The sequence below is a fragment of the Kitasatospora sp. NPDC032150 genome (genome assembly GCF_055579945.1).
Genome location: NZ_JBVIMH010000013.1, coordinates 113633 through 170334, shown reverse-complemented (window position 1 = coordinate 170334; position 56702 = coordinate 113633). Strand labels below are relative to the sequence as shown.

Below are 56702 nucleotides of genomic sequence, written 5' to 3'. Positions count from 1 at the left end.
CGCCGGCTGGAGGGAGCCGAGGGCGGGTTGGTCTTCGGCCGGATCGACCTGGCCGACGGGACCGCGCTGCGGATCGGGCGGCTGGGCCTGCAGCGGGAGGAGGACGAGCTGCCGGTGCTGGTGGACTGGCGGGCGGAGGCGGCGCGGCCCTTCTACGCGGCGACCCCGGTTCATCCCATGGGGCTGCGGCGCCGCCGTCATCTGAGCCTGACGGGCCGCACGGTGGTCGGGGTGAGCGACGAGCTGCTGGACGGCTCCGCTCCCACGGTCGGGGACGTCGTCGGGGACGGCCCGCTGACGGCGGCGCTCCAGGAGCGGCGTACGGGACGGATGGGCACGGCGGTCGCGACGCTCCAGACGGAGCAGGACGCGATCGTCCGGTCGCCGCACCGTGGGGTGACGGTGGTGCAGGGCGGCCCGGGCACCGGAAAGACGGTGGTGGCGCTGCACCGCGCCGCATACGTGCTGTACGCGTTCCCGAAGGCGGCGGAGCGCGGTGTGCTGGTGCTCGGGCCGAACGCGCGGTTCCTCGAATACATCTCCAAGGTGCTGCCCTCGCTCGGGGAGAACGACGTGGTCCTGGCGACGTGTGAGGAGCTGGCCGGTGTCGTGCCGGGTGCTGTGGGCCGGTTGGAGGCTGCGCGTCTCAAGGGCGGGGCGGTACTGGCGGATGCGCTGGCCGAGTTGGTCCGCTCGCGACAGGCCCCGGACGGAGAGTTCACGGTCCGGGTCGGGCAGGAGTGGATTCGCCTGGAGGAGGGGGATGTCGCCGGGGCGCGGCAGGCGGCACAGGCGAGCGGCCTTGCGCACAACCAGGCGCGCCGGTTGTTCCGGGAGTTGCTGGTCGACGCCCTGACCAGCGCGCTGGCCCGCGGCACGGCCGAGGCGCTGGAGCGCATCGACGCCGAGGTCGCGCAACTCACCGGGGTCGATCTCGACCGGATGGCGGCAAGGGATCTGCGCAACCTCGGTGTCGACGACGCGCCCGCCACGGGGGCCGATGAGTTCGACGCCGACGCTGTCCGCGCCAACCTCCTGGACGACCCGTACATCGACCGGGCCGTCGAAGACCTCTGGCCGCGGCTCGTGCCAGGCGATGTCGTCAGTGCCCTGCTGTCCGACCCCGATGCGCTGGCGGCACACCTGCCGCAACTTGACGATGACGAGCGGGCCCTGTTGCTGCGTACGCCCGGCGCGCCGTGGGCCGATGCCGACGTGCCGCTTCTCGATGAGGCGGCGAGCCTGGTCGACGGCCCGCCCGAGCAGATCTTCGGGCACGTCGTCGTCGATGAGGCGCAGGAGCTGACCGCGATGCGGTGGCGGATGATCGTGCGCCGGTGTCCGGGCAGGTCGATGACGCTGGTCGGCGACTTTGCGCAGGCGGGCCCGGCGACGGTGGCACGGGACTGGAACGAGGCGCTCGACCCGCACGTCGGCCGGCGCTTCGACCTGCGGACGCTGACCGTCAGCTACCGGACCACGCAGGAGATCCTTGCCACCACAGGGGCGTTGCTCAGTCGGATCGCGCCGGGCCAGTCGCCGATCCGATCGATCCGTCATGGTGACGCGCCCCGTGCTGTCACGGTGGCTCCGGAGCGGCTCGCAACCGATCTCGTCCGGGAGCTGCGGACGCAGGCTGCCGCGCATCCGGGCGAGTTGCTGGGGGTGATCTGCGCGGACGGAAGGATGGAGGAATTGGCGGCCTCGGGGGTCGAGCGGTACGCCCGGCTGGTACCGGCCTCCGAGGCGCGCGGTCTGGAGTTCGACGAGGCCGTCGTGGTCGACCCGGACGGCATTGTCGCCGCCCGCCCCGCAGGCGAACGGGACCTGTACGTCGCCCTCACCCGGGCCACCAAGCGGTTGTGCACGGTTGCCGTTCAGTCGGCCGAAGCGTAGGGAGTGCGGTTCGCAGGAAGTTGGACAAGTTGGCTTCGGGCCGAGCGAGTTGCCCGGCGAGGAAAACAAGCATGCACGCTTGCTTTATTGCCCACCCGCTGCCAGGCTGCTGCCCGTTGGTGCGACGGTGCGAGACACGCGGCGGCAGGGGAGACTTGCGGTGTTGCGGATCGGCAATGCGTCAGGCTTCTACGGGGACAGGTTCTCCGCCTTCAGGGAGATGCTCATCGGCGGTGGGCTTCACGTGCTCACCGGGGACTACCTGGCCGAACTGACCATGCTGATCCTTGCCCGGGACCGGCTGCGGGATCCGCAACTCGGCTATGCCAGGACGTTTCTGCGGCAGATGGAGGAGTGTCTCGGGCTGGCGCACCAGACGGGGGTGCGGATCGTGGTCAACGCGGGCGGCCTCAATCCGGGCCGACTGGCTGACGCGCTGCGCGAGTTGGCGGAGAAGCAGGGTATTCCGCTGCGGGTGGGACAAGTCGTCGGCGACGATCTGCTGCCCAGGGCCGCCGAGTTGGGGCTGCCGGACGGTCTGCTGGCCGCCAACGCCTACCTCGGCGCGTACGGGATCGCCGAGTGCCTGCGCGGCGGTGCGGACCTGGTGGTGACCGGCCGGGTCACCGATGCCGCGCTGGTGGCCGGACCGGCCGTCGCGCACTTCGGCTGGGGCCCGCAGGAGCTGGACGCCCTCGCCGGGGCGGTGGTGGCCGGCCACGTCCTGGAGTGCGGAGCCCAGGCCACCGGCGGCAACTACGCGTTCTTCCAGGAGCACGACGTTCGCCGCCCCGGGTTCCCGATCGCCGAGATCGAGGCGGACGGCAGCAGCGTCATCACCAAGCACCCCGGCACCGGCGGCGCCGTCACCGTGGAGACCGTCACCGCCCAGCTGCTGTACGAGACCGGCGGGGCGCGCTACGCGGGACCGGACGTCACCGCACGGCTGGACACCGTACTGCTGACCCAGGACGGACCCGACCGGGTCAGGATCAGCGGTGTGCGCGGCGAGGAGCCGCCGCCCACCGTGAAGGTCGGGCTGAACCGACTGGGCGGCTGGCTGGGCGAGGTGGTCTTCGTCCTCACCGGGCTGGACATCGAGGCCAAGGCGGCCCTGCTGCGGGAGCAGCTGGAGCAGGCGATGGACCCGCGCCCGGCCGAGCTGCGCTGGACCTTGGCCCGGACCGACCACACCGACGCCGGTACCGAGGAGACCGCCTCCGCCCTGCTACGGCTCACCGTGCGGGACAGCGATCAGCGTCCGGTCGGGCGCGCCCTGAGCAGCGCGGCGGTGGAACTGGCCCTGGCCAGCTACCCCGGATTCCACCTCACCGCCCCACCCGGCCCCGGGACTCCGTACGGGGTGTTCGAGGCCGTTCACCTGGACGCCGGGGCGGTCGCCCATCTGGCCGTACTGCCGGACGGGCGCAGCGTTCCGGTACCGCCGCCGACCGCGACCCGGGAACTCCGGCCCCTCGAACAGCCGTCGCTGCCACCGCCGCCCGTGCCGGGCCCGACCCGCCGGGCGCCGCTCGGGTTGCTGGTCGGGGCCCGCAGCGGTGACAAGGGCGGGGACGCCAACCTCGGTGTCTGGGCCCGCAGTGAGCCAGGCTGGCGCTGGCTCGCGCACACCCTGACCGTCGACCTGCTGCGCCGACTGCTGCCCGAGACGGCGGGGCTGACCGTCACCCGGCATCTGCTGCCCAACCTGCGCGCGGTCAACTTCACCATCGAGGGCCTGCTCGGTGAGGGCGTCGCCGCGCAGTCCCGGTTCGACCCACAGGCGAAGGCGCTGGGGGAGTGGTTGCGCGCCCGCCACCTCGACCTTCCGGAGGAGTTGCTGTGACCGTCCTGACCACCCGGCTGGATCCGGCCGGGCCCGAGTACACGGCCAACCGGGACGCGATGCTCGCCAAACTGACCGAGCTCGACACCGAGCACGCCAAGGCGCTGGCCGGCGGCGGGCCCAAGTACGTGGCACGGCACCGCAGCCGGGGCAAACTGCTGCCGCGCGAGCGGATCGAGCTGCTGATCGACCCGGACTCGCCCTTCCTGGAACTCTCCCCGCTCGCCGCCTGGGGCAGCGACCACCCGGTCGGCGCCGCGCTGGTCACCGGTATCGGCGTGATCGAGGGCACCGAGTGCGTCATCACCGCCAACGACCCGACCGTGCGCGGCGGCGCCAGCAACCCGTGGACGCTGCGGAAGGCCCTGCGCGCCAACGAGATCGCCCTGCACAACCGGCTGCCGCTGGTCAACCTGGTCGAGTCCGGCGGTGCCGACCTGCCCAGCCAGAAGGAGATCTTCATCCCGGGCGGTGCGCTCTTCCGTGACCTGACCAGGCTCTCGGCGGCCGGAATCCCGACCGTGGCGGTGGTGTTCGGCAACTCAACCGCCGGAGGCGCGTACGTGCCCGGCATGTCGGACCACACGGTGATGGTCAAGGAGCGGGCCAAGGTCTTCCTCGGCGGTCCGCCGCTGGTGAAGATGGCCACCGGGGAGGAGGCCGACGACGAGTCGCTGGGCGGCGCCGAGATGCACGCCCGCACCTCCGGGCTGGCCGACCACTTCGCGCTGGACGAGCCCGACGCGCTGCGGACCGCCCGCCGGATCGTCCGCCGCCTGCACTGGCGCAAGGCCGGACCCGGCCCGCGACTCGACGCACCGCCGCCCAGGTACGACGAGGAGGAGCTGCTCGGCATCGTCCCCGGTGACCTCAAGATCCCCTTCGACCCGCGCGAGGTGATCGCCCGGATCGTCGACGGCTCCGACTTCGACGAGTTCAAGCCGCTCTACGGCCCGAGCCTGGCCACCGGCTGGGCCACCCTGCACGGCTACCCCGTCGGCATCCTGGCCAATGCGCAGGGCGTGCTGTTCAGCGCCGAGTCCCAGAAGGCCGCCCAGTTCATCCAGCTGGCCAACCAGCGTGACATCCCGTTGGTCTTCCTGCACAACACCACCGGCTACATGGTCGGCCAGGCGTACGAGCAGGGCGGCATCATCAAGCACGGCGCGATGATGATCAACGCGGTCTCCAACAGCAAGGTCCCGCACCTGTCGGTGCTGATGGGCGCGTCGTACGGGGCCGGACACTACGGGATGTGCGGACGGGCCTACGACCCGCGCTTCCTGTTCGCCTGGCCGAGCGCCAAGTCGGCGGTGATGGGACCGCAGCAGCTCGCCGGCGTGCTCTCGATCGTCGCCCGGCAGTCGGCGGCGGCCAAGGGACAGCCGTACGACGAGGACGCCGACGCCGCGATCCGGGCCATGGTGGAGCAGCAGATCGAGGCCGAGTCACTGCCGGTCTTCCTGTCCGGACGGCTCTACGACGACGGCGTGATCGACCCGCGCGACACCCGCACCGTGCTCGGGCTCTGTCTCTCCGCGATCCACAGCGGCCCCGTCGAGGGCACGCGTGGCTACGGCGTCTTCCGGATGTGAGGGCTGACTCATGATCAACTCCCTGCTGGTGGCCAACCGGGGCGAGATCGCCCGCCGGATCCTCAGGACCTGCCGCGAACTCGGCATCGCCACCGTCGCCGTCCACTCCGACCCGGACGCGGACGCTCCGCACGTCCGCGAGGCCGACACCGCCGTACGGCTGCCCGGAGCCGCACCCGCCGACACCTATCTGCGCGCCGACCTGGTCATCGAGGCGGCGCTGGCCGCCGGGGCGGACGCCGTCCACCCCGGGTACGGGTTCCTGTCCGAGAACGCCGGGTTCGCGCGCGCCGTCCAGGCCGCCGGGCTGACCTGGATCGGTCCCTCACCCGAGGCGATCGCCGCGATGGGCTCCAAGACCGAGGCCAAACGGCTGATGGCGGCGGCCGGGGTCCCCGTGCTGACCGCCGCCGCCGAACCGACCGAGGACGATCTGCCGCTGCTGGTCAAGGCGGCGGCCGGCGGTGGCGGACGCGGTATGCGGATCGTCCGACGGCTGGCCGACCTGCCGGACGCGCTGGCCTCGGCCCGAGCCGAGGCGGCGAAGGCCTTCGGTGTGGCCGAGGTCTTCTGCGAGCCGTACCTGCCGACCGGACGCCATGTCGAAGTCCAGCTGCTGGCCGACCACTTCGGCACGGTCTGGGCCCTGGGCGAACGGGACTGCTCACTGCAGCGCCGCCACCAGAAGGTGATCGAGGAGGCCCCGGCACCGGGCCTGTCGCAGCGGGTGAGGGCCGAACTCCACGCCGCCGCCGTCGACGCCGCCCGGGCCATCGGCTACACCGGCGCCGGGACGGCCGAGTTCCTGCTGGCACCCGACGGCCGGATCTTCTTCCTGGAGATGAACACCCGCCTCCAGGTCGAGCACCCCGTCACCGAGTGCGTCACCGGCCTCGACCTGGTCGCGCTGCAACTGCGCATCGCCGAAGGCGAGGCACTGCCCGCCGAGCCGCCCGCGATCCGGGGCCACGCGATCGAGGCCCGGCTCTACGCCGAGGACCCCGAGCGCGACTGGCAGCCGCAGACCGGCACCCTGCACCTGCTCCAGCTCCCTGACGCACCGGCCGAGTTCACCACCGGGACCGGGGACACGGGGCTGCGCCTGGACTCGGCGACCGCCGGGCCCGCGGTCATCGGCGTCCACTACGACGCCATGCTCGCCAAGGTGATCGCCTGGGCCCCGACCCGGGCCGCCGCCGCCCGCCGACTGTCCGACGCGCTCAGCCGCGCCCGCATCCACGGGCTGACCACCAACCGCGAGCTGTTGGTCGCCGCGCTGCGCCACCCGGCCTTCCTGGACGGCCGGCTGCACACCGGCTTCCTCGCGGAACACGCCGCCGAACTCGCCCCCGGTCCGCAGAAGCACACCCAGCTGGCCGCGCTCGCCGCCGCCCTCGCGGACGCCGCCGCCCGCCCCGGCGCCTTCCCGTCCGGCTGGCGCAACCTGCCCTCCGGGCCCCAGCTCAAGCGCTACCGCGGGTCGGACGGCACCGAGTACCAGGTTCGCTACCGCCACACCCGCACCGGCCTGCAGGCCGAGGACCACCCCGATGCCCAACTGCTCGCCGCCACCCCAGAACGCGTCACCCTCCGCACCGGCGGCCTGACCCGCACCTTCGAGATCGCCGTCCACGAGGACACCGTCCACCTCGACTCACCGCTCGGCGCGGTCGCCCTCACCGCACTCCCGCGCCACCCCGAGCCCGCCGTCCACACCGATCCCGGCGCACTGCTCGCCCCCATGCCGGGCACCGTGGTCCGGATCGCCGTCACCGTCGGCGAGCAGGTCGAGGCCGGCCGGCCGCTGCTCTGGCTGGAGGCGATGAAGATGGAACACCGGGTCTGCGCGCCGGCCGACGGGCTGCTCACCGAACTCCGCGTCACCCCCGGCCAACAGGTCGAACTGGGAACCCTGCTGGCCGTCGTCCAGCCCTGACGACCAGTCAGGTATTCACTGGATGCGCGACGCCACGGCCGGCTCCCCGGGCTGATCGTCCATGCGAAGACCACCCACGGAGAGGACCACACCCATGTCCGTGTTCACCGAATCCCCCGAGCGCCAGGCCCTGCGCCGCGCCGTCTTCGAGCTCGGCCGCCGCTACGGTGCCGGGTACTTCCAAGCCAAGGCCCGGGCCGGGCTGCCCACCCAGGAACTCTGGGCCGAAGCCGGTAAGTTGGGCTACCTCGGAGTCAACATCCCGGCCGAGTACGGCGGTGGCGGCGCCGGCATCAGCGAACTGGCCATCGTCCTGGAGGAACTGGGTGCCGCCGGAACGCCGTTGCTGATGCTGGTGGTCTCACCGGCCATCTGCGGCACGGTGATCGCCCGGTTCGGCACCGAGCAGCAGAAGCGGCAGTGGCTCCCCGGACTCGCCGACGGAAGCCGCCGGATGGCCTTCGGCATCACCGAGCCGGACGCCGGCTCCAACTCCCACCGGATCGGCACCATCGCCCGCCGCGACGGCGCCGACTGGCTGCTCTCCGGCCGGAAGGTCTTCATCTCCGGCATCGACCACTCCGACGCCGTCCTGTTCGTCGGCCGAACCGAGGACGCCACCACCGGCAAGCTGAAGCCCGCCCTGTTCATCGTGCCCCGCGACACCCCGGGCTTCGAGTACCGGCCCATCCCGATGGAACTCGTCACCGCCGAGAAGCAGTTCCAGGTATTCCTGGACGACGTCCGGCTGCCCGCCGAGGCGCTGGTCGGGGACGAGAACGCCGGGCTGATGCAGCTGTTCGCCGGCCTCAACCCCGAGCGCATCATGACCGCCGCCTTCACCCTCGGCCTCGCCCGCCAGGCGCTCGGCTCCGCCGTGGAGTACGCGCGCACCCGCACCGTCTGGGACACCCCGATCGGAGCGCACCAGGGGATCGCACACCCGCTCGCCCAGTGCGCCATCGAGGTGGAGCTCGCCCGGCTGATGATGCAGAAGGCCGCCGACCTCTACGACAACGGTGACGACGTGGCGGCGGGCGAGGCCGCCAACATGGCCAAGTACGCGGCGGGCGAGGCCGCCTGCCGCGCGGTCGACCAGGCCGTGCAGACCCTCGGCGGCAACGGGCTCACCCAGGAGTACGGCCTGGCCGCCCTGATCGCGGCCACCAGGGTCGCCCGGGTGGCGCCGGTCAGCCGGGAGATGGTGCTCAACTACGTGGCCCAGCACACCCTGGGCCTGCCCAAGTCGTACTGACCGGTCGGCCCCGCCGGGTACGCGCTCTGTTCCCGGCGGCTGCCGTTGGCCACCCTGGGGTAGCGAGTACTCGTACCGATCCCGCCGAACCGGAGGCACGTATGGCGTTCCGCAGCGACCGACCCGACATCGCCCCTCTCGAACTGCCGATCCACGACGCGGTACTGGCCATCGCGGAGCGGTACGCCGAGATCCCCGCACTCGTCGACGGCGTCACCGGGGAGTCCGTCAGCTACGCCCAACTCGACACCAGGAGCCGGCGGGTGGCGGCCGGACTGGCCGAGGCCGGTGTCCGCAAGGGCGATGTGGTCGCGCTGTACAGTCCCAACACCATCGCCTACCCCGTCGCGCTGTACGCGGCCACCAGGGCCGGGGCGACCGTCACCACCGTCAGTTCGCTGGCCACCGTCAAGGAGCTCACCGGCCAGCTGCGCGACAGCCGGGCCCGCTGGATCGTCACCGTCTCCCCCTTCCTCGCGGCCGCCGCCGAAGCCGCCGGCGTCCTCGCGGGGGAGGGGCAGCCGATCCAGGAGATCTTCGTCTGCGACCGGGCCGAAGGCCACCGCTCACTCACCGACCTGCTCGCCTCCACCGCTCCCGAACCGCAGCCGCGGATCGACCCGGCCACCGACATCGCCGTGCTGCCGTACTCCAGCGGTACCACCGGACTGCCCAAGGGCGTGATGCTCAGCCACCGCAGCGTCTCCAGCAACTTGTTCCAGACCGAGTCGATGCGCCGCACGGAACCGGGCGAACGCATCCTGGCGGTCCTGCCCTTCTTCCACATCTACGGTTTCACGGCCCTGCTCAACCAGCCGCTGCGCAGCGGCTCCACCGTCGTGGTGCTGCCCCGCTTCGATCTCGAACAGTTCCTGCGCACCATCCAGGAGCAGCGGATCGAGGGTGTGTTCGCCGCACCGCCGATGATCCTGGCGCTCGCCAAGCACCCGCTGGTCGAGCAGTACGACCTCTCCTCGGTCCGCTACGTCCTCAGCGCGGCCGCCCCGCTGGACGCCGACCTCGCCGAGGCCTGCGCCCGCCGGCTCGGCCTGCCGCGCATCCACCAGGGGTACGGGATGACCGAACTCTCGCCGGTCGCCGCCGTGATGACGACGGACGACCCGAATCCGCCGTGCGGCACGGTCGGCAAGCTGGTGCCCTCCACCGAACTGAGGGTGACGGCCCTGGACGGCTCCGGCAAGGACCTCGGCGTCGGCGAGCGGGGCGAGTTGCTGTTCCGCGGGCCGCAGGTGATGCGCGGGTACTTCGCCCGGCCGTCCGAGACCGACGCGATGATAGACGAGGACGGCTGGCTGCACACCGGCGACATCGGCTACCTGGACGAGCGCGGCTACCTCTTCGTGGTGGACCGGGTGAAGGAACTGATCAAGTACAAGGGGTACCAGGTGGCCCCCGCCGAGCTGGAGGCGCTGCTGCTGGCACACCCGCAGATCGCCGACGCCGCGGTGGTCGGCGTCACCGGCGAGGACGGGGAGGAGCGGCCCAAGGCGTACGTGGTGCGGACGCCGGGCAGCGCGCTCACGGGTGAGGAGGTCATCGACTACGTGGCCGGGCAGGTGGCCCCGTACAAGAAGATCAGGGCGGTGGAGTTCCTGGACGCGGTACCCAAGTCGGTGTCGGGGAAGATCCTCCGCCGCGAGCTGCGCGACCGTGCGCGGCAGACCCGGTAGCGCACCTCGCACCGCCGGATGGTGCGGGGGGAGCGCGCGACGATATGAGCACCCGGACGCCTCCCGAGCAACCGCACGGCACCCCCGTAGCGGCCGGCCGCGTGGTACGCCGCGCCCCCGGGGGCGCCTGGCTGATCGCCCGACCGGGGTGAAAGGATCAGCCGCAACCGACGGACCGTCACCCGAAAGCAGCCATGAGCCTCCACTCCGCCGCCTCCCGCGCCCCTCAGCAGACCCGCAGCCGTGCCACCCGCCGCAGGTTGCTGGAGGCGGCGGTGGAGTGCCTGGCCGAGCTCGGCTGGAACGGGTCCACCGTCGCGGTGGTGGCCGAGCGGGCCGGGGTGACCAGGGGAGCGGCCCAGCACCACTTCCCGACCAGGGAGGACCTGTTCACCGCGGCCGTCGAACACGTCACCACCGAGCGGCTGGCCGCGGTGCGGGCCCACGCCGACGAGCTGCCGCCCGCCGGGCCGGCCAGGACGGAGGCGGTGGTGGAGATGATCGTCCGCCTCTACACCGGCCCGCTGTTCCGGGCCGCCCTCCACCTCTGGGTGGCGGCGGCCACCGAGGAGTCGCTGCGCGAGCGGATCATCGCGCTGGAGAACCACGTCGGACGGGAGTCCCACCGCGCCGCGGTCGAGTTCCTCGGGGCCGACGAGTCCACCCCGGGCGTCCGGGAGACCGTCCAGGCCACCCTGGACATGGCCCGCGGTCTGGGCCTCGCCAACCTGCTCACCGACGACGGCCCCCGCCGTACCGGGGTCGTCCGCCAGTGGGCCCGCACCCTCGATGCGGTGCTGCCGTAGGCCGCACGACCGGAGCACGACGCCGCTCTGCCGGGCCGGAGCAGGCGGGTCCGGCTGCCCCCGGGCGGGCACCCGTCCGGCCCTGCGGATGAGTCGCCGGGCGGCCCGGCGCCGTGCAGTCTGGTGTGAGCCGGATTGCCCCGGCCCCGACCGGGAAGGTACCTGTCAGGTGGGCTCCTGATCATGCACGGATTCGAGTGGACCGCTCCCGACGGTGCCGGCCGGAACACGGAGGCGGCACCGGCAGGCGACGACACGGCGCGTCTGCGGGGCCACCGGCTGGTACCACTCGCCACCGCCCTGGTGGAGGCCGACGGCCGGATCCTGCACTGGAGCGAGGACGCCGAACGCATCACCGGCTACACCGCCGCCGAGGCCGTCGGGGCGTACGCCGCCAAACTGCTGGTCCCCGAGCCCGAACGGCCCGCGATCCTCACCATGTTCGAGCGGCTCATGGCCGGGAAGGGCTGGTCGGGGGTCGTGCCGGTGCGCCACCGCGACGGCCACCGGGTCGAGCTGGAGTTCCACACCTACCCGATCTCCGGACCGGGCGGATCACGGATGCTGCTCGCCACCGCCTCCGACCTGGCCGTACTGCGCCGGGTCGAGGCGGACCTCGCCGTGCTGGACGGCTGCTTCACCCAGTCCCCGATCGGAATGGCGGTCTACGACACCGAGCTGCGCTTCGTCCGGCTCAACAGTGCCCTGGCCCGGATCAACGGCCTGCCGGTCGAGGAGCACGTCGGCCGCCGGATCAGCACCGTGCTGCCCGGACTGAACAGCACCGAGATCGAAGCCGTGATGCGGCAGGTCATCGCCACCGGTCGGCCGGTGGTGGACGCCCGTTCGCACGGCCGCACCCCCGGTGACCCGCGCCACGACCGGGCCTGGTCCGCCTCCTACTTCCGGCTGGAGGACTCCACCGGCAAGGTGCTGGGCGTCAGTTCCTCGCTGATCGACGTCACCGAGCGCTTCCAGGCCGAGGCCCGCGCCGCCCGGGCCCAGGAGCGCCTCACCCAGCTGGCCGAGGCCACCGCCAGGATCGGCACCACCCTGGACCTCCAGCGCACCGCCGAGGAGCTGATCGAGGCGGTGGTGCCGCGCTTCGCCGACTTCGCCACCGTGGACCTGCTGGAACCGGTACTGCGCGGTGAGGAGCCCGCCCAGCTCGCCTCCGACCGGGGCATCAGGCTGCGCGCGGTGGCGGTCGGCGACGCGTACGAGTCGGGACTGGTCAGCGCCTCGGACGCGGTGGGCGAGACCTCCGAGTACGACGCCAAGCGGCCGTACACCGAGTGCCTGCGCAGCGGGCGGCCGCTGCTGCGGACGTACGTCGACGAGCAGACGCTCGCCGCGCTGGTCTCCGCGCCGGACCGGGTCGCACCGGGGCTCGAGGCGGGCATCCACTCCTACCTGATGGTGCCGATCATGGCCCGGGGCATGGTGCTCGGCGGCTCGGAGTTCGTCCGCACCCGCAACCCCGAGCCGTTCGGCGCCGCCGATGTGGCGCTCGCCGAGGAACTGGTCGCCCGGGCGGCCATCGCCCTCGACAACGCCCGGCTCTACCGGCGCGAGCGGGAGACCGCGCTCACCCTGCAGCGCAGCCTGCTGCCGCAGGAGATCCACCGCACCCTCGGTCTGGAGATCGCCTACCGGTACCTGCCGAGCAGCCTGGTCAGCGAGGTCGGCGGGGACTGGTTCGACGTGGTCCCGCTCTCCTGCGGGCGGGTGGCGCTGGTGGTCGGCGACGTGATGGGCCACGGCATCCGGGCCGCCGCGACCATGGGGCAGCTGCGGACGGTCGCCCGTACCCTGGCGACCCTGGACATGCCGCCCGAGCAGGTGCTGACCCGGCTGGACGAGACCGCCGTGGGCATCGGCGAGGGCCAGTTCGCGACCTGCATCTGCGTGGTGTACGACCCGGTCGAGCGCATCTGCACGGTTGCCTCGGCCGGCCACCTCCCGCCTGTGCGGGTCTCCCCGGACGGGGTCGCCCGGAGGGTGCCGCTGCCGCCCGGGGTGCCGCTGGGGGTCGGCGGAGTGGCCTTCGAGAGCACCGAGTTCACCCTGCCCGAGGGCGGCCTGGTCGCGCTCTACACCGACGGCCTGGTGGAACGCCGGGGCCGGGACATCGACGATGGCATCGGCCTGCTCTCCACGACCCTGGCCGGGAGCGGACGCACGCTGGAGGCGAGCTGCGACGCGGTGCTCGGCGCGCTGGTCACCGAGGGAACCGACGACGACATCGCCATGATCATGGCGCGGGCACTGCCCGTCCCCGCCGACCGGATCGCCACCCTGCCACTGGACGGCGACGGACCGGTCCCGGCCCGGGCCCGCCGCTTCACCCGGGCCACGCTGGGCGTGTGGGGGCTCTCCGCGCTGACCGACTACGCGGAACTGATGGTGAGTGAACTGGTCACCAACGCTCTGCTGCACGCCGAGGCCCCGCGGCGGCTGCGGCTGTTCCGTGACCGCGTCCTGACCGTCGAGGTCTTCGACTCCGGGGGGCCGCCGCCGCGGGTCCGGACCTCAGCGGAGGAGGACGAGGGCGGGCGGGGGATGCACCTGGTCAGTGAACTCTGCCACCGCTGGGGCACCCGTCCGACCAGGAGCGGCAAGGTGGTCTGGGCCGAACTCGAACTCCCCATCAGACACTGAGAGGAGCCGAGCAGCAGCAGCTCTTGCGGCCGATCCGGTCGCTGAGCGCGCCCATGCTGACCAGCAGGCCGGCGAGGTCGAAGAACGCCTCGCCGAGCCAGCCGGCCGAGAGCTCGATCCGGAAGACCCCCTCCTTCTGGCCGCGCAGGAACAGGGCGCGGACCCGGGCGTCCTGGATCTCCCAGAGCTCGTTGATCTCGGGATCGTCGTACAGCTGGTTCTCGCCCGCGAGGAAGGCGCACAGCGCGGTGTCGGGGACGACGGCGTCCACAGGCGGCGCAGCGCGGACCGCGCGTCACCGGACTCGATCGCGGCGCTGTCGAGGGCCGCCGCGAACTTGCGCAGGCCCAGCGCGCCGACCTCGCGGATCAGGGCTTCGCGGGAGACCTCGCTGCAAGGCTGCGGATAGCAAAAAAGACCGGGGACGACAGCTGTCGTCCCCGGTCGAGGTCCACCGGCGGGCTGGGTTTCGGAGCGCTCGGCTCCGGTCCGGCTCAGCTCTGGTTGAAGAACCCGCTCTCGTCGAGCGGCCGGTCGATGACCATCACCTCGATGTCGGCCGGGGTGAGCAGGAAGACCCGGCGGGCGATCCGCTCGATACCACCCCTGGTGCCGAACACCAGACCGGAGGCGAAGTCGACCATGCGCTTGGCCTCGGCCTCGCTCATCTCGGTCAGGTCCATGACCACCGGGATGCCCTCGCGGATGTGCTCGCCGACCGTGCGGGCGGACTCGAACCCGGTGGGCTTCAGCGAGACGATCTTCGCCGGCGCCGGAACGGCAGAGTCCACCGGCGCCACCGCCTGGGTCGCCCATGGATCGTCGTACACCGCCGCGGCGTAGTTGCCGGAAGGCATCAGCCACCCGTTGTGGTGCTCGTCGCGAAGTGCTCCCATGCCGCGCCTCCTTGCCTCGTCTCGTACCGTTCCCCGCGTGTTCGTGTCCTTTTGACACGTCATCCACTCGCCGGAACTGTCCGAGTATCGCACTGATCACCGCTTCGGTGCCCGCTCGCGACCGCCGGACGGTGCAGTGCGAGCAGCCGGTTCGGTATCTGCTGCGACGGCACGGTTCGGCGAACGGTTGCGCGCGTAGACCTTATCGGTGCGTGTCAGTGACGAGTTGACTGCCTGTCAACGATCCTGTAACAGCTTCACTCGCCGGTTGTTCCGTCGATCAATTGGCGGATCAGATCGGCGTGTCCGTTGTGCCGGGCGTACTCCTCGATCATGTGGACCAGGATCCAGCGGAGCGTGACCTCCTCGCCGCGGCGGAGGCGCTTGCCGGTCGTCTCCAGTGGGAGGCCGGCGGTGGCCGTGCGGGCCAGCTCGATCTGGGCCCGCCAGGTGGCGAACGCCTCGTCGGGGTCGGCGGTGTCCACCTGGTTGAAGTCGCCGTCCTCGTCCTCCGCGCAGTACAGGCTCTTCGCGTCGCTGCCGGAGAGGATGTTCTGGAACCAGTGGCGCTCCACCTCGGCCAGGTGCCGGACCAGGCCGAGCAGGGAGAGCGACGAGGGTGCGGCGGAGCGGACGCGGAGCTGCTCGGCCGTCAGCCCCTCGCACTTCAGGGCGAGCGTGGCCCGGTGGTACTCCAGCCAGGCGGCGAGCATGGTCGCCTCGTCGGCGGCCATCGGCGGATCGAGACGGACAGGGGCGGCGGAAGCGGCTTCGGTGCTCATGCCGGACATTGTGGCGACCGGCACTGACACACCGACAGCGAATTTGCCGAGGCTATGCCTTCCGCTTCCGCTGCCGGCGCAGCGGCGTCCGGACGCCCGGCCGGCCCCACGGGAGCCACGGGCGGCTCAGAGCCGGTGGGTCGGCCCGCCGAACGGCAGGAAGGTGGTCCGGGTGGCGAGCAGCCAACGGCCGTCGACCCTGCGGAAGGTGTCCTCGTAGTGCCCCACGTTGGCGGGCAGCATCGGCGGCAGCATCCCGCCGGTGTAGCCGTCAACCCGGTACGTGGCGAAGTACGAGGTCGCCTCGGCGGTGTCGGGGGAGGTGACGGTGACCAGGACGTTGCTGCACATCCGGCGGGACAGCCGGTCGGCCGGCCGGGAGCCGAAGTACTCGCGCAGCGCCTCCCGCCCCTGCACCCGGCGCTCCCCGTGCGGCCACTCCCACACCCCGTCGTCGGTGAACAGCTCGGCCACCGAGCCCGGGTCGCCCAGGTCCAGCCGGCGCAGGAAGTCGACGATCACACGCTCGCAGGCCCGCTCGGCGAGCAGCGTCTCCAACGGGTCAGTGGATCGAGTGTCCATTCCCGCTTCCTACCAGTTCCGGGCCCGGCGCCGCGAAGGCTTTTCGGGCGGCGCCCCGGCGGGAGGCGCGCCAGAGGGTGAGCAGGCTCAGGACGGTCATCAGGCCGATCGCCGCGGCGGAGAGCAGGAACGCGGGGGAGGAGGGAGAGCCCGCGGTGGCGCCCGCGACGACGTACGCGGCGGTGCCGGGCAGGACGCCGACAGCGGTGCCGGAGAGGAAGGGCAGCATCCCGACGCCGGAGAAGGCCGCGCCGTAGTTGGCCGCCTGGAAGGGGACGCCCGGGATGATCCGCAGCAGCAGCACGCTGCGGAAACCCTGCTCGGTGAGCCGGCGGTCGAGCGCGGCCAGCACCCTGGCCCTGAGCAGGGGGCGGAGGGCGTCGCGTCCGAGCGCCCGGCCCAGGACGAACGCGATCGCCGCGCCGAGGGTGGTGCCGAGTACGGCCAGCGGCAGCCCCCAGGCGACGCCCAGCAGCAGCCCGGCGGCGGTGTTCAGCGCGGGCTTGGGGACGAAGACCAGGGTGCCGAGGGCGTACACCAGGGCGAAGACGGGCAGTCGCCACAGCCCCGGCGCCCCCGTGGTCAGCACCTGGGTCGGGTCCCAGAACACCAGCGAGGCGGCCGCCGCCGCGAGGATCGCCAGCAGCAGCGCGAACCGTGGCCAGGGCGAGCGGATCCAGGACGCGGCGGACGAGCCCGGTCCGGCCGTCGGCCGCGCGTCGGGCGGCGGTGGGGCGGCGAGGGCCGGGCCGGCCGCGGGCGAGTGGTGGGGCACCCGGTGAGCCTAGCCCGTGTCGCTGCCGGGCCGCGCAGCCCTCCCGGCCCGGCCGGAGCGGACGACGGTCAGCGGCCCGGGTACGCCTCGGCGCGCAGGCGCTTGAGCAGGTCGAGGTCGGCGGTGTGGCGGGCCCCTTCGACCCGGTCGGGGTCGTGGCGGCCGTCCGGGGTCTCGATGATCAGCGGCACGCCCTCGGTGGCGGGGTGCGCGAACAGTTCCCGGAAGGCGTCCGAACCGATGTGCCCCGCTCCGATGTTGGCGTGCCGGTCCTTGCGGGCGCCGACCACGTCCATCGAGTCGTTGGCGTGGATCAGCCGCAGCCGGCCGGGGCCGACGGCCGAGACCAGGGCGTCCAGGGTCTCGGCGACCCCGTCCGGGGCCGCGAGGTCGTGCCCGGCGGCGAAGGCGTGGCAGGTGTCCAGGCAGACGCCGACCCTGGGATGGTGGTCGAGCGCGACGGTGTACTCGGCCAGGTCGGCCATCCGGGAGCAGAGCGAACTGCCCTGCCCGGCAGTCGGTTCGAGCAGCAGCCAGGGCGCGTCCTCGCCGAGCGCGTCGAGCTCGTCCAGCAGCGGCCGCACGTCCTCGCGCACCTGGGACATCGCCTCGGCGTACCGGTAACCGCCGTCCGCCGCCCGGCCGACCGCGGAACCGGTGTGCACCACCACCCCGAGCGCCCCGATCCGGTGCGCGCGCAGCAGGGAGTGGCGCAGTGACTCGGTGGAACGGGCCCTGGTCGCGGTGGAGTCCGAGCCGAAGTTGATCAGGTACGGCGCATGAACGTACGCCGGGATCCCCGCCGCCGCGCAGGCCGTGCGGAACTCCTCGTCCTGCACCGGGTCGCCCGCGGGAGTGGCCCAGCCGCGCGGATTGGCGACGAAGACCTGCACCGCCTCCGCGCCGACCTTCCGCGCGTACGCGAGCCCGGTGCCCACCAGCCCGCGCCCGGCGACCGGCACATGGGCGCCGACCGGATTGCGGCGGGCGGCGGGGGAGAGCGGCTGAGCTGCGGAGTCCATGGGAGCGAGGATGTCATGCCCGCCGGGCGGCCCCGCGACCAGGCCGGATGCGCTGGGTGATCGACTCCGGCGTACGGTGAGGTGTGGCACAGAACGAAGTACCGGCCGGGCGCGAGCTGGCCCGCGTCCAGCAGGAGCACTGGCAGCGCACCTACACCGACCACCCCGGCATGTACGGCGACCGCCCCTCCGAGGCGGCGCGGTACGCCACCGGGGTGTTCCGGGCGGCGGGGGCGCGGCGGGTGCTGGAACTCGGCGCCGGGCACGGGCGCGACGCGCTGCACTTCGCGGCGAGCGGCTTCACCGTCCGTGCGACCGACTTCAGCCCGGTCGCGCTGGCGCAGCTGGCCGAGCGGGCCGAGGCCGCCGGGCTGTCGGTGGGCTGCGCCGTCCAGGACGTGCGAGAGCCGCTCGCCCTGCCGGACGCCTCGGTGGACGCGGTCTTCGCCCACATGCTGCTGTGCATGGCGCTCTCCACCGCCGAGCTCCGGGCGCTGGTGGCCGAGGTGCGGCGGGTGCTGCGGCCCGGCGGCACCTTCGTCTACACCGTCCGGCACACCGGCGACGCCCACTCCGGGGTGGGTACCGCCCACGGTGACGACATCTTCGAACACGGCGGGTTCGCCGTGCACTTCTTCTCCCGGACGCTCGTCGACTCGCTCGCCGAGGGGTGGGACCTGGTCGAGGTGCATCCCTTCGAGGAGGGCGAACTGCCGCGCCGGCTGTGGCGGGTGACCCAGCGGCGCCCGGGAGAGCCGCTCTGACGAGCGCGGTACGTCAGGGACGCCGGGGACGGCGGCGCCTGGTCCGGCCGGACGAGGGCAGGGCGTGACGCCGCTCGTTTCTCGACGTGCCGGGCGCGAGGTGCGGTGCCATGCCGGTCGAGCGGGACGCCTGTCCGCTGACCCCACCGGTCGTCGCACCCCCCCGGAGCGGTCCGGCAGTGCCCGCCCAGTCCCGGCGGGGCCGATGCGGGTCCGGCGGAGGTGCCGGTGCCGGTCCGAGCGGTGAGACTGGCGGCATGGGAAGGCCGGCGCAGCGCGGGGGACACGGGAGGCTGCCTCCGAAGCCCCTGAGCGGAACGGCCATCGTCATCCCGTACTTCAACCCCGTCGGCTACCGGTCCCATCCCCGCAAGCTGGCGCGGTGCCTGGCGGCGTTCGGCCGGGCCGGCCTCGCCGACCAGGTGTTCCTGACCGGTGCCGGTACCGAGCGGCCGTCGGGGGCGGACATCGCGTTCTGGGACGACGAGTGCCCGTTCATGTGGCACAAGGAGCGCCTGATCAACCTGGCGGCGCGCAGCCTTCCGCCGCGGTTCACCCGGGTCGTCTGGGTGGACAGTGACGTGCTGGTCGCTGCCGACTGGGGGGCCGCGGTCGCGGACGCGTTCGAGCGGGCCCCGGTCATCCAGTGCTTCCGGAGGGCGCACTACAGCACGAGCGAGGGCGAGTCCTCACGATCCAGGGTCAGTTCGATGCACGGCAGGTTCGACGGGATCATGGGCGTGGCCTGGGGCGCCCGCCGCAGCCTGTTCACCGACGGGCCCGGGCTGTTCGAACTCGCGCTCGTCGGAGGCGGCGACTCGATCTTCACCTGGGGACTCCTGCACAACGTCCCGACACCCAACGCCGCTTGGCGCAGACGCCATCGGATGGTGCTCGACTCCTGGTCGCCGGCGGTGGTGGCAGCACACGACCGCTGGCTGGCGGAACTCCAACGCTGGCTGAGCGGTTTGGGTGACGTCCGGCCGGGGGCGGTCGAGGCCGACATCGAGATCCTGGAACACGGGCCGCTGCACGCCCGCGAGTACGACCTCAGACACGGACTGCTGGCCGAACTGGTACCTGAGCGACATCTACGAGCCGACGGCGAACGGGTGTTCACTTGGACTCCGGCCGGTCTTGCCGCCATCGAGCCCGGCGTACGGGACTACTTCCACCGCCGACGCGAGGACGATCCGTCGGAGAGGGCAGTCGTGGCCATCGGGGGGCCCGGTGGGGACGACGGCCTCGGCGTACTGGTCGACGCCTGGGCGAGAGTCTCCCCGTACCGGCCCGACTGGCGGTTGAAGATCTACGCGGCAGGCCCGCTGGGGCCGGCGCTCAAGGCCCGCTGGATCAGGCTCGGGCTGGCCGGCACCATCGACTGGATGGGGCAGGGCGCCGATGCCACCAGCGCCCTGCGGAACTGCGCCGTCTTCGCCCGGACTTCCTGCGGCGCGGACTTGCCGCTGGAGCTGCTGCAGGCGATGTCGTGCTCCGTTCCCTGCGTGGCCGTGGCGTGCGGCGCGGAGTTGCGCGAACTCATCCACGACGGTGAGGACGGCCTGTTGGCCCGGCCGGGAGACGGCAGCGACCTCGCCCGCCAGCTCGGCCGCCTCATGGACGACGGGAAACTGCGGAATGCCATGGGTGATCGTGCGCGCAGGAGTGCGCAGCGGTACCTCCGGCGAGGCCCCGCCACCTGAACGCGCGGTGCGCTCACGAGCCGGGGGCAGCGGCCCGGCCTCCGTTGTACGCACTGTCGTCGCCGGTCAGTGCCTCGCTGCGGCGGCCGTCCACCGAGACGGGGACGTCGCCGACGAGGGTCACCCGTTGCATGTGGCGCGGTTGGTCGCCGTAGTCCAGGACGGCGTAGTGCTGGGTGGCGCGGTTGTCCCAGAAGGCGACGTCGCCGGGAGCCCAGCGCCAGCGCACGGTGTTCTCCGGCGTGGTGATGTGCGACTGCAGGAGCCGGCGCAGGGCCTCGAAGTCGGGGGCGCTCATGCCCGGGCTGAACCTGGCGTTGTGACTGAGCAGGAGCGCCCGCTCACCGGTCTCCGGGTGCACCCGCACCACCGGGTGGAGGGTCTCGAAGACGGCGCCCTGCGCCTTCCGTTCGAGCTCGCCCAGCCTGCTGTCCTCCTGGGCCCGCATCGACCTGGCGTAGTCGAAGGTGTTGGTGTGCACCGCCCACAGGACGTCCACCATGGCGCGGATCCCGGCCGGAAGACAGGCGTAAGCGTGAGCCGTGTTGGCCCACAGGGTGTCACCTCCCCAGGGTGGCACGGTGACGGCACGCAGGACGGCGGCGAGTGGTGGCCGGTGCAGGTGGGTCAGATCGGTGTGCCAGAAGTCGGCCGCCACCGAGACCTTGGACGTGTCGATGTCGAGAACCCGGGTGTAGCCATCGGCGGCAGGCATCACCGGGTGCGCGGTGGTAAGGCTGCCGAACCGCCGGGCGAAGGCCTGCTGCGATTCCGGGGTGAGCCGTTGCCCGCGGAAGAAGACCACCTTGTGCGCGAGTACGGCATCGCGGATCTCGGCGACGCTGCCGTCGTCCAACTCGGCGGCAAGGTCAAGGCCGGCGATTTCGGCGCCGATGTTCCCGGCCACCTTGCGCACTTCGAGAATCACGGCATCACGTCCTCTCGGCGGCCGAGTCTAGCCAGGGCGGCCGGACCGCTACCGGCGCCACACCGGACGCACGGCACCGCCGTTTCCCCGTCGCTCGGCGCGGCTCCGGCACGGCCGCAGCCGGTTGCCTACGCTGGGCATCCGCTGAAGGGAGCGTCGGCGCCGGATCAAGAGCGCCCGGAGCCGAGCCGAGCCCCGCAACGCGGTAGGCCGTCCATTCTTGTCGCACACGTGGAGAACCGCATGACGGAAACACCTGACAGGGGTGGTCCGGCTCCTTATATCTCCGCCCGGACGGGCCAGTTCCGTTATTTCGACCAGCAGTTGGGCCACCCCGACTGGTCGGTCAAACGAGTACTCGATTTCGGCGGGAACGTGGGAAATCTGCTGCTCGATCCGGCGTGTACGATCCGCCGCGGCGACTACTGGTGCCTGGACGTCATTCCGCAGGCTGTCGAGGAGGGCCGCCGCCGCTATCCGGACGCCACCTTCCTGCACTACGACCGCTACAACTTCGAGTACAACCCGAGCGGTACCAAGCAGCTGCCCGTACCCGATCTCGGACGGTTCGACGTCATCGTCGCCCAGTCCGTCTTCAACCACACCAGCAAGGCAGAGATGCGTGAACTCGTCGGTCAGCTGCGGTCCTTCCTCACCGACGACGGAGTCCTCGCCTTCACCTTCATCGACCCCTACTTCAAGCCCCCGCCTGGCTGGGCACGTGCGGAGGAGTGGCCGGACCTCGACAACCTCCGGTGGCGGCTGGCCTCCGCCCACTGGTTCCAGGAGCCCGGCATGGACGTGGACGCCCTCGCGGCCAAGGCCACCAGCGCCCCGCTCACCTGGGCGACACTGGTCAACAACGAGGACTTCTTCCTCGACTCCGGCGACGACTGGTGCCGGGAGGGCGAGGAGCGTACGCACTACATGGTCTTCTGCACCGAGGAGCACATGCGCTCGATCTACCCCGACGCGACCGTGCTCCCGCCCGTCCCGCCGGACCGGTTCAGCTGCGCCGTGCTCCGGCGACGATCCTGACCCCGACCGGCCGGGACGACCCGCCGGGGCGAGTCGGCATCAGCCGCCCGCCGCAACTCCCGGCGCGAGCGAGCGACGAGCGTGACGCCGGCGGCGGGTCGGGGAACAGCGGCCGACGGTCCGTCGCAGGCAGGTGATCTGACTGTGCGGCAGGCAACCCCGAGGTCCCGTCGATCGGCGGGGTGAGAGCTCCACCTGTGGTCAGAGCTGCTCGGGTCCGTCTTCTGGCAGTCTGGGGAAGGAAGCACGGTGCCTCGAGCCGCCGTGCCGGGGCACGGGGGGCGGACGCCGCATGGGATTGACCTCGCACAAGGTGCTGGCACTGTCCGCGCTGGTCTCGCTGCTCATGGTGGCCGGGACGGTCCGGCTCTGGCCGAGGCTCGCCAGGGGCGGCTGGGCGGCCGTACTCGGCCGGATCGTGACCATCCTCGGCACTCAGCTCTGCGTGGTGTGCACCCTGGCGCTGATCGCCAACAACTACGGCTCCTTCTACAGCAGTTGGTCGGATCTGCTGGGCACCAACCAGGACGGCTCGGTCACGATCCGGGACAAGTTCACCGGTGACGGCAGGCAGACCGGCGTCCAGACGCTCGGCAAGGAGCACGTGCACGGCGGCAACACCGTCACCCGGGAGCCCTCCGTGGTCGGCCGGCTGGAGCGGGTCAGGATCCCCGGCGCCGGCACCGGCCTGAGCACCGAGGGCTACGTCTACCTGCCGCCGCAGTACTTCCAGCCCGCCTACGCGGACAAGAAGTTCCCGGCGATGGTGGCGATCACCGGATTCCCCGGCATCGCCAAGAACCTGATCACCAACCTCAACTACCCCGGCACGGAGCTGCGGCTGATCGGCGAAGGGAGGATGAAGCCGACCGTCCTGGTCCTGATGCGCCCGTCCCCGGTGCTGCCGAGGGACACCGAGTGCGAGGACGTACCGCGCGGCCCACAGACCGAGAGCTACTTCACCCGGGACGTCCCGAGCGCCGTGCGCGCCTCCTACCGGGTCTTGGAGGATCCGCGAGGCTGGGCGGTGATGGGCGACTCAACCGGCGGCTACTGCGCCCTCAAGTTCGCGATCAAGCACCCGGACGCCTTCACCGCGGCGGTCTCGCTCTCCGGCTACTACAAGGCGGACAACGACGTCGACACCGGCGACCTCTTCGGCGGCGAGCAGGGGCGCCGGGAGGCGGCGGACCTGGTCTGGTGGCTCGCACACCACCCGCAGCCGCGGATCTCGGTCCTGGTCGGCGGCACCAGGAAGGGCGACGGCGACTACTACCAGGCCACCAAGGCGTTCATCGACGCGGTGCAGCGGCCGATGAACGTCTCCTGGATCATGCTCGACAACGGCGGGCACAACTTCAACACCTGGAACCGGATGCTGCCCGCCTCGATGGCCTGGCTCAGCGACCACCTGGCCGGCCCCGACGCGGCCGCGCCGGCGCAGGCCGAGCCCGCGGCACTCTGAGTAGCCGCGCCCCGGGGCGGCCCGGACTCACGGATCCCGCTCGTCCGCTCGGCCGAGCCGTGGTGCGAGCCGCGCGGTAGGTCTCCGACACCCGGGCGGCCGTGCCCGAATCCCGCTGTCCAGGAGCGGAGACGGCTCCGATCGACCCTTGGTCGAACCAGGACCGCCGGGTACGGCAGGATGGCCCCGGAGGAGAACAGCCCCCACCGGACCACACCGCCAGGAGCGCTCATGGGCCAGCCCGACCGGCCGATCAACCCCTACCGCATCGGCGAGGCCGCGGCGCTGCTCGGCGTCAGCGCCGACACCATGCGGCGCTGGGTCGATGCGGGCCGGCTCGCCGCCCAGCGGGACGAGCACGGGCACCGGATCATCGCCGGGGCCGAGCTCGCCTCCTTCGCCCGTGAACTGGCCAGGCCCGAGAACGCCGCGACCGAGGGCCGTCCGTCGTCCGCGCGCAACCGCTTCCCCGGCATCGTCACCGAGGTGGTGCTCGGTGACGTGGCCGCGCAGGTGGAGATCCAGGCCGGTCCGTTCCGGGTGGTGTCGCTGATCAGCCGGGAGTCGGCCGAGGAGCTCAACCTGGTGCCCGGCGCACCCGCCACCGCCGTCATCAAGTCCACCAACGTGGTCGTGGAACGCCGCTGACCGGCCATCAGCCGTGTCCCGCCGCGTCACGCCATGTCCCGCCACATACCGCCGAGTGAGATAACCGTGCCCGCTCCGTCCTTCCGTCCGGTGCTCGCCGTCGCCCACCGGGGTGACCCGTACCGCCACCGCGAGAACACCCTCGCCTCGGTCGAGTCGGCGCTCGCCGCCGGAGCCGACGCCGTCGAGGTGGACGTCCAGCTCACCCGCGACGGTGTCCCCGTCCTGCTGCACGACCCCACCCTGGAGCGCCTCTGGGGCGACCCGCGCCGGATCGGCTCGGTCACCCTGGCGCAGCTCGGCGAACTCGGCGGCGAGCTGCGGGTGCCGACCCTCGCGGAGACGCTGAAGACGGTCGCCGAAACCCCGGGCGCCAAGCTCCTGATCGATCTGGACGACGCCACCCCGGTGGCCGCCACCTGGGCCGCCGTCACCGGCCTCGGTGCCGAGGACCGGGTCGGCTTCTGCGGCCCGGTCGCCGCCGTGCTCGCGGTCCGGGAGCACGCACCGGACGCCGACATCGCCCTCACCTGGAAGCACCCCAGGCTGCCCGGCCGCCCGCTGCTGGACGACCTGCGGCCGCGCTACGTCAACCCGCCCTTCGGTCTGGTCGACGCGGCCTACGTGGACGCCGCGCACGAGCTGGGGCTCGCCGTCAGCACCTGGACGGTGGACACCCGCCGCACCATGCTCCGGCTGGCCGCGGCCGGTGTGGACTCGCTGACCAGCAACCGGATCGCGGTGCTGCGCAGGGTGTTGGACCGCAGGCGGTGAGCGGCGGCGGCCGGCGGCTGCCGGTGCTGAGCACCCGTGCGCTCGGGCGGGCGCTGCTGGCCCGTCAGCACCTGCTCGCCCGGACCGCCATGGCCCCGGCGGCGATGATCGGGCACCTGGTGGGCCTGCAGGCGCAGGCCGCTCCCGAGCCGCCTTACTCGACAACCTGCTGCTCTCGCACGCCGACCGCAGCCGGGTCCTGCCGGAGCGCCGCCGCCCCCGGGTGATGACGCAGAACGGCATCGTGCTCGGAACGGTGCTGGTGGACGGACTGGTGGCGGGTAGTTGGCGGCTGGACGGGGACACCTTGCGGGTGCGGCCGTTCACCGCCCTGGATCGACCGACACGAGCCGAACTGGTCGAGGAGGGCGAGCGGTTGCTCGCCTTCGCTGGCGGTGGGCGGATGGCGGTGGAGCAGACGGACTGACTCAAGTCCCCTCCGGCGGAGTGGACTTGCCGCGATATGGCCGCCACCGGCACGCGCCGCACGACCCGGTTCGGAGCGCTGGTACTTGAGGTCGCCGGGGTCCTGCCCGAGGTCCCGGCGGTGCCTTGCGGCGGGGGCCCGCCCCGAGGACGGTCCGAGCAGGCCCTCGCGCGGCTCACCACACGGGGAGGAGCAATCCGCGCTCGTGCTCCGGCCGCGGGCCGAAGATCCGTCGTTCCGTCCCGTCGATCCGGACGTCGTTGATGCTGGCCTCCCGGCGGCGCATCAGCCCGTCCTCGGTGAACTCCCACAGCTCGTTGCCGTAACTGCGCCACCACTGGCCGGACGTGTCGTGGTGCTCGTACTGGAACCGGACCGCCATGCGGTTGCCCCGGAAGCCCCAGAGCTCCTTGCGGAGGGCGTAGTCGAGCTCCCGGGACCACTTCTCCCGCAGGAAGACCGTGATCTCCGCCCGGCCCGTGAGGTACCGGTCCCGGTTCCGCCAGACCGAGTCCTCGGTGTAGGCGAGCGCGACCTGCTCGGGGTCGCGGGTGTTCCAGGCGTCCTCGGCGGCCTGGACCTTCTGGAGGGCGGTCTCCTCGTCGAACGGGGGGAAGGGCGGACGTGCTGCCACGGCGGGCTCCTCTCGGGAAGCGTGCAAGCAACTAATGCGTTGGATCCATTTCTACCATTAGCTAATCCATGATGGGAGTGCCCGCCCCCGGTGCGGCGGATCAGGCCGCGGATCGGAGCCCGGCCCGCGCGAGCGCCGGGCCGGGGGGAGGACCGGGAGCGGAAGATCGCGCGCCGCGAGGTCGATCGTCGGACATTCCGTCAGATCACGTGCTGAGATGTGCTGAATCAGGACCACTCGGGCGAAGCTGGAGTCGGGATGTCGGTGGAGACCACACCCCCAGGCGCGGCGGGCGAAGGCCCCGGGGGCGGGCGGAGACCGGATCCCACGCTGCCGCCCGCGGTGCGCAGGGCGGCGGCCTGGTCGGCCGCGGTGATCCTGCTCCTGGCGGTCGCCGGGTTCCTCGTCTTCGCCTTGGTGCAGCTGAGGGCGGCGACGGTGCCGCTGGTCCTGGCGCTGCTGGCGACCGCGCTGCTCCAGCCGGTGATGCCCTGGCTGGTGGCACGCGGACTCGGGCGGGCCATGGCGGCCGGGCTGACCTGCGCGGTGCTGGTGATCGCGGTGTTCGCGGTGCTGGCCGTACTGACCAACTCACTGGTGCACAGTGCCCCGCAGATCGCCGACTCACTGCGGCACGCGGGCGACCAGGTGGCCTCCTGGCTCGGACCGCTCGGGGAGAAGATCCGGTACGCGCTGTCGCAGTCGGCGGGCTCGGGCAGTTCGCTGGTCTCCAAGCTGGCCAACGGAGTCATCTCGGGCCTCGGGTTCGCGACCCAGGTGATCACCGGCGGAGTGCTGGCACTGGCACTGGTCTTCTTCTTCCTGCGGGACGGCCACCGCAGCGGCGACCTGGTCCACTCGGTGCTGCCGCCCGTCCGGGCCGGGACGGTGATCGCCTGCGGGGAGAAGGCGTTCGCCGCGATGGCCGGCTTCATGCGCGGCACCACCCTGATCGCACTGATCGACGCCACCTTCATCACCATCGGCCTGCTGCTGCTCGGGGTGCCGGGCGCGCCGGGACTGGGCGCGCTGGTGTTCATGGGCGCGTTCATCCCGTTCATCGGGGCGTTTCTCTCCGGCACGGTGGCCGTGCTGGTGGCACTCGCGGACGGCGGCCTCAGCACCGCGCTCTGGACCTTCGGGGTGGTGCTCGCCGTCCAGATGATCGAGGGCAACGTGCTGCAGCCGGTCATCCAGAGCCGCACGGTCGAACTGCACCCCGCCACCATCATGATCGCCGTGGTGGCGGGCTCCGGCGTGGCCGGGATCCTCGGCGCACTGCTCGCCGTCCCGGTCAGCGCGGCCGGCCTCGGTGTGATCTCCGTCCTGCGCGACCGGGCCTCGGCGGCGGCTTCGGAGGGCACTGGCGCCTGACCGCCGAGGGCCTGGCGGTATCGTCGGTGGTCCTGGGAGGATGGTCCTGTAACGGCAGGTCAGAGCAGAGAATGGGTGCGGCAGCAGACGTGGAGTTCCGAGAAGACATCCTGGGTGCCCCGTACGAGGCGGCCGAGCTGCCGCTGGCCTCCGACGAGGAGGGCGCCGTCAGCGCGACCCTGGTGCGCCGGCTGGTCCCCGGGGCCCAGCGGGCCGTGCTCTACCTCCACGGCTACACGGACTACTTCTTCCAGACCAACCTGGCCGAACACTTCGTCGCGGCGGGGTTCTCGTTCTACGCCCTGGACCTGCGCAAGTACGGGCGATCGCTGAGGCCGCATCAGTCGCCGAACTTCGTCCGCGACCTGCGGGCCTACGACGAGGAGCTGGACGAGGCGGTCCGGATCATCCGGGACGTCGACGGACACACCCAGCTGCTGGTCAACGGCCACTCCACCGGTGGTCTGATCGCCGCGCTGTGGGCCTCCCGCCGGGCGCGCCGCGGGCTGGTCGACGGACTGTTCCTGAACAGCCCCTTCCTGGCGATGCCCGCCGCCCCCGCCGTGCGCAACCTCGGCGCGCCCGCCATCGAGGCGATGGGCCGGCTCGCACCCACCACCAAGCTGCCCGCTCCGCTCAACCCGCACTACGTGCACAGCCTGCACCGCGACCACAAGGGCAGCTGGGACTTCGACCTCACCCTCAAGCCCGCCGAGGGCTTCCCGCTCTTCGCCGGCTGGCTGGCCGCCATCCAGCGCGGCCACCGCCGGGTCCGCCAGGGCCTGGGCATCGACTGCCCGGTCCTGGTGATGGCCTCCACCGCCTCCATCGTCACTGCCAAGTGGGACCCGGCACTGCACCACCGGGACGCCGTCCTGCGCGCCGACGACATCGCCGCGCTCGCGCCGCGCCTGGGACGCCACGTCACCACCGTCCGGATCGAGGGCGGCGTGCACGACCTGGTGCTCTCCGGCGAGCAGGCCCGCGCCCAGGTCTTCGCCGAACTGGACCGCTGGATCGACGCGTACTTCCCGGCGCTGCCGCATGAGTAGGCAGAAGGGCCGTCCGGTCGAGCGGCAGGTCGCGCTCGGCACCGCGAAGCTGTGGCCCGACCTCGACCGCGAGCACGGCTGGATGCTCACCCTGGACGGCACCACCCAGTCGTACGTGGACCTGGCCGACCCCACGTACCTGGAGTTCGAGTACATCCAGCGGATCGCCCATCTGGTCGACACCGTCGCACCCGCCGGGCAGCCGCTGGAGGCGCTGCACCTGGGCGGCGGCGCCCTCACCATCCCGCGCTACCTGGCCGCCACCCGGCCGGGCTCGCACCAGCGGGTGGTGGAGGTGGACGGTCCGCTGATACGGCTGATCGCCGAACAGCTGCCCTGGCCGGACGGCATCGACGTCGACATCGCCGACGCCCGCGAGGGCCTGCGGCAGGCCCCGGTGGCCGGCGCGGACCTGGTGGTCGCGGACGTCTTCCACGGCTCGCGCACCCCGGCGCACCTCACCTCGGTCGAGTTCCTCCAGCAGGTACGGGCCGCGCTGCGCCCCGGCGGCGCCTACGCCGCCAACATCGCCGACGGGCCGCCTCTCGCCTTCGCCAGAGCACAGGCGGCCACCGTGCGCGCGGTCTTCCCGTACGCCTGCCTGGCCGCCGAGCCGTCGGTCCTGCGCGGTCGCAGGTACGGGAACATCCTGCTGATCGGCTCCGACCGCCCGCTGCCGGTCGAGGAGCTCGGCCGCCGTCTCGCCGGTGACACCTTCCCGGCCCGGCTCTGCGAGGACGCCGAGCTCGCCGGCCTGGTCGGCCGCACGCGGCCGGTACGGGACGCGGAGGCCCAGGACTCGCCGCCGCCGCCCGAGGGCGCGTTCGGCCTCGACTGAGCGGCCGCGCCACCGGTCCGGTGCCAGAATGCCGACGGCAGGCTACGTGCGGACCAGGCGGAGGAGAGTCGGATGGCGGTGGATCAGCCCGGTGGTTCCGGGGTCTCGTCCGAAGGAGCTCCGGGGATCCCGTCCCGGGGAGAGGTGAAGGCCGAGCTGGAAGGGGTCTCCGAAACCACGCTCTGGACCCTCTACCAACGGGCCGTCGAGGCCCGCCGCCCCGACGGACTGCTGCACGACCCCAAGGCCGTGGAACTGGTCGAGCGGATCGACTTCCCGTTCGCCGAGCGCTTCGGCAGCAGTGATCTACTCGCTCAGCTGCAGGCACTGCGGGTGGGCTCCTTCGACCGCGAGGTGGCGGACTTCCTGGCCCGGGAGCCGCGCGGCACGGTGGTCTGTCTGGGGGAGGGGCTGGAGACTCAGTACTGGCGGGTCGACAACGGCCGGGCCCGGTGGCTCACCGTGGACCTGCCCGAGTCGGTGGCGCTGCGCGAGCAGCTGCTGCCGCTCGGGCCGCGGCAGCGTTATCTGGCCGCTGACGCCACCGAGCTGGGGTGGGCCGAGGAGGTGGACCGCAGCCGTGGGGTGCTGGTCACCGCGCAGGGCCTGTTGATGTATCTCCGGCCGGCCGAGGTGCGGACCTTGATCGCGGGCTGTGCCGAGCGGTTCCCGGGTGGCTCGCTGGTGCTGGACGCGGTGCCGCGCTGGGTCAGCCGGCTCACTCTGAGCGGCAGGATCCGCATCCACGGCTACCAGGTGCCTCCGATGCCGTGGGCGATGGACGCGGATGAGAGAGCCAAGCTGCGAACTGCCAGTCCGGCGGTGGCCGCGGTGCGGGACGTCCGGCCGATCGGCGGGCGCGGGCTGGTCGGTGCCCTGCTGCCGTTCGCGCTGACCGTCCCGCCGCTGGCCACCCGCCGCCCCTCGGTCACCGTCCTGGAGTTCGCCGGGCAGCCCGGGCGGTCGTAGACGAAGGGCTGGTGGCTGCCGCGCCGAAGTTCTGGCCGAAGAGCCGGGTGGGGAGGCTGCCGGTGAGAACGCGGCGTCGCCGAGTGGTCCTGTGCGGGTGATGCGACGACTGCTGCAGGACCATCTGGACCTGCGGTCCGTACCAGCTGCTCGGCGCTCAGACCGAGTGGCCGGTGTCGCCGGTTCGAAGATCGACGGTCACGCTGCGTACGCGACCACAAGAAGTGGACCAGCGCCCGTTGTCGCCTACACAGCCAGGCGACGGAGTTTCGGAGGGATCACAAACCTCCGCACGCGACACTGTGACGCAGGTCACGGCGGATGTAGAACCTGTGCGCCGCATCGGGCGTCTGGCTGGTGTGAGATCACGCAGGAGAGCACCGGACGAGCTGGATGAGGAACGCCTCGTCCGGCTGGTGGCCAGAGGTGACCGCGGGGCGTTCGACGAGTTGTACCGGCGCACGTCGCCGTGGCTGGCGGTGCGGTTGCGCCGCCGCTGCGCGGACGAGCAGATCGTCGCCGAGGTCATGCAGGAGACCTATCTGGCGGTGTGGCGCGCGGCGGGCGCGTTCGCCGGGAGCGCGGTCGGCGGGACGGCCGTCGGGTGGCTGTGGACGATCGCGGCGCGCCGCCTGGTCGACGCCTTCCGGCGCCGTGCCCACCACGCCGAACCGCCGGTCGCCGCCGCCGAGCGGGCGGTGGTGCCCGCGGCGGAGGAAGAGGCACTCGCCGGGACCGTCGGCGGCGACGTCGGCGACGCCCTGCGGCGACTTGCGCCGGAACTCCGAGAGGTACTGCAGGCCACGGTGCTCGACGGGCTCTCCGTCCGGGAGACCGCCGTCCTGCTCAGACTGCCCGAAGGCACGGTCAAGACCCGCGCCCGCCGGGCCCGGATCGCGATGCGGGAGGCGCTGGCATGAGCAGGGAACACGCGTCGAGGCGGTCGATCGACGACTACGCACGTGGTGACCGGGCGATGGCCGCGGACACGGTATGGGCGTTGGAGGCCCATCTTGAGACGTGCGCGCCGTGCCGGAGCCACCTGGCGGCCTCCGTGAGCACCGGGGCGCCCGACGTCGCCGCGCTCCTCGACACCGTCCGGGCCGGTCTGGAACCGCAGCTGGACGCGGCCGTCAGGGCGCCCTCGCGGCGACACCGCCCGAGGTGGGTCTCGGCCTGGCTGACGCCGGTCATGGCCCCGTGGTTGGCCATGACCGTCGTCGTCACCCTGATGGCGCTGCTGTTGGACGCGGTCGCGTCGCCGACGTCCTTCGGCGGCGCCTCTCCCTTGTTGCCGATCGCGCCCGTGCTGCCGCTGTGCGGTGTCGCCGTGTCGTGGTCGCGCAGACTGGACCCGGCGCACGAACTGACGGCGTCGACCGCCCGAGCCGGCCTGCCCCTGCTCCTCAGACGCACCACGGCGGTCCTCGTGGTGGTCCTGCCCGGGCTCCTGGTGGGGGGATGGCTGACCGGAACCATGACGGCCGCGCAGTGGCTGCTGCCCTCCCTGGCCTTCACCTCCACCGCCCTGGCGCTGGGCAGCGTGGTCGGCGTGACCCGCGCCGCCGCCGGGCTGCTGATCGCGTGGGGCGTCGTCGTCGTGCTACCCGTGTGGGCCACCGGCCGCGTCCCCCTTGTCCTGCGGCTCGTCCTCCAGCCGGACCGGCTGCCCGTGTGGGGGCTGCTCCTCGCGCTCGGAATCGGCGCCGTGATCGCCCGGAGAAACGCGTACTCAACGCTGTGAAACCATCATCGACCCTCGTGAGGAACCACCGCATGACACCTGTGACGAGCGCGGCCGACACCGCGCCGAAGACCTACGCCTGGGAGATCCGGGCCAGCGGCCTGAGAGTGCGCGTCGGACGGAAGAAGATGGCCGTCGACGGGCTCGACCTCTCCCTGGGCACCGGCGCCCACGGCCTCCTGGGGCCCAACGGAGCGGGAAAGACCACCTTGATCCGGGCGCTGGCCACCGTGCTGCGCCCCGCCGAGGGCGAACTGGAGCTGCTCGGCACCTCCATGGGCGCGATGGGCGACCACCGGGCCCTGCGCCGCCGGATCGGCTACCTGCCGCAGGATTTCGGCTACTACAAGCGCTTCACGGTGCGTGAGTTCGTCGAGTACATGGCCTGGTTGAAGGAGGTGCCGAAGGCGGACGTCCCCGCGGCCGTCCAGCGGGCCGTGGAGCGGGTGGGCCTGGCGGACCGGGCCGACCACCGGATGAAGACCTTGTCCGGCGGCATGGTGCGGCGCGCCGGCATCGCCCAGGCCATCGTCAACGACCCCGCGGTGCTGCTGCTGGACGAGCCGACGGCCGGCCTGGACCCGGCGCAGCGGCTGCGCTTCCGCGAGCTGCTGCAGGAACTTGGCCGCGACACCTGTGTGGTCGTCTCCACCCACCTGGTCGAGGACGTCGCGGCCGCCTGCTCCGACGTGGTGCTCTTCGCCGACGGCCGCCTCGTCTTCCAGGGCACGCCGGACGACCTGGCCGCGGCGGGCGGCCCCGAGTACCCGGGCGACAGTCCCCTGGAGCGCGGCTACTCGGCGCTGCTCCGCAACTCCGGGCAGCAGGGAGGCATCTGGTGATCGGACGTGTCCTGCGCATCGAACTGAAGCGCTCCGTCGCCCCGTGGGCCGGCGTCGTCGTCCTGGGAGGCAGCCTGGCGATCTTCTTTCCGATCGACGGGATCTGGTGGAGGGGCAACGCGGGGTGGACGGCCCAGTGGACCTCCATGGCCATGTGGACCCGGTACTGGCTGGCCTTCTGGTGGCCACTCGCGGTGGGCATGGGGGCGGTGTACGGGCTGCGCGAATCCCGGTCGCGGACGGCCGAACTGCTGACGACCACGCCGCTGCCGGCCTGGCGCCGTGCGGCGCTGCCCGCAGGTGCGATGGCGCTCGCGCTGGCGTCGGGCTTCGGCCTCCTGGTTCTCGTGGGCGCAGTCCAGGTGGCCCTCGGCCGGACCACCTACACGCCCCTCGGCTGGCTGCCGATCTCGCTCGTCGCGGGCTTGGCCCTCGTCGCGGGGGCGGTGTTCGGCATGGGTGTCGCGCGGACCCTGCCCTCCGTGCTCACCCCGCCGGCCCTGGTGGTGGTCTTCCTCATGGCGAGCCTCCTCGTGGCGCCGAAGAGTGACGGGGCACTGCCGTCGAGCAGCGCGCCGAACCGGCTCGCCCAACTGTCCCCGGTGACCGCGGAGCCGAGGGAGATGCTGCTGACCCTGTCCGGCTCCGTGCACCTCGGTCAGACGCTCTGGCTCCTCGGCGTGCTCGCCACCGGCTTCGCACTGCTGTCGGCCGTGACCCGCCGGGCCCGGCTGCTCGCGGTGGTCCCCGTCCTGGCCGGCGCGGCCCTGGCCCTGCCGGTCCTCCCGGCCACTCCGCGCGACACCTACGTCGTCGACAAGGCCGCCGCCGCCCTGGTCTGCGACGGACCGGTGTGCGTGACGCAGGCGAACCGCTCACGCCTGCCCGAGCTCGCGCTGCGCGGCAAGGAGGCGCTGCGCGTGCTGCACGACGTCCTGGGCGACCAGGCGCCGAACTCGGTGCGGGAGGACACCACGCTGCGCGCGCTCGGCGACGAACGCGAACTCTCCGGCGACGTGGTGCTGGTCGACTTCGACGACCGGCTGCTCGCCGATGCCGCAGGTGAGGACCTGACCCGCGCGCTGATCGCCCAGGGCCTGGCACCGAGCTGCCACGGGAACAACGACCGGGAGGGCGGGGGGCGCCGCGGCGTCGCCGCCCAGAGCGTCGCCGTGAGCTGGGCCCTCCGTGATTCCCGACTCCAACCGCTGGACGACAGGAGCAGCGACGCGTACGGGCCCAATACCTGGGCGGACGCCGACGTCGCCTGGCAGAAGCTGACGGCGCTGTCACCGGCCGAGCAGCGCTCGCGGATCGCCGAACTGCGCGCCGCCGCGCTCTCCTGTGCGGGGTACGACCAGCTTCCCGTGCTGATGGGGGAGGTGCCGCGATGAGATGGCTGATCCTGTACGCCCGTTCGCGACAGGTGCCCACCTCGGCCGTTGCGGTCGCGCTCACCGCGTTGGCGCTGTGGGCCCTCAACGGCCCGGGCCCGGTGGACCTGGGGATGGTGATCCTGCTCCTCACCGCGAACGTGGCGGCCGCTTCCGTCGGGCTCGGTGGGCCGGATGTCGTGCTGGAGAGGACGGCCGCGATCCGGTGGGTGCCCCGCCGGGCGGCGCACGTGCTGCTGATCGGCGCGTTCGCCGGAGCAGCGCTGCTGGCGGTCCAGGCGGTGGGAACGAAGCTCGCCCCCACCGAGGTCGTCGTCCGGGACAGCGCGGGCCTGGTCGGCCTGGCCGCGCTCGGGGCGGCGCTGTGCGGGGCACAGTTCGCATGGACCCTGCCGATCGGCTGGCTCGCGTTCACCCTCCTCGTCCCGACTCCGCGCGGCACCGCGGGACAGGTGGTCAAATGGATGATCTTTCCCCCCGGCACGGCAGCGTCCACCGGGACCGCGTGGGCCCTGCTGGTGACCGGCACCGTGGTGTACGCCACAGCAGGACCAAGACGGTAACGGGCACGCCCCGCGCCTGCGCTCCGGGGGCCCGTGATGGTCTGCAGGAAGCTCCGCTCGCCGCTCGTTGAAAAGTGCGGCCGCCGCTGATCGGTTCCCGGCGGCCGTCGGTGGTGGCGCTGCGCTTCGCGGACCGCGGGGATGAGCAGTCGGCGTCAGGCCGGCCTGGAAGACACCGGGCGGGTAGGGGCCGGGGCGGAGCCGGTCGGCTGGGAATCGGGTGCGTAGGAACCAAGCCCAGCCGACGGGCGTTACCAAACCTCGGAGGTCGGCTCTCGGGTTACCCTCCCTTGAACGGGGGCTCGTCGGGGAACGCGAGCCCTTTCCTGCTCGTCATGCGCGAGGCGCGCCGTCTCGTGCTGCCCACGGAGGTAACCGGTTTTGCACATCGATCAGTGGATCGAGAGTGTCCCGCCGACGGCCGTCTACGCGCTGGTCGGGCTGATCATCGGAGTGGAGAGCCTCGGTATCCCGCTGCCCGGAGAGATCGCCCTGATCACGGCCTCCATGATGGCCGTAGGCGGAACGATCAACCCCTGGGGGGTGGCGGCCTGCGCGATCCTGGGGGCGATCGTCGGTGACTCGATCGGGTACTCGATCGGCCGCAAGGGCGGCAAGCCGCTGTTCGAGAAGCTGGGCCGCAAGTTCCCCAAGCACTTCGGGCCCGACCACCTGGAGTCCGCCGAGCGCTCGTTCCAGAGGTGGGGCATGTGGGCGGTCTTCTTCGGTCGGTTCATCGCGTTGCTGCGGATCTTCGCCGGGCCGCTCGCGGGCGCGCTGCGGATGCCGTACTGGAAGTTCCTGATCGCCAACGTGCTCGGCGGGGTCGCCTGGGCCGGCGGCACCACGCTGCTGGTCTACCAGGTGGGCAAGGTGGCCGAGAAGTGGCTGAAGGACTTCTCCTACATCGGCCTGGTCGTCGCCCTCGGCATCGGTGCGGCCTCGGCCTGGCTGTTCAAGCGGCGGGCGGCCAAGGCCCACGCCGCTCGGACCGCCCACGCCGCTCAGGCCGAGACCGCGAGCGGCGGCGAGGGCCGGCTGGAGCCGGTCAAGGACTGACGGTCCGTCGGTCCGGGCGGCCGACGCTGGTGGAGGCAGGGGTATGCGAGTAGGGCTGCTGAGGACGGGGCCGCGGGCCGCGCGGGTGCACGCGCCCGGGCTGGCGGCGCATCCCGGGGTGGCGTTCGCCGGGGTCTGGGGCCGGCGGCCCGAGGCGGCGTCGGCGCTGGCGGCGGAGCACGGCGTGCCCGGCTCACCAGGGCGATCAGTGCCCGACGCACCCGCAGTCGGGCGGGCAGGCTCAGCAGCCCGGCAGCAGCCCCCGGTGGGACGGCCTGCCGCGCCGGCACGAACGGTGTGAGCGGATGGCTCGTCGGCTCAACGAGGACCCCTTCGGTCCGCTCCGGCGGTAGCGGGGAAGTCCGCTCCGGCGGCCACGGGGAAGTCCGGTCCGGCAGCAGCGTGGGAGGGAGTGACGAGTCCGACCAGGTCCCGGTACTCCAGCACTCGGCTCGGCAGGTCGAACGCGACCGCCGCCACGGTCTGCGAGCCGTCCCGGGTGTCGCGGTGGAAGGTGGCGACGAAGCGCTCGGAGCGCAGCGACCCTTCGGCGATCCGGACGCGCTCCGCCAGCGCGGGCAGGCCCACCGCCTGGATCCGGACGCCGTGCTGCTCCGACCAGAAGCGCGGCACCGGGGCGAAACGCTGCGCCCGGTCGGGCCCGCGCAGCAGTGAGTCGGCGGCGTGCTGGCCCATCTCCACCGCGTGGATGAGGTGTTCCACCCGGCGGGCGACGGAGTCGAAGCGCTCGTTGGGCCAGCGCGCCACATCGCCGGCCGCCACCACGTCGGGCATCGGCAGGCCGTCCGGGTCCAGCACCCGGCAGAAGCGGTCGCAGCGCACGCCGTCCCGGATGTCCAGCCCGCTGCCGCGCAGCCACTCGGTGCGGGGGACGCCTCCCACGCCGAGCAGTACCAGGTCGGCCTCGACGGACGAGCCGTCGCTCAGCCGCAGCCGCAGTCCGTCACCGGTGTCGGCCCAGTCGGTGATCCGGGTGCGCAGCCGCAGGTCCACCCCGGCGCGGCGGTGGATCCGGCCGACCACCTCGCCGAGTTGCGGGCCGAGGATCCGTTCGAGCAGCCGGTGACCGCTTGCGAGGAGCGTCACGTCCAGGCCCAACCGGATTGCGGTGCAGGCCAGTTCGCAGCCGACGAAGCCGCCGCCGACGACTACCACCCGGCGCAGCGGGGCGTGCTGCAGGGCCTGCCGGAGCGCCGCCGCGTCCTCCAGGGTCCGGATCGTGCGCAGGCGGGGGCTGAAGACCGGCCGTTCGGGCAGCTGCCGCGCGGCGACACCGGTGGCGATCACCAGCCCGTCGTAGGCGAGGTGTTCCGCGCCGCGCAGTTCCAGCGTCCGCCGCACCGGGTCGAGGCCGACCAGCTGGGTACCCGGCAGCCAGAGCGCGTCGGTGTCCTGGTGGAAGGCCAGGTCCTCGCCGTGCAGTTCACCGGTGAGGAACTGCTTCGACAGCGGTGGACGGCTGTAGGGCAGCCTGGGTTCCTCGCCCACCACGACGAGCTCGCCGGCGAAGCCCCGCTCGCGGAGCCGGGTCGCCGCGCCCAGCCCGGCCGGCCCGCCGCCGGCGACCACGATCCGGCCCGCGCTGCGCCGTGCCGCCGTCCTGGGACGCGGCCGTCCCGTGCGACCGGGGGGTGTCTCCCGCACCGTGATGGCCCGCATCGGGCAGAGCCGGGCGGCCTGTTTGGCCGCCGCCGCGTGCTTGGCGGGTACGGCGGTCTCGTAGTGGAGCGAGCCGTCCGCCGAGATCCGGAAGGTCTCCGGGGCTTCCTGCTCGCAGATGCCGTAGACGTGGCAGCGGTTGTTGTCCACGCCGACCCGCACCGGCGCGGTTCCCGGGAACCGGCCGAATCCGCCGGCGGGATCGGCTTCCGTGGCCATGGGGGTGGATCGCCTCTCTGACGTACCATCACAAGATGTCGGTTCGGCTTGCGTTGGCCGATCCTACGGGCGTGCCACGCTCGAAAATCCCTCCGGAAGCCATGACTAAGGAAGCTTTAAGGTTCGCCGATCGTCTTCGGAAGCCGTTCGGGCGGATCGCGGCCGGGAGTCGTGGCTGTCCGGGTGTCCGGGCCCGCAACTGCGCGTCCGGGGCCGCTGTCCGGGTCCACCGTCCGGTGGCGGTGGGCCCGGGAGGAGCGGTGGGTCGCCGAGCTTGGGGGACGCTCAGCTGACACCGGTCGAGCTGAGGACCGCCTGCGGCGAGGGGAAGCAGGCGGTGGGCACGTCGACCGTGAAGAAGGCGATCGGGACGGTCGCCGTGAAGGTCAGCCCCGGGTTCGAGTAGTCGGTGCCGCCGAGTGCGGTCTGGACGGTGCTCCCGGAAGCGCCGGCCGTCAGGTCCAGGGTGAGGGCGGGCAGGGTGAACGTGCTTCCGCCGGCGATCGAACTGCTCAGCTTCACAACGACGTTGCCGCCGTTGACGGCGACGCTCGCGCTGCCGGGGTCGGTGCCGCCCGAGACCGACTCGTCGACCAGGGTGGTGTTCGCGGGCACCGGGACGGTGAGTTGGATGTTGCTGATCGACTGCAGGGTGTACCCGCTCACCGAGGTCGGGACCGTGAGCGGGTCGGGCGCCAGTGTGACGGAGAACTGGCTGCCGGCGGCCACCGTCTGCGGCGCGGTGGCGGTGACCGCGGCGTGCAGGGTGAAGGTCTGGGCGGAGCCGATCGGCGGCGTCGCCTGGCAGGCAAGGCTGAGCGAGGTGTCGGCGGCCGACGCGGGCGGAGCGAGCAGGCCGGCGGTGGCCAGGCCGCCGGCCAGTACTGTCGAAACACGGGTGAGGGCGGATCTCGTCTTCATGCGCACTTCTCCTGCTTCGTCCGGGATGACTCGTCCGGGAGTCGTTTCCTTGGCCATGCCAAGGCGGTATCAGGATGGGCGCCTTCTCCGAGCACAACAAGCCTGCAAGTCAGAGAATATGAGACATTTTCAGCCATTCCTATGCGGCATTTGCTGCTGGCGTGATAATGGTCAACGCTTGACGCTGGCCCCTCGGGGCCCGGACACCGCCGGGACCTCGGGGCGGACGCCGCGGCGAGCACGGTGAGCCGGCCACTGCAGGCTCCGACGGTGGTGCTCAGCGCGCCGGGCCGACCCAGTAGACGATCTCCTGGCGCAGCGGGACGAAGCCCGCCGCCTCGGCCAGGGCGCGGCTCGGCCCGTTGGAGCCGGGCACCGTCCACGTGGGGATCCGGCCGCGGCGCCGGATGGCGCCGGTGACCGCACCGACGCAGGCCAGGGCGAGGCCGGCCCGGCGGAACTCCGGGACCGTCACCACGGCCACGTCCTCGTGGACCTGCCCGCGCAGATAGGTGGTCGCGACCGACACCAGCCGGCCCTGGAGGAAGGCACCCCAGGCACCGGCTGCGGCGGCCGGTGCGCGGTTCGGGCCGTCCGGCCCCCAGGTGTCGGTGATCCAACCCAGTCCCGGTGCCAGACCGGAGAGTTGGGCCAGCTCGTCCGCCGTGGTCAACGGCCGCAGCCGGATGCCGGGGGGAAGGTCCGCCGGGCGCGGCGGGTGCTGCTGGGCGCAGATCACCCGCACCCACGGCATCACCGAGGTGAAGGTCCGTCCGAGCAGCGGGAGGAAGCGGTCGGGTGCGCTGAACTGCCCGCGGCCGAGCGGGGCGAGCCGCTCCGCCGGGAGGAGGCGCGGGTCCCCGCGCAGGACGCGGTGCGGGCCGCAGTGCACCAGTGCGGTGCGCGGGAAGAGCGCCCGGTCGGCCCAGTACGCGCCGTTCCCGGTGAGCAGGACGTGCGCGGCCAGGGTGCCTGCCCCGGGCGTCTCGGGGCGGAAGAAGGAGTCGAGGAGCGGGTGGCGGCCCGCGCCGTGGACCACCGGACGGGGCGGTACGGCGGCGGCCGCCGAAGAAGACCTCTGGAGAGGACCGTTGGGCACCCTCCTAGTGAACGCCTCCCCCGGGCCGGGAGCACGTAGGCTTGACGGGTTTCTGGCGGCGGGCCGCGTGTTTCTGACGGTCCCTTGGCGCGATGAGCGGTGAGGTCGCTGGCCTCGGACTCTTCGCGTACCCGGTCTACCGAGCCGGGCTCGGTACCCCCGGGGCGGCGCGGGTGTGCCGGCGGTCACGCGGCCTGGGGCCGGCGGTCGGCCGGGCGGCGGGGCGGGATCGGGGTGGACGGGAAGTCCCGGGGACCGGACCAGAGGGCGGGGACGGCGTCGCCGCGCCGGGCCAGCTCGTAGGCGAGGAACTCGTAGTTGACCCGCCAGCCCCGGAAGTGCGGCCAGGCGTCCACCGGTTCGCGCTCCTTGACGAAGCCGCTCGCGATGATCATGGCGACCGCCGCGTCGAACTCCTGGAAGGTGAGGCGGATCGGGGTGTTCGGCTCGGGATCCGGGTCGAAGTCGACGCGCAGGGTCCGGGCGATGTCGCGCAGTGCGGTGAACCCGGCGCGCAGCACCAGTCGGGCCTCCGGCGGAGCCGAACGGGGACAGAGGGCCAGCTGGATCGCCGCCGCGTCCATCACCGCGAGCAGCGAGACCACCCAGTTGCGGTGCGGCTGCGGGGAGCGGAAGGCGAGCAGCACCGGGTAGTTGGAGTGCCCCTCGCCGATGTCGGCGGCCAGCCGCTCCCAGTCGCGGTAGAGCTGCGGCAGCGCGGTCTCGGTGTCCACCAGTGACTGCCGGGCCAGCAGTTCGGGCCCCCAGGCCGGTTCGCCCGCCCGGGACTCCAGCAGGGTCACCTCCACCTCGCGCCGGTTGTAGGAGGAGTAGAGGGTGGGCAGGTAGCCGATCAGCAGGGCGATGGTCAGCGGGCCGCTCGCCGCGGCCAGGAAGTCCAGCGAGCTCAGCCGCAGCCGGGCGCTGCTGGCGAAGCCCAGGGTGAACAGGCTGGACCCGGCCTCCCGGAAGGAGACACCCCAGTCCAGGTTCGAAGTGCCGTGCAGCAGCAGGGTGTAGGCGCAGAGCATCCCGATCAGCCAGGTGGCGAGCATGCCCACCAGTACCAGCGGGGCCAGCCAGGTCAGCGCCCGGTCGTGTGCCTGGTACGTGCCGCCGAACGGCCCGGCCAGCTGTTTCAGCACGGCACGCAGACAGGCCCAGAGCCGGTAGATCAACGCGGAGTAGAGCCCGCGCGGCACCACCAGGGTGCGCAGGATGCTCGCCGCCGTGGTCAGCAGGATCAGCAGTCCGGCCAGGGTGTAGATCAAACTCATGCCGCCATTGTGGCCCGGCGGTCGGTCCGCGCTGTTCGACCGGTACCGGCCGCCGGGCGGGGTCGTGGACGGACGGTGGCGGACTGGCGCGCCGCACTTCGTGGTCGTCGGACTCGCGGGCAAGGGCAAGGCATCGGGGCGTCCGGCGGACCGGCCCGTCTACGTGCTCGATGTGCTGATCAGGCCGGCGGCGCTCAGCTCGGTGACTTCGAGGACGAGCAGGTTTTCGAGGCCGTCTCGGTGTGCCTGTTCGATGGCCTGGCGGTGGGAGAGCGCGCAGCCGATGTGGTGGTTGGCGGGCGTGGCGGTGGCGCTCTGGCGGTGGACCCACCCGGACGGCCCATCCCTACGCGTCCGACAATCGGGACATACGGGATTTCGGTCGAGCGGTTCGCCGCAACGGGTGACCGCTGCGGTCGCAGTCATGTTCGACCGGGGACGGCTCGTTTGATGACCGGGATCCTGGTCGGCGGTCGAGACCAGCGCGTAGCCGATCAGCATATGACGAAATCATCGCTTTTCGACCCTTCCATCGGGCATGTGCGACGGCGGTGTGTCAGTTGCGGACATGTGTGGGCGGTCGTGGTGCGGATGTGCTGGGCTGGGCGGAACGCGGTGAACTGCAAGCCAGGGGGCTGAGATGAGAGACACGGCCGACGCGGCGTCCCGGGACAGAGGCTTCCCCGCCCACCGGATGCCCGGCCCCTCGGGGGCCGCGGCCGGGGCGAGCGGGCCCGGGGCGGCCGAGGAGCGGTTCCGGGGGCTGCTGGAGGCGGCCCCGGACGCCATGGTGATCGTGGACGACACGGGAACCGTCATGCTGGTCAACGCACAGACCGAGGCGTTGTTCGGCTACCGGCGCGAGGAACTCCTGGGCCGCCCCGTCGAGTTGCTCGTGCCCGGCCGCTTCCGTGAGCATCACACCGCACACCGCGACGGCTACGCCGCCAACCGCCAGGTCCGCCCGATGGGCGCCGGGCTGGAGCTGCACGGGCTGCGCAAGGACGGCACCGAGTTCCCCGTCGAGATAAGTCTCAGCCCACTGGAGACCACCGATGGGCTCCTCATCTCCGCCGCCGTCCGCGACGTCAGCGAGCGCAAAGCCGCCGAGGAGCGCATCAACGAGCTTGCCGCACTGGTGGAGTCCTCCCAGGACGCGATCCTCGCCAAGACCCTCGACGGCCAGATCACCTACTGGAACGCCGCCGCCCACCGGCTGTACGGCTACACGGCCGAGGAGGCCATCGGCCGGCACGTGGCGCTGCTGGCCCCGCCCGACCACCACACCGAGATCACCGTGCTGCTGGAGCGCCTGCGGAACGGGGAGAAGGTCGAGCACTTCGAGACCCTCCGCGTCACCCGTACCGGCGAGCTGCTGGACGTGCATGCCACCCTCTGGCCCACCCGCGCCGCCGACGGCACGGTCGTCGGTGCCTGCGCCATCGTCCGCGACATCAGCGACCGCAAGCGGGCCGAGGCCGAACTGACCGCCCTGTACGAACAACAGCGGCACATCGCCCTCACCCTGCAGCGCAGCCTGATGGGAACCCCGCCCACCATTCCGGGCCTGGCCGCCGCCCACCGCTACCTGCCCGCCACCCAGGGCGCCGGGGTGGGCGGCGACTGGCTCGACCTCATCCCGCTGGGCGCCGGGCGGGTCGGCGTGCTGATCGGCGACGTGATGGGACGCGGCTTGGAGGCCGCCGCCCTCATGGGCCAGCTGCGCTCCGCCGCCCACGCCCTGGCCAAGACCGGCATGCAGCCCCACCGACTCATGCAGGCCCTGGACGCGGTCGTCGCCGACCTGGACCTCCCCGACCAGCTGATCACCTGCTGCTACCTGGTCATCGTCCTGGACACCGGAGAGGTGACCCTCTGCTCGGCCGGGCACCTGCCCGTTTTCGCCGTCACCCCCGACGGCGGCGTGCGCACCCTGGCTGCCCCCGTGAACGTACCGCTGGGCGTCGGCGACATCCTCCATCAGCAGGCCTCCACCACCGTCCCACCCGGCGCCACCCTCGCCCTCTACACCGACGGCCTGGTCGAAACTCCCGGCAGCGACATCGAGTACCAGCTCGACCGGCTCGCCGCCGCCCTCACCGACGCCTTCGCCACCACCCGCAGCCTGGAGGCCGCCACCGACCACGTACTGGCCGCCGTGCTGCCCGACGTCCACGGCCACAACGACGACGTCACCCTGCTCCTGGCCCAACTCCCCACCGCCCGGCCGGCCACCACCGCCGAGACCGAGCTGCCTGCCGTCCCCATCGCCGTGTCCGAGGCCCGCGCCTTCCTGGCCAAGGTCCTGACCTCGTGGGACTGCGCCCATGCGGCCGATGACGCCCGGTTGCTGCTCTCCGAGATCCTCACCAACGCCGTCCAGCACGCCCGGGGACCGCTCGGCCTGCACCTGCGCCGCACCGGCACCGAACTCACGGTCGAACTCAGCGACCAGAGTCCCCGACTGCCCCAGCCGCGCCTGGCCGCCGACGACGACGAGTCCGGACGCGGCCTCCTCCTCGTCGCCACCCTCGCCGACAGATGGGGTGTCCGCCCGGGCGACCAGGGCAAGACCACCTGGTTCACCCTCGGGCTGTGAGCCGCCAGAGCAGCCGACGGCGCGCATGGTCGTGGTCCGGTTCTCGCTCACGGCATCCGCTGGTCAGGGTGGGTGTGGGGTGGCTGGACGGGGCGCCGTGTCACGGGAGTAGTTCCGGGTGGCTCGCCAGATAGCGGTCGGCGGCCTGCAGCGGTGTGAGGCCGTCCGCGTTGATCATCGTGTCGAGCTCCTCGACGCCGTCGTTTCCGAGGTGCAGCGCATCGAGGCGGGCCAGTGCGTCGGGGTGGACGCGATCGAGCGCCTCACGGCGGATGACGGGCCTGGCCGCGTCGACGGTGCCCAGCAGTCCCGCGGGCTCGGCGATGGCGCGCAGGCCGTGGAGGCGGTTGAGGTACTGCGGACGCCAGAGCGGGATGACGAACCACTCCCGGTCGGCGATCCCCTGCTCGACCCGGGCGATGAAGCCCGGCTCGGTGCCCGGGGCGAAGGTGTAGCCGGCCTGGTCGAGGCCGTACGCGGCCACCATCCGGGCGGAGAAGCGGCTAATCCCCGCACCGGGGTTGATACCGTCGATGGCACGGGTCATCCGCGCGGCCACCTCGGGGCGGGTGAGGTCGGCGACCTCGCCGACCGCTTCGACGGGGACGTACGGTGGCACGGCCCAGAGGCAGTACGGCTCGTAGTGCGGGGTGAGCACGCGCACCTCGTCGCGGTACCCGGCGAGGTAGCCGTCGTGGCTGGAGGGCAGCCAGGCGGAGACGAGCACGTCCACCTGACGGGCCGCCTGCAATCGGAAGAGCTGTTCGTGCCGTGCCTCGAGGCCGGTGACCCGATGGCCGTGGGCCTCCAGGACGCGGCGGGTGACGGCCGCGACGGCACGGTGGAAAGACAGCGCGATGTTCCCCACCGTCAGCGGGGGAGCGGGATCGCGGGTGGTCATCAGGACTCCTGTCGCGGATGGACGGCGTTCCGCAGGAACGCGGTGATCTGGGCTGTGGCCGCCCGCGCGGCCGGGGTGTCGCGCAGGGCGTCCAGAACGACGAAGGCGTTGGGCTGGTCGGACATGGCGGTGGCTCCTACAGGGTTCCGCAGGGGACGTGGCGGCGCGGGGCGGCGGGCCCCCGCCGTGAGGCATGGCGCCATCCTGCGAAATCCAGCACCCATCAGTCCAAGGAATCGTTTCTATCGAACTCATATGCTGAGCACATGGCAACGCTGAGACAGCTCGAATACCTGGTGGCCATCGTTGACGAGGGCTCCTTCACGCGCGCTGCCGAGCGCCTGCACATCACCCAACCCGGCCTGTCCCACCAGTTCCAGGCCCTGGAACGGGAGGTCGGCGGTCCCCTGCTGGAGCGCCTGCCGCGCGCGGTGCGGCTCACCCCGGCCGGGCGCGCGATGCTGCCCCACGCCCGCGCCGCCCTCGCCGACGCCGAGCGCGCCACCACCGCCGCCCGCCGGGCCACCGGGGTGGCGGGCGGCGAACTCCACCTCGCCACGCTCTACTCGATCAGCTTCGGCGTACTCCCCGGCGCGCTCGGCACCTGGCGGGACCGGTACCCGGGCGTACGGGTCCGGCTCTTCGAACACCGGCGCGCCGAGGACCTCGCCGCGGCCATGGCGGCAGGCCAGGCCGACATCGCTCTCGGACCACCGCCCACCGCCTGGGAGGGCCCCATCCGGTACGTCGGCACCGAGGAGTTCCTGGTCATCACCCACGTCGGCGACCCGGTCACCTCCACCGACCAGACGCCCCGAATGCGCCTGGCCGACCTCGCGGACCGCGAGTGGGTGCACTTCACCCCCGACAGCGGACTCGCCGGCATCCTCGACCAGGCCTGCGCCGCCGCGGGATTCCACCCGAAGATCGCGGTACGCACCGAACAGGCCCCCGCCGCCGCCAACTACGCCGCCGCCGGACTCGGCCCCACCCTCGTCCCCGCCAACACCATCCCCCCGCACTTCGCCGGCGCACTCCTACGCCCCGACCCCCCGGTCAGCCGCCAACTCACCGCCTACACCCGCACCGGCCCGGACCCCATCGCCGCCGCGTTCCTGGACGTCCTCACCGACCAAGCCCTCCTGATGCCCACCCACATCCGCCGACGGCTGCGCCTCACCGAACGAGCACCCCGGCCCCACCGATAGCGCTCTCATGTCGAAGCGATCAGAAACGGGGGTTGCTGCTGCGGCACGCCGAAGGCCTCCGAGCGGTGTCGTCGGTCGGGCGTGAACTCCCTCACGGTGTGGGTGCGGCGGCCATGGGGGTACCCCCGGCCGAAGGCTGGGGGAAGGTGCGATGGGTCACCGGAGGTCCTCCGTACGGGCCTTGGTCCAGGCGGCCTCGCGCAGCAGTCGCAGTCCGTTGAGGCCGACGATCACGGTAGAGCCCTCGTGGGAGCGGGGACCCCCGTCACCATCGCGACGTGGTGATGGTCAGGCTTCCTGGCCGGTGGCGGCGAGGACGATCTCACGGATGGTGACGTTCTGCGGCTGGCGGTAGGCGTAGGCGATGGCCTCGGCCACGACCTGCGGGTCCAGGGCACCGCCGGCGGACTTCTTCCATGCCTCGTAGTCCTGCTTGATCTGCTCGTCGCTGGTGTGGGAGAGCAGTTCGGTCTCCACGGCGCCGGGAGCGATGGTGACCACGCGGACGCCGCTGGAGGCGACCTCCTCGCGCAGGTTCTCCGACATGGAGTGGACGGCGAACTTGGTTCCGACATAGGCGGTGTGGTTCGGGAAGGTCTTGCGGCCGGCGATGGAGCTGACGTTGATGATCGTGCCGATGCCACGGGCGAGCATGCCGGGAAGGACGGCGCGAATGCCGTACAGCACGCCCTTGATGTTCAGGTCGATCATTCGGTCCCACTCCTCGGCGCCCTGGTCCGCGATCCGGCCCAGGAGCATGGCCCCGGCGTTGTTGACGATCGCGTCCACCGGCCCGAACCGCTCTTCGGCCTCGCGCACGGCGGCCTCGACCGCGTCCCGGTCGGTGACGTCGACCTTGCGGCACAGGGTGTCGGGCAGCCCGAGCTCCTCCAGCTTCTCCAGCCGGCGGGCGAGGAGCAGCAGGGGGTGTCCCTGGGCGGACAGGAGGCGGGCGGTGGCCGCGCCGATGCCGGAGCTGGCGCCGGTGATGACGATCAGGGGCTTGGACATGGTGATCCCTCTCAAGTGGGTGCCTGGTTGCGTGCCGGTATCCAGGAGACCACCGGACGGAGCGGGGCACGCGCCGGCAGCGGGGGGAGGGCGCGCGGGCGGCGGCCACAGCTCGCACCACACGGCGAGGACGCCGTCCGCCCTGGCCACACGGAACATCTCGCGGACAGGCGGCGCAGTGGAACCGGTCGCGACCACCGACCTCGGGGCCGCCCCGGACGCCGACCGCGAAGGCACGTGGTGACGACGTCCCGACGTCGTGCCCACTGCCGACGTCTCGCCCGCGTAGACCCGACGCGCTGAGCCGCGCATTTCCCGGCCCGTGTGGAGTTCTTCCGTGACCGGAAGGGTGAGCCCACCGGCGGCTGCCTCGTGAAGCTTTCTGCGGCCACCGTGCGATCGCCAGGCACCGGTGTTGCCCGTGACCCGTAGCTTTGCGGTGAGAGCCCTCAGTGCGGGAGCAGGGTCGCCTCGACGCCGGCCAGGACCGCCTCCAGACCCTGTTCGAAGCCCTGGTCGAAGTCCTGGAACATCTCGCGGCCCGCCGCTGACGCGAGCGGGTAGGCGGTCAGGCGCTGTGCGCGGGCGTCCAGGTCGTAACCCTCGGTGCCGTCGAAGGGGTTGGGGCCCATGGCCTGCTCCTCCACGACGTAGCCGATGGTGTAGGTGTAGCCGGTGTACCAGGCGCGGGTGGCGGCGCCCAGGGTGAAGCCGGCGCGGGTGAGCAACTGCAGGCTCGCCTCCAGGCCCGGCACGTAGGACGTGTCCGTGAAGCGGGCGCCGCTGTAGACGCGGGCGCCGTCGCGGTAGCGCAGCAGGTGGGCGCGCAGGGTGCGCATCATGGCGCGGTAGGCCTGGCGCCAGTCCCCCGCTGGCCCCGCCTGATCCGCTGGCCCCGCCTGATCCGAGGCGCCCGACGGCTCGGCCGAACCGGCTGACTCGGCTGTCATGCGGCGCATCATCTCGGTCGCCATCTCGTCGAGCAGCGCCTGCTTGTCCTTGAAGTGCCAGTACAGCGCAGGCGCTTTGACGTCCAGCTCGGCGGCGATCGCACGCAGTGTGAGGCCGTCCAGGCCGAGCTCGTTGAGGAGCCTCAGCGCGGTGTCGGCGACCAGCTGCCGGTCGAGTTTCGGGGTGCGAGGCGGAGTCACGGTTGACAGTTTAACGGCGTTAAGGGCATGCTCGCTGCCGACTGCACTTAACAACGTTAAGGAGCTCTCGTGGCCCTTCGGGCAGCGAACCCCAACACCCCTGACCTCCACGCCGCGGACACCGACGTGCTGATCGTCGGCGCCGGCCCCACCGGTCTCGCGCTCGCCCTCGATCTGGCCCGGCGCGGCGTCGCCGCGCACCTGGTCGACCGCGGCACCGCGCTGTTCCCCGGCTCGCGTGGCAAGGGGCTTCAGCCGCGCACCCTGGAGGTGCTGGACGACCTCGGCGTGCTGGCCGAGATCCGCGCGGCGGCCGGCCACTATCCGCCGAACCTGTTCTGGAAGAACGGTGAACCGCAGCGCACGAGCCGCATGTACGACGAGACCAGTGGGCCGTCGGAGTCCGAGCCGTACCCCGGCACGTTGATGCTGCCGCAGTGGCGCACCCAGCAGGTGCTGTACGGGCGGCTGCGCGAGCTGGGCGGCGGGGTGGACTTCGGCCGGGAACTGGTGGCCCTGCGGCAGGACGCGGACGCGGTGACCGCCGAGTTCGCCGTCGGCCCGCCCGTCCGGGCGCGCTACCTGGTCGCGGCCGACGGCGGGCGCTCGACGGTGCGCCGGCTGCTGGGCATCACGATGACCGGTCAGACGGTGGACCCGGACCCGATGCTGGTCGCCGACGTCACGGTCACCGGCCTGGACCGCGACCACTGGCACGTCTTCCCGCCCGCTGACGGCGCCACCGTCGCCGGTCCAGGGGCCGGGCTGCTGGCCCTGTGCCCGCTGCCCGGCGGCGGACAGTTCCAACTCGTCGCCCAGTTCCCGGAGGGCACGCAGCCGGATCTCTCGCTGGACGGCATCCGGCGTCTGGTCGCCGACCGTTCGCACCTGAGCGCCGAGGATGTGACCGACCTGCGCTGGGCCTCGGAGTTCCGCCCGCGCGCGGCGCTGGCCGACCGGTTCCGCGTCGGCCGGGCCTTCCTCGCCGGCGACGCGGCGCACGTGCACTCGCCGGCCGGTGCCCAGGGCCTGAACACCAGTATCCAGGACGCCTACAACCTGGGCTGGAAGCTGGGCGCGGTGCTCGCGGGCCGGGCCGCGGACTCACTGCTCGACACCTACGAGCAGGAGCGGCGACCCAACGCGGCACGGATGCTGGAGCTGTCCACGAAGGTGCACCGCGGCGAGGTCCGCCGCGGACGGGCGACCCAGCAACTGGACCTGGGCTACCGGGAGTCCTCGCTCGCGGTGGAGACCCGCACCGGCCTCGCCCCGCAGGCCCTGCGCGCCGGCGACCGGGCCCCGGACGGCCGCCGGGGCGGCATCCGCCTCTTCGACGCCTTCCGGGGACCGCACTGGACGCTGCTCGCCGTCGGCGCGCAGGTGGAGCTGCCGGTGGCTGCCTTCGCAGGGGCAGACGTGCGGATGGTCGACATCCCGGCCTACGAGGCGTACGGCACCGGCGTCTTCCTCATCCGTCCGGATGGCTACGTGGGCTGGGCGGGCGCGACGGCGCAGGGTCTGACGGGCTATGCGGCGCGCGTCGGTGTCCTCGGCCGCTGAGACGGTCAACGCTGAGGCGTCGCCAGCGCGTCCGACCCCCGGTAGCCCTCGGGCACGCCCTGAGCGAAGATCACGTCGGCCACCATGTGCCGGGTGCGCAGCGGCAGGATCTCCTGGTAGGCGGGGGAGTCGTACCAGGCGCGCAACCGCTCCTGGTCGGGGAACTCGATGACGATGACGTTCTGTCCCCAGCTGCCCTCGACCACCTCGGCCAGTCCGCGGTGCACCAGGAACCGTCCGCCGAACGGTTCCAGGGTGGCGTCGATGCGCCGCAGGTACTCGACGGTGTCCGGCCCGTACTCCACCGAGTGGACGTGGGCGATCGCGTACGCGGTCATGGCTGCTGCTCCTTCGGCTCGCTGCGCTGTCGTCCCCGACAGTAGGACGGTCCGAGGTGCGCCCGAATCAGTCATGTATCAGTAGTACCGGGCCTGTTGCCTGCGCCTCGCCGACGGTACTCGGCGGTGCGAGGGGAACCGGACGACCTGCTGGTGGGTCGGGCGCGGCGAACTCCCGTGCCACGCACCGCCGCCCGCCAGCTACCTGTCCAGCTGCTGCGGCGCCGTGTGGACATCATCCTTCCGGGGCCGGAGCCCCTGGTCTCAGGTGTCTGGGCCCGCGGTCAGTGTCCGCCGGATGCCGGCACAGTGACGACCGGGCAGTGGGCGCGGTGCAGCAGGCCGTGCGGGACGGAGCCGAGCCTCATTCCCGTGAAGCCGCCCCGGCCGCGCCGTCCGACGACGACCGCCAGCGCGCGTTCGGAGGCCCTTGCCAGTTCCTCGACAGGGTGACCACGCACCACCTGGCGGCTCACCGTGACGCCTGGATGCCGCTCTGCCCGTTCGGTAATAGTTTCGAACAGCAGACGGCGGCACTCCTGGAGTGCGACGACTTCGTTCGCCGAGTCAAGCAGCGTGGGTTCCCAGACCCAGAGTGCCTGGAGGTCCGCGCCGCGTACGGCGGCGGCTTCGAAGGCGTGGTCCACAGCCGCCTCGGAGGCCGGGCTGCCGTCCGCCCCGACCACGAAGTACGGCGACCGGGAATCGGCGTGTTCGGGCCCCAGTACCACCACGACCGAACAGGCCGCTTGGGCGCTGACCGGCACGGTCACCGAGCCGACGCTCAGGAACTCCTCCAGCCGGTTCAGCCGCCGAGAGCCGAGAACGACCAACTGCGCCTCATCGGACTGCTGGCACAGCACCTGCGCAGGGGTGCCCTCCAGCAGGGAGGTGGCGACGTGGAGGCCGGGATACCGCCGAGTGACGAAGGCGGCGGCCTCGTCGAGCGCCTCCTCACCGGGGCTGCGTCCGGACTTCCGGGACACGACGCCGTCGAAGCCGCGCAAGCCCAGGCGGAACGGCGGTTCCGCGTGCACCATCCGTAGCGGTGCCCGGCGGCGCACGGCCTCGTCGGCGGCCCAAGTGAGCGCCGACTGCCCCGGGTGCCTGGCGTCCACACCGAAGACGACGGGACGGGATTCTTCAGGATTCGTCATCGCTCCTCCAACCACCAGTCGTCCGCCCGGTCTCACCAGCACAGTAAGGATGTTGGTGCCTTCGTGGGCAGGGCCGAATGGTCCCGACACGGCGGTCGCCCGCGCCCGATCCGGCGATCGCAACCCCGCAGGACCCGCCGTTTGCCCGGCCTGCGGCTCGCCGCGCCTGCGGCGTGCCGTGTGACCACCGGGGCCGCGAACGCGACCAGCACGGCCACCGCGCTCGGCGGCCTCCGCAGCCTTCGCGCGATGACGGCGGCAGCGGTTCGACCCGGCAGTCCGTAGTTGGCGGGCGTTGGGCCTTAAGCGCCGGCTCACCTTGCTGCGGGAGCACCTGGTGGCAGCCCTCACAGTCCGGGAGGACATGGAAGCCTGATGCGACGAGGATGCTGCTGCCGACCCTCGTCACCCAGCACGCCGTCGTCCATGCGTTCGCCCGATCCGATCTGTCGGCAAGCCCCTGCCAGTAGGCGCCCGGACGGCTCGATCATCTCGACCCGAAGGCCCCTGGGCGGAGCACCAGCAGGTGCGGTCTCCTGGAGGGAGGACACCCAGAGCGAGCGGAGCGCACGGTGAACCGACGGCAGCCGCGAGGAGAGCGAGTGGCACCGGCCCCCGCCCGGCAGTGGCTGGCGCCGGTGCTGCTCGGCTTCACCGCAGCCGCCCTGATCTCGGGCGGTAGCGCATGGCTGGCCGACGCGCGGAGCCTCGCCAACGCCTGCTGGGCCGCAGGCACGGTCGCGGCGATCCTGCCGTCCGTGGCCTGGGTGGTCGCCGCGCTTCGGCGTGGCCGTGCCGGGGTCGACCTGATCGCCGTCCTCGCCCTGGCGGGGACGCTGGCCACCGGCGAGTACCTGGCCGGCGCGCTGATCGCCCTCATGCTCGCCACCGGCCGCTGGCTGGACGCGGCGGCCGAACGTCGCGCCTCCCACGACCTGCGTCACCTGCTGGAACACGCCCCGCGCACGGCCCGCCGCCGTACCGGAGACCAGGTGCACACCGTCGACCTGGCCGAGGTCCGGGTCGGCGACCTGCTGGTGGTCGGACCGGGCGAGGTCGTCCCGGTCGACGGGCGGATCGAGGGCCACGCCGCTGTCCTGGACGAATCCGTCCTGACCGGCGAGTCCCTCCAGATCGACCGCGCCGCAGGCGAGAGGGTGCGCAGCGGTGGCGTCAATGCGGGTACCGCCTTCGAGTTGAGGGCCGAGGCGACCTCGCGGGACAGCACCTACGCGGAGATCGTGCGGCTGGCCGAGCAGGCCGGTGCCGAGGCCGCGCCGGTGGTCCGGCTGGCCGACCGATACGCGGCCTGGTTCCTGCCGCTGTCGCTGGCCGTGGCCGGCCTGGCGTGGCTGCTCAGCGGCTCGGCGGTGCGGGCGGTGGCCGTGCTGGTGGTCGCGACCCCCTGCCCGCTGCTGCTGGCCGCGCCGGTCGCGATCGTCTCCGGTCTGTCCCTGGCCGCCCGGCAGGGCGTGGTGATCCGCGACGGCTCCGCCCTGGAGACTCTCGGTCGCGCCCGCACCCTGGTCCTGGACAAGACCGGCACCCTCACCGCCGGCCGCCCCCGCGTCATCGATGTCGCCGCCGCCCCCGGCCACACGCCCGCCGACGTCCTCACCCTGGCCGCCTCCGTCGATCAGTACTCCCCCCACGTCCTCGCCCATGCCCTCGTCGACGAGGCCCGCGCCCGCGGCCTGCCGCTCGTCCCGGTCGACGACGTCGCCGAAATACCCGGCCGCGGCGCGACCGGACGGGTCGACGGCACTGTCGTGAGCGTCGGTCGGCGCGGGCACGACGACACGCCGCTGCCCGGTTGGGCGCGTGCTGCCGACAACCGGGCCACTCTCGACGGCGCCGCAATCGCCTGGCTCGGCGAGGGTGACGTGCTCACCGGAGCGATTCTGCTTCGCGACCCGCTGCGCCACGACGCCCCGCGTACCCTGCGCCGGTTGCGCGAGGCGGGCATAGGACGTCTGCTGATGCTCACCGGCGACCGCGCGGAGCCGGCCCGCGAGATCGCCGCCGTCCTCGGCCTGGACGACGTCCATGCCCAGCAGACCCCGGCCGACAAGGTCGCCGCCGTCCGTGCCGAACGCGAGCGGGCGGTCACCGTCATGGTCGGCGACGGTGTCAACGACGCCCCGGCCCTAGCCGCGGCCGACGTGGGTGTGGCCATGGGTGCCCGGGGCTCCAGCGCCTCCTCCGAGGCCGCCGACATCGTCCTCACCACCGACCGCGTCGACCGCCTGGCCGACGCCGCCGGCATCGCGATGCGCGCCCGGCGCATCGCCGTACAGAGCGCGCTCGGCGGCATGCTGATGTCCCTCGCCGCCATGGCCGCCGCCGCCTTCGGCCTGCTACCGCCCGCCATCGGCGCCCTGCTCCAGGAAGCCATTGACGTCGCCGTCATCCTCAACGCCCTGCGCGCCCTACGGCCCGGCCGCACCGCCCTGCCCGCCATCGAACCGGCCACCGAGCAGCTCCTGCAACGCTTCGCGGCCGAACACGACGACCTGCGCGAGGTCATCGAGGTGGTCCGCGAAGCCGCCGACCACCTGACCGACGTCACCGACCCGCGCGCCCTGGACACCGTCCGCCACGTCGACCGGCTCCTCACCGATCGACTCCTGCCACATGAACTCGCTGAGGAACACCAGCTCTACCCGGCCCTCGCCGCTGCCCTTGGCGGGCCGGAGGCCACCGCCACGATGAGCCGCGCCCACACCGAGATCCACCGCCTCGCCCGCCGCATCGCCACCCACCTGCAACTCGCCGACGCCAACCACGACCGCCTGCGCGACGAACAACTCGGCGACCTGCGGGCCTGCCTCTACGGCCTCCACAGCGTGCTGCGCCTGCACTTCGCCCAGGAGGAGGAGAACTACTTCTCCCTCGCACCCTGACCGAACGGAGAAGTCCGGGGGTGGTCGAGTCGACCCGGGAACGCGGTCCCGGCAGGCGGGCTTCCGACAACCGGTGCGGTGGTGGCTGTGAGCGTCGCGATGTGTGCCGTCGCCACCGCCAACGTACCGGTGACCAGAGCGCGTATCGGGTAGGCGCGTACCGGGTAGGCGATCATCTCAACCTCCTCGGCGAACACCCGATCGGGCGCCCCGCCCAATCACACCGAGGCACCCCGGATGCAGCGATCCGGCACCCCCCGCGCGTTCCTGCCCGGCCGGCGCCGTCCGACAGTGGACACCAGCCGGACGCCGGACCACGTCTGCTCCTCCCGCCGAGCTTCCCGCGACACGCACCGGCTCCGAGTGGCATGCCGCTTCCGGCGTAATGGGCGGCCCGGGCAGCCACGCCATGCCACGCTGTGGTCTCGTTCGATCGCGGTCGTGTCGGGAGGCCGGGGTGCGCCGCTCGTGGGAGAGAACGCCTACGCGGATCCAGCGTGACCGCAGAGGTGGACCGGTGCTTTTGACACGAAAATCGGCCCCGCGCTGTCAAGCGAACCAGACCGCGGTCGCCGGGGCATCGGCAGCTACGCCGCTGCTGGAGCGCGAGCAGCCCCCACCGTGCACTGGCCTGCCGGAGCCGGTGGCGGGATCGCTCGGCGCGAGACGACGGGAGGGACGCGAAGGCGCGTCCATCCGGACCAGCGCCGACCGCCGCCGGCCCGGAGGCGTCGAGATCGGCCACGAGGCCACCGGTCGCGGACGATGACGGGGAATCGGGGAGACTCCGGGAAGCCACACGTCCCCGAGGTTCGCCTGCGACTGGGCGTCGAGCTGGAGCAGATCGCCGAGCAGCTCAAGTCACTGGCCCGCGCCCAGGACCAGCTGAACGACCTGTACGAGGCCGTTCTCAGCAGGGACGTCGAACTGCCCGTCGTACTGCGCCTGATCGTCGCCACCGCGATGGACCTGCTCGGTGCCCGATACGGTGCGCTCGGCGTGCTCGACGAGCGAGGCGAGCACCTCGCGCTGTTCGTCCCCGCAGGGCTATCGGACCAGGAGATGGCCGACCTGGCCGACGTGGAGCTCCCGCACGGGCGCGGCCTGCTGGGGCATCTGATCGCCCATCCCGAACCACTGCGCGTCGAGGAGATCTCCGCCCAGCCGGACTCGGTGGGCTTCCCACCCGGTCATCCACCGATGCGCACCCTACTCGGAGCCGCGATCAATATCCGCGGCAAGATCTACGGGGACCTGTACGTCTCCGAACGACGCGACGGACAGCCCTTCGACGCCCACGACGAAGCACTGATCGTCGCGCTGGCCGGCGCGGCGGGTCTGGCCATCGACGACGCCCGGCTGTACGAGCAGTTCCGCCTCGACGCGGAACAGTTCCAACGACTGCTGCTTCCCCGGCTACCCGACCTGCGCCCCTTCGACGCGGCCGCCGTCTACCGGCCCGCAGCCACGCCCGGCCACGTCGGCGGCGACTGGTACGACGCCCTCCTGGCACCGGATGGAGCCTGCGCGGCCGTCATCGGCGACGTCGCCGGACACGACCTGCAGGCCGCCGCAGCCATGGCGCAGATCCGCAACATACTGCGCGCCCTGCTCTACGACCGGCGTACCCCGCCCAGCGCCGTCCTCGTCCAGCTCGACCGGATCCTGCACGCCATCACCGACAACCCCGTCACCACGGCGTGCCTCGCGCGCATCGAACCCGGGGAACGAGGCGGATGGATGCTGCGATGGAGCACCGCGGGCCACCCTCCGCCGCTGCTCCTCACTCCTGACGGAAGGGCCGACTACCTGTACGCCGACCCCGACCTTCCCCTCGGCGTGGACGCCGTCGAACCACGCCATGACCACACCCATCCGGTACCCCCGGGTGCGACGGTGGTCCTCTTCACCGACGGGCTCTTCGAGCACCCCCACCACTCCGTCGAGGCGAGTCTGGACCGCCTCGCCGCGCTCGCCGCCGCCCACGCCGCCCTGCCACTGCAGGACTTCGTGCAAGCACTGGCCGACCACCACCCCAGCGACGCCCACGACGACATGGCCATCCTCGCCCTTCGCGCACCCCCTGCCTGAGAACGGCCTCGGCCTCACCGGTGCGCAGGCGGCTCGTTCGCGGCGGCGTCGGCCGTGCCGGCGCGGAGCAGCTGGTTTCCGAGGTCGACCAGGGCGCGTCCGGCGGCGTACTCGTCGCCGATCTCCGGTACGGGCGGGTCGTGCGGGTTGCGAAGGAGACACCGCAGAGCACCTTGACGTTGCGGGTCAAACAGCCGTTCTCGGTGGGTGGCGCCATGTTGGTGGCGGCGGTCGTCGATCCGGGCTCGGTCATCGGTGCAGGGTACCCAGGAGACGGCCGGCCGCCGGGGTCGCGCCCCGGAATCCCCGGTTCGATGAGGCCACCACTGCCGCCCGGCTTCACCAGCCGCCGCCGTGGACCACCGCAGAGGTCCCGGCGGACGGCCCTGTCCAGGGTGACAGGGAGGGCCGCACGTGGACACTGAAGTGGGGGAATCACCCACAGGGGAGTTCTACTGGTGCGATTCCGCGACTTCTTGGCACGGTTCCGCCCCGCCGGTACACCCGGGGCGGCCACGACCGGCGTCCCGGCCGACCGGGCCGCTGAGCTGGCCGCTGAACTGGGACCGTCCCTCGCACAGCTGACGCAGGCCCAGGAGGAGGCGGCCGCGATCCGGGCCGAGGC

Annotated in this window: 52 protein-coding genes (2 of these 52 running past the window's edge); 32 read left to right on the top strand and 20 right to left on the bottom strand. The window is 72.4% G+C overall.

The window, feature by feature from the left end; all coding sequences use genetic code 11:
• The 8 genes from ACZ5ON_RS17735 to ACZ5ON_RS17700 all read left to right on the top strand — a co-directional run.
• Nucleotides 1-1896, top strand: partial view of a HelD family protein gene (locus ACZ5ON_RS17735; RefSeq protein WP_465592888.1) — the 3' portion only. 195 nt of this gene lie to the left of the window's left edge; the window shows 1896 of its 2091 coding nt (coding positions 196-2091); its start codon lies off the left edge, out of view; it ends in the stop codon at nucleotides 1894-1896.
• 160 nt (nucleotides 1897-2056) lie between these two features.
• The gene (locus ACZ5ON_RS17730; protein ID WP_465592802.1) at nucleotides 2057-3742 is read left to right on the top strand and encodes an acyclic terpene utilization AtuA family protein; all 1686 of its coding nucleotides are present in this window, start codon (nucleotides 2057-2059) and stop codon (nucleotides 3740-3742) included.
• Nucleotides 3739-5337 (top strand): acyl-CoA carboxylase subunit beta, encoded by a 1599-nt coding sequence (locus ACZ5ON_RS17725; RefSeq protein WP_465592799.1) that lies wholly within the window; start codon nucleotides 3739-3741, stop codon nucleotides 5335-5337. The genes ACZ5ON_RS17730 and ACZ5ON_RS17725 overlap by 4 nt, the downstream gene beginning before the upstream one ends.
• 10 nt (nucleotides 5338-5347) lie before the next feature.
• Complete coding sequence (locus ACZ5ON_RS17720) at nucleotides 5348-7273, top strand: acetyl/propionyl/methylcrotonyl-CoA carboxylase subunit alpha (protein WP_465592796.1); 1926 nt, start codon at nucleotides 5348-5350, stop codon at nucleotides 7271-7273.
• 94 nt (nucleotides 7274-7367) lie between these two features.
• Complete coding sequence (locus ACZ5ON_RS17715) at nucleotides 7368-8528, top strand: acyl-CoA dehydrogenase family protein (protein WP_465592793.1); 1161 nt, start codon at nucleotides 7368-7370, stop codon at nucleotides 8526-8528.
• Nucleotides 8529-8629: 101 nt separating this feature from the next.
• Complete coding sequence (locus ACZ5ON_RS17710; protein ID WP_465592790.1) at nucleotides 8630-10219, top strand: AMP-binding protein; 1590 nt, start codon at nucleotides 8630-8632, stop codon at nucleotides 10217-10219.
• Between the two features lie 194 nt (nucleotides 10220-10413).
• Nucleotides 10414-11025: a TetR/AcrR family transcriptional regulator gene (locus ACZ5ON_RS17705; RefSeq protein WP_465592787.1), complete on the top strand. Its 612-nt coding sequence runs from the start codon at nucleotides 10414-10416 to the stop codon at nucleotides 11023-11025.
• Nucleotides 11026-11208: 183 nt separating this feature from the next.
• Nucleotides 11209-13686 carry a SpoIIE family protein phosphatase gene (locus ACZ5ON_RS17700; RefSeq protein WP_465592784.1) on the top strand — a complete coding sequence of 826 codons (2478 nt, stop codon included), beginning with the start codon at nucleotides 11209-11211 and terminating at the stop codon, nucleotides 13684-13686.
• Here the strand turns inward: ACZ5ON_RS17700 and ACZ5ON_RS17695 are convergent.
• From ACZ5ON_RS17695 to ACZ5ON_RS17670, 6 genes are all read right to left on the bottom strand, one after another.
• Nucleotides 13676-13957 (bottom strand): hypothetical protein, encoded by a 282-nt coding sequence (locus ACZ5ON_RS17695; RefSeq protein ID WP_465592782.1) that lies wholly within the window; start codon nucleotides 13955-13957, stop codon nucleotides 13676-13678. The two genes, ACZ5ON_RS17700 and ACZ5ON_RS17695, sit on opposite strands and share 11 nt — an antisense overlap.
• A 223-nt stretch (nucleotides 13958-14180) precedes the next feature.
• Nucleotides 14181-14582, bottom strand: coding sequence for a cell division protein SepF (locus ACZ5ON_RS17690; RefSeq protein ID WP_465592779.1), 402 nt, complete (start codon nucleotides 14580-14582; stop codon nucleotides 14181-14183).
• Nucleotides 14583-14839: 257 nt separating this feature from the next.
• Nucleotides 14840-15364, bottom strand: coding sequence for a DinB family protein (locus ACZ5ON_RS17685; protein ID WP_465592776.1), 525 nt, complete (start codon nucleotides 15362-15364; stop codon nucleotides 14840-14842).
• Between the two features lie 126 nt (nucleotides 15365-15490).
• Nucleotides 15491-15946, bottom strand: a complete 456-nt coding sequence (locus tag ACZ5ON_RS17680; RefSeq protein ID WP_465592773.1) for a nuclear transport factor 2 family protein — start codon at nucleotides 15944-15946, stop codon at nucleotides 15491-15493.
• Nucleotides 15927-16721 (bottom strand): TVP38/TMEM64 family protein, encoded by a 795-nt coding sequence (locus tag ACZ5ON_RS17675; protein WP_465592770.1) that lies wholly within the window; start codon nucleotides 16719-16721, stop codon nucleotides 15927-15929. Before ACZ5ON_RS17675 ends, ACZ5ON_RS17680 begins: the two co-directional genes overlap by 20 nt.
• A gap of 68 nt (nucleotides 16722-16789) precedes the next feature.
• A complete protein-coding gene (locus ACZ5ON_RS17670; RefSeq protein ID WP_465592767.1) occupies nucleotides 16790-17743 on the bottom strand; it encodes a deoxyribonuclease IV in 954 nt (317 codons plus the stop codon).
• Between the two features lie 83 nt (nucleotides 17744-17826).
• Here ACZ5ON_RS17670 and ACZ5ON_RS17665 point away from each other — a divergent pair, with 83 nt between their 5' ends.
• Nucleotides 17827-18507, top strand: coding sequence for a class I SAM-dependent methyltransferase (locus tag ACZ5ON_RS17665; protein WP_465592764.1), 681 nt, complete (start codon nucleotides 17827-17829; stop codon nucleotides 18505-18507).
• 257 nt (nucleotides 18508-18764) lie between these two features.
• Nucleotides 18765-20210, top strand: a complete 1446-nt coding sequence (locus ACZ5ON_RS17660; protein ID WP_465592761.1) for a glycosyltransferase — start codon at nucleotides 18765-18767, stop codon at nucleotides 20208-20210.
• Nucleotides 20211-20223: 13 nt separating this feature from the next.
• On the opposite strand, the gene ACZ5ON_RS17655 is transcribed toward ACZ5ON_RS17660, so the two are convergent.
• Nucleotides 20224-21138, bottom strand: coding sequence for a TauD/TfdA dioxygenase family protein (locus tag ACZ5ON_RS17655; protein WP_465592758.1), 915 nt, complete (start codon nucleotides 21136-21138; stop codon nucleotides 20224-20226).
• Between the two features lie 243 nt (nucleotides 21139-21381).
• On the opposite strand from ACZ5ON_RS17655, the gene ACZ5ON_RS17650 reads away from it, so the two are divergent.
• From ACZ5ON_RS17650 to ACZ5ON_RS17625, 6 genes are all read left to right on the top strand, one after another.
• Nucleotides 21382-22176: a class I SAM-dependent methyltransferase gene (locus ACZ5ON_RS17650; protein WP_465592755.1), complete on the top strand. Its 795-nt coding sequence runs from the start codon at nucleotides 21382-21384 to the stop codon at nucleotides 22174-22176.
• Nucleotides 22177-22468: 292 nt separating this feature from the next.
• On the top strand, nucleotides 22469-23641 hold the full coding sequence (locus ACZ5ON_RS17645) for an alpha/beta hydrolase (protein WP_465592752.1): 1173 nt from the start codon (nucleotides 22469-22471) through the stop codon (nucleotides 23639-23641).
• Nucleotides 23642-23872: 231 nt separating this feature from the next.
• Nucleotides 23873-24289, top strand: a complete 417-nt coding sequence (locus ACZ5ON_RS17640) for a TOBE domain-containing protein (protein ID WP_465592750.1) — start codon at nucleotides 23873-23875, stop codon at nucleotides 24287-24289.
• Nucleotides 24290-24355: 66 nt separating this feature from the next.
• A complete protein-coding gene (locus ACZ5ON_RS17635; RefSeq protein WP_465592747.1) occupies nucleotides 24356-25063 on the top strand; it encodes a glycerophosphodiester phosphodiesterase in 708 nt (235 codons plus the stop codon).
• On the top strand, nucleotides 25060-25290 hold the full coding sequence (locus ACZ5ON_RS17630; RefSeq protein WP_465592744.1) for a hypothetical protein: 231 nt from the start codon (nucleotides 25060-25062) through the stop codon (nucleotides 25288-25290). Before ACZ5ON_RS17635 ends, ACZ5ON_RS17630 begins: the two co-directional genes overlap by 4 nt.
• Nucleotides 25230-25490, top strand: a complete 261-nt coding sequence (locus tag ACZ5ON_RS17625; RefSeq protein ID WP_465592885.1) for a DNA glycosylase AlkZ-like family protein — start codon at nucleotides 25230-25232, stop codon at nucleotides 25488-25490. Before ACZ5ON_RS17630 ends, ACZ5ON_RS17625 begins: the two co-directional genes overlap by 61 nt.
• A gap of 175 nt (nucleotides 25491-25665) precedes the next feature.
• Here the strand turns inward: ACZ5ON_RS17625 and ACZ5ON_RS17620 are convergent, their stop codons facing one another.
• The gene (locus tag ACZ5ON_RS17620; protein WP_465592741.1) at nucleotides 25666-26124 is read right to left on the bottom strand and encodes a nuclear transport factor 2 family protein; all 459 of its coding nucleotides are present in this window, start codon (nucleotides 26122-26124) and stop codon (nucleotides 25666-25668) included.
• Nucleotides 26125-26466: 342 nt separating this feature from the next.
• On the opposite strand from ACZ5ON_RS17620, the gene ACZ5ON_RS17615 reads away from it, so the two are divergent.
• The 10 genes from ACZ5ON_RS17615 to ACZ5ON_RS17570 all read left to right on the top strand — a co-directional run bounded on the left by ACZ5ON_RS17615 (nucleotide 26467) and on the right by ACZ5ON_RS17570 (nucleotide 35959).
• Nucleotides 26467-27498 carry an AI-2E family transporter gene (locus ACZ5ON_RS17615; RefSeq protein WP_465592738.1) on the top strand — a complete coding sequence of 344 codons (1032 nt, stop codon included), beginning with the start codon at nucleotides 26467-26469 and terminating at the stop codon, nucleotides 27496-27498.
• A gap of 71 nt (nucleotides 27499-27569) precedes the next feature.
• On the top strand, nucleotides 27570-28550 hold the full coding sequence (locus ACZ5ON_RS17610) for an alpha/beta hydrolase (RefSeq protein WP_465592735.1): 981 nt from the start codon (nucleotides 27570-27572) through the stop codon (nucleotides 28548-28550).
• Nucleotides 28543-29388: a spermidine synthase gene (locus tag ACZ5ON_RS17605; RefSeq protein WP_465592732.1), complete on the top strand. Its 846-nt coding sequence runs from the start codon at nucleotides 28543-28545 to the stop codon at nucleotides 29386-29388. The genes ACZ5ON_RS17610 and ACZ5ON_RS17605 overlap by 8 nt, the downstream gene beginning before the upstream one ends.
• 72 nt (nucleotides 29389-29460) lie before the next feature.
• Nucleotides 29461-30357, top strand: a complete 897-nt coding sequence (locus tag ACZ5ON_RS17600) for a class I SAM-dependent methyltransferase (RefSeq protein ID WP_465592729.1) — start codon at nucleotides 29461-29463, stop codon at nucleotides 30355-30357.
• Nucleotides 30358-30773: 416 nt separating this feature from the next.
• Nucleotides 30774-31277, top strand: coding sequence for an RNA polymerase sigma factor (locus ACZ5ON_RS17595; protein WP_097234875.1), 504 nt, complete (start codon nucleotides 30774-30776; stop codon nucleotides 31275-31277).
• Nucleotides 31274-32101 carry a zf-HC2 domain-containing protein gene (locus tag ACZ5ON_RS17590; protein ID WP_465592726.1) on the top strand — a complete coding sequence of 276 codons (828 nt, stop codon included), beginning with the start codon at nucleotides 31274-31276 and terminating at the stop codon, nucleotides 32099-32101. The genes ACZ5ON_RS17595 and ACZ5ON_RS17590 overlap by 4 nt, the downstream gene beginning before the upstream one ends.
• Before the next feature lie 32 nt (nucleotides 32102-32133).
• Nucleotides 32134-32943 (top strand): ABC transporter ATP-binding protein, encoded by an 810-nt coding sequence (locus ACZ5ON_RS17585; RefSeq protein WP_465592723.1) that lies wholly within the window; start codon nucleotides 32134-32136, stop codon nucleotides 32941-32943.
• Nucleotides 32940-34337 (top strand): hypothetical protein, encoded by a 1398-nt coding sequence (locus ACZ5ON_RS17580; protein WP_465592720.1) that lies wholly within the window; start codon nucleotides 32940-32942, stop codon nucleotides 34335-34337. The genes ACZ5ON_RS17585 and ACZ5ON_RS17580 overlap by 4 nt, the downstream gene beginning before the upstream one ends.
• The gene (locus ACZ5ON_RS17575; RefSeq protein ID WP_465592717.1) at nucleotides 34334-34900 is read left to right on the top strand and encodes a hypothetical protein; all 567 of its coding nucleotides are present in this window, start codon (nucleotides 34334-34336) and stop codon (nucleotides 34898-34900) included. Before ACZ5ON_RS17580 ends, ACZ5ON_RS17575 begins: the two co-directional genes overlap by 4 nt.
• A 381-nt stretch (nucleotides 34901-35281) precedes the next feature.
• Entirely contained in the window at nucleotides 35282-35959 is a 678-nt protein-coding gene (locus tag ACZ5ON_RS17570) for a DedA family protein (RefSeq protein ID WP_465592714.1), read from the top strand.
• Between the two features lie 318 nt (nucleotides 35960-36277).
• Here ACZ5ON_RS17570 and ACZ5ON_RS17565 read toward each other — a convergent pair whose 3' ends face one another.
• The 5 genes from ACZ5ON_RS17565 to ACZ5ON_RS17545 form a co-directional block, all read right to left on the bottom strand.
• A complete protein-coding gene (locus tag ACZ5ON_RS17565) occupies nucleotides 36278-37858 on the bottom strand; it encodes an FAD-dependent oxidoreductase (protein ID WP_465592711.1) in 1581 nt (526 codons plus the stop codon).
• Nucleotides 37859-38143: 285 nt separating this feature from the next.
• Nucleotides 38144-38779 (bottom strand): cyclase, encoded by a 636-nt coding sequence (locus tag ACZ5ON_RS17560; protein ID WP_465592708.1) that lies wholly within the window; start codon nucleotides 38777-38779, stop codon nucleotides 38144-38146.
• Nucleotides 38780-39056: 277 nt separating this feature from the next.
• A complete protein-coding gene (locus ACZ5ON_RS17555; RefSeq protein WP_465592705.1) occupies nucleotides 39057-39878 on the bottom strand; it encodes a GNAT family N-acetyltransferase in 822 nt (273 codons plus the stop codon).
• Between the two features lie 185 nt (nucleotides 39879-40063).
• On the bottom strand, nucleotides 40064-41155 hold the full coding sequence (locus ACZ5ON_RS17550) for a hypothetical protein (RefSeq protein ID WP_465592702.1): 1092 nt from the start codon (nucleotides 41153-41155) through the stop codon (nucleotides 40064-40066).
• Between the two features lie 159 nt (nucleotides 41156-41314).
• Complete coding sequence (locus tag ACZ5ON_RS17545; protein ID WP_465592699.1) at nucleotides 41315-41656, bottom strand: hypothetical protein; 342 nt, start codon at nucleotides 41654-41656, stop codon at nucleotides 41315-41317.
• Nucleotides 41657-41849: 193 nt separating this feature from the next.
• On the opposite strand from ACZ5ON_RS17545, the gene ACZ5ON_RS17540 reads away from it, so the two are divergent.
• Complete coding sequence (locus ACZ5ON_RS17540; RefSeq protein WP_465592882.1) at nucleotides 41850-43754, top strand: PAS domain S-box protein; 1905 nt, start codon at nucleotides 41850-41852, stop codon at nucleotides 43752-43754.
• A gap of 100 nt (nucleotides 43755-43854) precedes the next feature.
• Here the strand turns inward: ACZ5ON_RS17540 and ACZ5ON_RS17535 are convergent, their stop codons facing one another.
• Together ACZ5ON_RS17535 and ACZ5ON_RS17530 are read right to left on the bottom strand one after the other, a co-directional pair.
• Nucleotides 43855-44655: a glycine betaine ABC transporter substrate-binding protein gene (locus ACZ5ON_RS17535; protein WP_465592696.1), complete on the bottom strand. Its 801-nt coding sequence runs from the start codon at nucleotides 44653-44655 to the stop codon at nucleotides 43855-43857.
• Nucleotides 44655-44780, bottom strand: coding sequence for a hypothetical protein (locus tag ACZ5ON_RS17530; protein WP_465592693.1), 126 nt, complete (start codon nucleotides 44778-44780; stop codon nucleotides 44655-44657). The genes ACZ5ON_RS17535 and ACZ5ON_RS17530 overlap by 1 nt, the downstream gene beginning before the upstream one ends.
• A gap of 141 nt (nucleotides 44781-44921) precedes the next feature.
• Here ACZ5ON_RS17530 and ACZ5ON_RS17525 point away from each other — a divergent pair, with 141 nt between their 5' ends.
• Nucleotides 44922-45863 (top strand): LysR family transcriptional regulator, encoded by a 942-nt coding sequence (locus tag ACZ5ON_RS17525; RefSeq protein ID WP_465592690.1) that lies wholly within the window; start codon nucleotides 44922-44924, stop codon nucleotides 45861-45863.
• A gap of 288 nt (nucleotides 45864-46151) precedes the next feature.
• On the opposite strand, the gene ACZ5ON_RS17520 is transcribed toward ACZ5ON_RS17525, so the two are convergent.
• Both ACZ5ON_RS17520 and ACZ5ON_RS17515 read right to left on the bottom strand, forming a co-directional pair.
• Complete coding sequence (locus tag ACZ5ON_RS17520; protein ID WP_465592687.1) at nucleotides 46152-46874, bottom strand: SDR family oxidoreductase; 723 nt, start codon at nucleotides 46872-46874, stop codon at nucleotides 46152-46154.
• Nucleotides 46875-47323: 449 nt separating this feature from the next.
• Nucleotides 47324-48025, bottom strand: a complete 702-nt coding sequence (locus ACZ5ON_RS17515) for a TetR/AcrR family transcriptional regulator C-terminal domain-containing protein (protein WP_465592684.1) — start codon at nucleotides 48023-48025, stop codon at nucleotides 47324-47326.
• Between the two features lie 69 nt (nucleotides 48026-48094).
• On the opposite strand from ACZ5ON_RS17515, the gene ACZ5ON_RS17510 reads away from it, so the two are divergent.
• Nucleotides 48095-49588: an FAD-dependent monooxygenase gene (locus ACZ5ON_RS17510; RefSeq protein WP_465592681.1), complete on the top strand. Its 1494-nt coding sequence runs from the start codon at nucleotides 48095-48097 to the stop codon at nucleotides 49586-49588.
• A gap of 5 nt (nucleotides 49589-49593) precedes the next feature.
• Here ACZ5ON_RS17510 and ACZ5ON_RS17505 read toward each other — a convergent pair whose 3' ends face one another.
• Together ACZ5ON_RS17505 and ACZ5ON_RS17500 are read right to left on the bottom strand one after the other, a co-directional pair.
• A complete protein-coding gene (locus tag ACZ5ON_RS17505; RefSeq protein WP_465592678.1) occupies nucleotides 49594-49926 on the bottom strand; it encodes a DUF1330 domain-containing protein in 333 nt (110 codons plus the stop codon).
• Nucleotides 49927-50210: 284 nt separating this feature from the next.
• A complete protein-coding gene (locus tag ACZ5ON_RS17500) occupies nucleotides 50211-51083 on the bottom strand; it encodes a universal stress protein (protein WP_465592675.1) in 873 nt (290 codons plus the stop codon).
• A 602-nt stretch (nucleotides 51084-51685) separates the two neighbouring features.
• Between ACZ5ON_RS17500 and ACZ5ON_RS17495 the strand changes: the two genes are divergently transcribed.
• Entirely contained in the window at nucleotides 51686-53986 is a 2301-nt protein-coding gene (locus ACZ5ON_RS17495; protein ID WP_465592672.1) for a heavy metal translocating P-type ATPase, read from the top strand.
• 765 nt (nucleotides 53987-54751) lie between these two features.
• A complete protein-coding gene (locus tag ACZ5ON_RS17490) occupies nucleotides 54752-56077 on the top strand; it encodes a PP2C family protein-serine/threonine phosphatase (RefSeq protein WP_465592669.1) in 1326 nt (441 codons plus the stop codon).
• Between the two features lie 14 nt (nucleotides 56078-56091).
• Here the strand turns inward: ACZ5ON_RS17490 and ACZ5ON_RS17485 are convergent, their stop codons facing one another.
• Nucleotides 56092-56499 (bottom strand): dsRBD fold-containing protein, encoded by a 408-nt coding sequence (locus ACZ5ON_RS17485; RefSeq protein ID WP_465592666.1) that lies wholly within the window; start codon nucleotides 56497-56499, stop codon nucleotides 56092-56094.
• Between the two features lie 36 nt (nucleotides 56500-56535).
• On the opposite strand from ACZ5ON_RS17485, the gene ACZ5ON_RS17480 reads away from it, so the two are divergent.
• A protein-coding gene (locus ACZ5ON_RS17480) for a hypothetical protein (protein ID WP_465592663.1) crosses the window boundary here: on the top strand, nucleotides 56536-56702 show its 5' portion. The gene runs 271 nt beyond the window's last position; only the first 167 of its 438 coding nucleotides appear in the window; it begins with the start codon at nucleotides 56536-56538; its stop codon lies beyond the right edge, outside the window.

What these genes read in the sequence shown, in the direction of transcription:
- ACZ5ON_RS17690 (WP_465592779.1), bottom strand. Translation starts at nt 14,582, where the DNA reads ATGGGAGCACTTCGCGACGAGCACCACAACGGGTGGCTGATGCCTTCC.
- ACZ5ON_RS17560 (WP_465592708.1), bottom strand. Translation starts at nt 38,779, where the DNA reads ATGAAGACGAGATCCGCCCTCACCCGTGTTTCGACAGTACTGGCCGGC.
- ACZ5ON_RS17500 (WP_465592675.1), bottom strand. Translation starts at nt 51,083, where the DNA reads ATGACGAATCCTGAAGAATCCCGTCCCGTCGTCTTCGGTGTGGACGCC.
- ACZ5ON_RS17650 (WP_465592755.1), top strand. Translation starts at nt 21,382, where the DNA reads ATGACGGAAACACCTGACAGGGGTGGTCCGGCTCCTTATATCTCCGCC.
- ACZ5ON_RS17670 (WP_465592767.1), bottom strand. Translation starts at nt 17,743, where the DNA reads ATGGACTCCGCAGCTCAGCCGCTCTCCCCCGCCGCCCGCCGCAATCCG.
- ACZ5ON_RS17600 (WP_465592729.1), top strand. Translation starts at nt 29,461, where the DNA reads ATGGCGGTGGATCAGCCCGGTGGTTCCGGGGTCTCGTCCGAAGGAGCT.
- ACZ5ON_RS17550 (WP_465592702.1), bottom strand. Translation starts at nt 41,155, where the DNA reads ATGAGTTTGATCTACACCCTGGCCGGACTGCTGATCCTGCTGACCACG.
- ACZ5ON_RS17525 (WP_465592690.1), top strand. Translation starts at nt 44,922, where the DNA reads ATGGCAACGCTGAGACAGCTCGAATACCTGGTGGCCATCGTTGACGAG.
- ACZ5ON_RS17645 (WP_465592752.1), top strand. Translation starts at nt 22,469, where the DNA reads ATGGGATTGACCTCGCACAAGGTGCTGGCACTGTCCGCGCTGGTCTCG.
- ACZ5ON_RS17575 (WP_465592717.1), top strand. Translation starts at nt 34,334, where the DNA reads ATGAGATGGCTGATCCTGTACGCCCGTTCGCGACAGGTGCCCACCTCG.
- ACZ5ON_RS17700 (WP_465592784.1), top strand. Translation starts at nt 11,209, where the DNA reads ATGCACGGATTCGAGTGGACCGCTCCCGACGGTGCCGGCCGGAACACG.
- ACZ5ON_RS17610 (WP_465592735.1), top strand. Translation starts at nt 27,570, where the DNA reads ATGGGTGCGGCAGCAGACGTGGAGTTCCGAGAAGACATCCTGGGTGCC.
- ACZ5ON_RS17585 (WP_465592723.1), top strand. Translation starts at nt 32,134, where the DNA reads ATGACACCTGTGACGAGCGCGGCCGACACCGCGCCGAAGACCTACGCC.
- ACZ5ON_RS17520 (WP_465592687.1), bottom strand. Translation starts at nt 46,874, where the DNA reads ATGTCCAAGCCCCTGATCGTCATCACCGGCGCCAGCTCCGGCATCGGC.
- ACZ5ON_RS17640 (WP_465592750.1), top strand. Translation starts at nt 23,873, where the DNA reads ATGGGCCAGCCCGACCGGCCGATCAACCCCTACCGCATCGGCGAGGCC.
- ACZ5ON_RS17685 (WP_465592776.1), bottom strand. Translation starts at nt 15,364, where the DNA reads ATGAGCACCGAAGCCGCTTCCGCCGCCCCTGTCCGTCTCGATCCGCCG.
- ACZ5ON_RS17505 (WP_465592678.1), bottom strand. Translation starts at nt 49,926, where the DNA reads ATGACCGCGTACGCGATCGCCCACGTCCACTCGGTGGAGTACGGGCCG.
- ACZ5ON_RS17680 (WP_465592773.1), bottom strand. Translation starts at nt 15,946, where the DNA reads ATGGACACTCGATCCACTGACCCGTTGGAGACGCTGCTCGCCGAGCGG.
- ACZ5ON_RS17535 (WP_465592696.1), bottom strand. Translation starts at nt 44,655, where the DNA reads ATGACCACCCGCGATCCCGCTCCCCCGCTGACGGTGGGGAACATCGCG.
- ACZ5ON_RS17530 (WP_465592693.1), bottom strand. Translation starts at nt 44,780, where the DNA reads ATGTCCGACCAGCCCAACGCCTTCGTCGTTCTGGACGCCCTGCGCGAC.
- ACZ5ON_RS17710 (WP_465592790.1), top strand. Translation starts at nt 8,630, where the DNA reads ATGGCGTTCCGCAGCGACCGACCCGACATCGCCCCTCTCGAACTGCCG.
- ACZ5ON_RS17490 (WP_465592669.1), top strand. Translation starts at nt 54,752, where the DNA reads ATGACGGGGAATCGGGGAGACTCCGGGAAGCCACACGTCCCCGAGGTT.
- ACZ5ON_RS17705 (WP_465592787.1), top strand. Translation starts at nt 10,414, where the DNA reads ATGAGCCTCCACTCCGCCGCCTCCCGCGCCCCTCAGCAGACCCGCAGC.
- ACZ5ON_RS17715 (WP_465592793.1), top strand. Translation starts at nt 7,368, where the DNA reads ATGTCCGTGTTCACCGAATCCCCCGAGCGCCAGGCCCTGCGCCGCGCC.
- ACZ5ON_RS17660 (WP_465592761.1), top strand. Translation starts at nt 18,765, where the DNA reads ATGGGAAGGCCGGCGCAGCGCGGGGGACACGGGAGGCTGCCTCCGAAG.
- ACZ5ON_RS17565 (WP_465592711.1), bottom strand. Translation starts at nt 37,858, where the DNA reads ATGGCCACGGAAGCCGATCCCGCCGGCGGATTCGGCCGGTTCCCGGGA.
- ACZ5ON_RS17605 (WP_465592732.1), top strand. Translation starts at nt 28,543, where the DNA reads ATGAGTAGGCAGAAGGGCCGTCCGGTCGAGCGGCAGGTCGCGCTCGGC.
- ACZ5ON_RS17545 (WP_465592699.1), bottom strand. Translation starts at nt 41,656, where the DNA reads ATGCTGATCGGCTACGCGCTGGTCTCGACCGCCGACCAGGATCCCGGT.
- ACZ5ON_RS17540 (WP_465592882.1), top strand. Translation starts at nt 41,850, where the DNA reads ATGCCCGGCCCCTCGGGGGCCGCGGCCGGGGCGAGCGGGCCCGGGGCG.
- ACZ5ON_RS17590 (WP_465592726.1), top strand. Translation starts at nt 31,274, where the DNA reads ATGAGCAGGGAACACGCGTCGAGGCGGTCGATCGACGACTACGCACGT.
- ACZ5ON_RS17720 (WP_465592796.1), top strand. Translation starts at nt 5,348, where the DNA reads ATGATCAACTCCCTGCTGGTGGCCAACCGGGGCGAGATCGCCCGCCGG.